We start from the raw sequence: 56,254 nt of genomic DNA, 5'->3' as shown, positions 1-56,254 counted from the left end.
TACAAGATATTGAGTGCTATCCAGGACTGGAAAGTTGGTTAGCGCAACGGCCGATACGAGAAGGTCGCCTGATTCGCCGCAATAGGAAACAGGTAAAGATGTATCGGCAAAAAGCACCAATTCTTGGGAGCGCGTGGGGGGAGGTTTGCCGGCATTGCACACAAGCCGCGCGTTTCGACAAAAAAATACAAGCCGCCTTACACTGACATCATAACCGCCCATTTACTACTTTCCTCATGGCGGCAATATGTGCTGGGCCGGTGCGGCAGCAGCCGCCGATGATGCGCGCGCCCGCCTGCTGCCATGTCTGGCTCAGGGTGGCAAATCTGGCAGCGTCATTTTCGCCAGACCAGCGCCGTGTTTCCGCATGATACGCTTCGCCCGAGTTAGGATACACGAGAATAGGTTTATCGCTGACGCGGCGCAGTTCGGCGATGAGGCTGGGGATGTAGCGGGGCGGGGTGCAGTTGACGCCGATGGCGGCCACGCGCTCCGTGTCCGCCAGCATTTGGGCGCAGGTGGACAGGGGCGTGCCGTCGCTGATGCGCCAGCCATCGCGGCAGCTAAAGCTGAACCACGCCCACGCCTCTGGCGTTTCTTGCAGCAGCCGCCGCAGCACGCGCGCCTCGGAGAAGGAAGGGATGGTCTCGCAGGCGAGCAGGTCCGCGCCGCTGGCGGCCAGCACCTGCCAGCGCCGCCGATGAAAGCGGTACAAGGCTTCCTCACTGATACCGTAGTCGCCGCGATATTCGGAGCCGTCGGCCAGGTATGCGCCGTAGGGGCCGATGCTGGCGGCGACGAGGGGACGCCAGCGATCCTCATGCGCGGCTTCGGCGCAAAAGGTGTCTCGCGCGTCCAGGGCCAGGTGTACGGCAAGGCGCAGCAGGTCTTCCGCCTGCGTCGGGGGGATGCCTTTGCGCGCAAATCCGGGGATGCTGGCCTGGTAGGTGGCGGTGATGATGCCGTCCGCGCCGGCACGCAGGTAGTCGAGGTGAAGTTGGCGGATGGCGGCGGGGTTTTCCAGCAACATGCGTGCCGACCAGAGGGGGTCGTTCAGGTCGCAGCCACGCGCTTCCAGTTCGGTGGCCAGGCCGCCGTCGAGGATGAAGGCGGGGGCGCGGTCCCAGAAGGGTTGCAGGGGATTGGGCATGGCGGGTTTCAGGAAAGGGGGAATAGGGAACTGTGGCGGGTGGGGAAGAGGCAGTTGAGGAGGACTTCGGTGCCGGCATCTCTCGCAAAACAATCCGCGCGCACATGATTCAACTCCGCCAGCGACCGATGCCCAAACAGCACATGCAAAAACGTCTGATCCGGGAAAAACGCCTGCCCATCCTCAAAGTTTTGGGGCGTATACGGCGCAATCTCCGTTATCTGGCCCCGCGCGAACGTCAACTTCAGGTGATGCCGGTAGAAATTGAGCTTCAACTCTCCTGTATGGTTTGTCAGCACACTCGCCGCCAATCGTCGCTCTAATGCCGGCACAACATGTCGCAAAAACGCCCCCACATCCGGCACGCGCAGATACCACGCATACGGTTTATCCTGCCGTTCCAGATTTCGCCCCAACGCCGTGTACATCGGGTGTTCATCCCCCAGGCGAAAGATCAGCGTGCGGACCGGCTTTTCCGCCGTTTCGTTGTGTTCGTCGGCCATCCCTTGCAGCACCTTGCCCACGTACAGTCCCAATTCGCGCCAGGAATGGCCGGGCATGACGGCGACCTCCTCAATGGACATGATGTGCTTCCACAGGAACAGGTTGAAATAACCAAACGGCTCGCCCGCGTCCGTCTCCACCAGCCAATACTGGCGGTGATGCACGGAGCCTTCGCTGTGTCCGGCCAGTTGATGCCGCCAGATCGCCTCATCCCGCACGCAGGCCAGGGGGCTGGCCGCCGCATGGACTTCATATAGCTGATGCAACAGGGGGATGTCGTCCGGCGTGGCGCGTCGCAGGCGGTATGCGCCTGCCGTTTCCGCGCTGCTGTTGCCACGGAAATGCCAGACGTAAAGGCGGGATCCGCCCAGGTTCAGGGTCATTTCGTAGCCGAAGAGACGGTAGTACCAGGGGATGCCGGTGATGGCCTGCACCAGTTCACCGCGCGCGGCGCTTTTGGCGTGGACGGCTTCCATTTGCCGGCGCACCAGGCCGCGGCGGCGGAATTCGGGCAGTGTGCCCACGAGTTCGGGCCGCCCCACGCCAAAGGGGATGCCTTCGTAGGTCCATACCTGGGAGATCAGGTTAAGGGAGGAAACGATTGTGCCGGCATTCTGGTCAACAACGACGGTAAAATCATCCGGCGACACGGTGGGATGCTGCCCGCTCATCAGGTCGCGGGTCCAGATCGCCAATCCTTCTTCTGGTTCGCCGGGGGTATCGGAATGAATATGCGCGTTAAAGGTGGCGATGGCTTCCGTATCCGCGGCGGTGGCCCAGCGCAGCAGCAGTCCATCCCCCAAATCGCGGGGCAATCCATATTTGTCAACAGTCATGTAACCCTCACGGTGCATTGAATCCTGATTGGTGACTATACAGGTCATCTGCCCAGATTGGACCAATTTGCTCTGGTTAAATCTTGTTAATGTCTACAAAATTGGTCCAATCTCTCGGAGACGTGAATAGTTACCCTGATTGAATGATGAGGCAAAGCGTACCGCGCAAGTTTATCAGATTAGGGCGTATTGTGCTTTATGCCGGCATTCCCCTCTCCTCCCACAAACAAAGAGGCGTCGCTGCCGGCAGATAGAGCGGATGACGGGGTTGACCGTGCCGCGTCAGGCCGAGGTGGTGGCGTGGGCGCGGCAACAGGGACAGCACCACCTCGTCCCGTTGTTGCCAGGTGCCATGATTCCCCCAGGCGGTGACGATAATGCCGGCATCCTCCGCCAACCGCCGCAGCCACGCATCATTCGCCCGCCCCACCGGGTCCGCCGCCCGGCGCAGTTCCGCAGGCCGCGTCGCCCGCCACCCAAACAAATTCGCCACCCACACCCCGCCATACCCCCAATCCCGCGCAAACCCCACACAGCGCCGCACCGTCGCATCATCTCGCCCTCCATCCGCCGTAGACGGATTCAGCCCCACGAACAACACCGACGCGCCCCCCTCATCCCACACCCGCCACAATCCATACCGATACCGCCCACACTCCGAAAAAACCGCCCCGCCATCATCCCTCATACCTCCCACCTCATACCTCATACCTCCCACCTCATACCTCCCACCTCATACCTCCCACCTCCCACCTCCCACCTCATACCTCCCACCTCCCACCTCATACCTCCCACCTCCCACCTCATACCTCCCACCTCATACCTCATACCTCATACCTCATACCTCTTTACCTCTCCCCCAAACCCCTCTATAATCCACCCTAAACCATCACCTCATCCTTCGTCATTCATCCTTCCGCTTTCCTATGCCTACACCACTGACCGACAAACACATCATCCTCGGCGTCACCGGCAGCATCGCCTGCTACAAAGCCGCCAGCCTGGCCAGCCGCCTCACGCAAGCGGGGGCCAAAGTGGACGTCATCCTCACCCACGCGGCCACCCAATTTGTTTCCCCCATCACCTTCCAATCCGTCACCGGTCGCCCCGCCTATACCGACGCCGACCTGTGGGGAGCGCAGGCGCACGTGCTGCACGTGGGGCTGGCGCGCACCGTGGACCTGATGGTTATTGCGCCAGCCACGGCCAACACGATGGCCAAGCTGGCCCATGGGCAGGCGGACAACCTGCTCATGCTCACGGCGTTGAGCGCGGGATTGGGGCCAGAGAGTCCGCCGCTGCTGATTGCCCCGGCCATGGATGGGGAAATGTACACGCATCCGGCCACGCAGGAAAATGTGCGCCTGCTGCGACAGTATGGGGCCTCCATCGTGGGGCCGGCGGAAGGGCGGCTGGCATCGGGCATGGTGGCGCGGGGGCGCATGGCGGAGCCGGAGGAACTGGCCGGCATGATTCGCCTGTTGTTGACGCGCAAAGGGCCACTGCGCGGGCGCCGCGTGGTGGTCACGGCGGGTGGCACGCGCGAGGCAATTGACCCGGTGCGCATGTTGACCAATCGCTCGTCCGGCAAACAGGGGGTGGCCCTGGTGCAGGCGGCGCTGGACGCGGGGGCGGACGTGACCCTGATCGCGCCGCCGCTGCTGATTCCCACGCCCACGGGTATCACGCGCATTGAGGCCAACTCGGCGCGGGAAATGCAAGCCGCCGTTCTGGAGACATGCCGGCAGGCGGATGTGCTGCTGATGGTGGCCGCCGTCTCTGATTTTCGCCCGGTGGTGGCCGCCGCGCAAAAAATCAAGAAGGAGGAGGGGATTCCGCCGATCCGGTTGGAGCGCAACCCAGACATTTTGCAGGCGGTGCATGAGCAAAAGCAGCAGCTTGGTCGTCCTTATGTGGTCGTCGGATTTGCCGCGGAGACGGAGAATTTGCTGCAAAATGCGCAGGGGAAGCTGGAGCGCAAGGGGCTGGACATGATTGTGGCGAATGATGTGTCCGCCAGCGATGCGGGATTCAGCGTGGACACGAATCGCGTGACGTTGATTGATGCCCGCGCCGGGCGGGAGCCGTTGCCGCTGCTGAGCAAGGAGGAGGTGGCGGAGCGCATTATCGCCCGCGTGATGGAGTTGCTGCCCGATTCCTTGCCTCCGGGGACGTAAACGCAGCCTGACCTCAATCGTATGTGCGGCCTTCGTGTACAAAGGCCACGATTTCTTCTTTGCTCATGTTGAGGGTTATGCCGGCAACGTCCAGAGGAAACTTCATCTCCTGCGACCACCCCCATCGAGAACATCTTCCTGGAAGCTGTTACCCAGGGCTATCATCTATGAACGAGCTTCCGGGAAGATTATTTCCAGGGGTGACTTCATCCCCTACGGCACATCCCCATCGAGAACATCTTCCCGGAAGCTGTTACCCAGGGCTATCATCTATGAACGAGCTTCCGGGAAGATTATTTCCAGGGGTGACTTCATCCCCTACGGCACATCCCCATCGAGAACATCTTCCCGGAAACTGTTACCCAGGGCTATCATCTATGAATGAGCTTCCGGGAAGATTATTTCCAGGGGGGACTTCATCCCCTACGGCACATCCCCATCGAGAACATCTTCCCGGAAGCTGTTACCCAGGGCTATCATCTATGAATGAGCTTCCGGGAAGATTATTTCCAGGGGTGACTTCATCCCCTACGGCACATCCCCATCGAGAACATCTTCCCGGAAGCTGTTACCCAGTCCCCATCCACCGGTGAGCCAGGCGGGAATGCCGGCATCCACCAAACGCCGAAAGATGCTTATAACTTCCTCAGAGGAGACCATGTTACTTCCTTCAGGGTTCGCGCAAAGCTGACTTTGGAAATCTGGTGAGCAAGAACCCTTCCAGCACATCCGTCAGTTTCCAGATGAAGTGATGCGCCGTTATGCGGAGAGGAAGCCGCCATCAACGGGAATCGCCGCGCCGTGGACGTAGCTGGCCAGGTCGCTGGCTAAGACCAGGGCGATGCGTGCCGCTTCGTCGGGTTGCCCCGCGCGCCCGATGGGCAACCGTTGCCGGAATTCAATTCCCGTCTTCAGGAGACCGAGTCGGAACTTGAGTATCTTTTTCGCTGCCGCGCGCGTACCGCTGGTGATGATGCCGCCCGGCAAAATGGCGTTTACGCGGAAGCCATGCCGGGCGTGTTCTTTCGCCAGAGCACGGGTGAGGGCAATCACGCCGGCTTTGCTGACGCTGTAGTGGGCCAGGTCGTCTTTGAAGGGAAGGATGGCTTCAATGGAACTGACGTTGATGATGATGCCGCCGCGCTTGAGGCGTCCTTGGATCATGTGCCGGCACATCCAGTAAACAGAATCCAGGTTTGTGTCCATGACGCGGCGGTAGAAGGCTTCGTCTACGTGGAGAAAGTGGCGGAAGGGGTAAATGCCGGCATTATTCACTAAAATATCCGGCTCATTTCCCGTCAGACTCGCCCAGAGGTTGTCCACTGCTCCCTTTTTGGACAAATCAACGACATAGTTGTTAATCCGGGTTCCCCAGACAGACACTTCCTCTTTAACCTTCGACAAGTCGTCCGCCCGGATATCAACGAGGGCCAGGTCCGCTCCCGCTTCCGCGAAACGGTAGGCAATGGCCTGGCCAATGCCGGCAGCAGCTCCCGTCACCAGGGCACGTTTCCCTTTAAGCGAGATCAACTGCGCCAAACCAGGTAAATTGTTCATCAGATTCTCCCATTCACGAGACGTCAGGTTTGCGGACGACCAGGTGCAGGCGGTCGGTGCTGTCGCGGTATTGGGGCAGTTCGCGCGTTTCGGCGGCGACTTGGACCACATTCTCGTAGGCAGCGGGAATGCCGGCAGCCAACTGCGCCAACATCAGCCCCATTCCTCCCACAAAACCCTCCGCTCCCGCATAACTGACCACCTCCAGCCCCGCCTCCCGCGCCTCACGTAACGCCGCCTCCGGCGTAGACCGGTAGCACTCCGTGAAATTCGCCAGGCTCCGCCCCGTAAACGCGCGCTCCCTCTCAGATAAGCGACAATCGCCACGCCCCCTGGCCGCAACAGGCGCATCAATTCACGCAAAACCTGCACCCGCTCCGCCACCAGGCCCCGGGAATCCAACGCCACGCGCGCGCGTTCTACCAGTTGCTGGGAAAAGTCGAAAAGCGTCACCCGATAACCCCGCCGGATCAGTTCAACGCAGTAACGCCCCAGACCGCGGCCAATGTTGCGGACCCGCCCCTCTCGCGGAAAGTATTCGTCAATCAGCCGCCGGGTGCTTACGAACTCGACCCGGCACATCGGCTTTGGATGGTCACCAGGGCTGCCTGCGGCTTGGGAATTAGCGAACAGCCAGATAATGGTGCTCGGTGAACCTGTTCCAGCCTTTCTTCGTCCTGGACTCAACGGCCCAATGGAAACCGTCGTCGGCGGAAGGCCAATAAGCCATTCTTGCTGTTCCTGCCGGCATTTCCGCTTCAAAACCGATCGCTTGTGGATGGATGTCGGTCACATCCGTCATCGTGCCCGTCGATTGCTTCTTGTCTGATGTGAATGACCAATAGCCAATCTCACCGTCAGATTGGACGCCGATGAGGGCAATCTCTTTGTAGGATTTGTCTGCGTATTGCCAATCGGCAGTCATCTGAATATACGCCCCATCAAGAACGCGCGCAAAAGTGCGCGTACATGTCACTCGGCCAAGAGCGGACTGAGCCTCCGCACGCCACACGCCCAAGAGCGGATAGAATTGACCTAGTTTGCCCCTACCCTTTTTCCATTGCATAGTATGAATACCTCTCTCAAACTGACGATGCAATTCCGTACTTTATTTGTGACTATACAGGTCATCTGCCCAGTAGAGATAAACGAACGTCCAGAATTTAGTTCGCCCCAAGATTGGTTCATTCTCGAAGAATGACTCTTCTGAAAAAAGGCCAAAAACCGGGTTTTTACACATGAACCACTCTGGTAATTTCCGCCGGACAATCGAAAAACCCGGTTTTTTCAGTGAATCTGATAAGGGGATGTGTTCTTGGCAATGACCAGGGACGGGGAGGCTCTTGCACCTTCCTGGAAGCTGGCGGCTCCCAGGAAGGTCGGGGGGGAGGCGGCTGCCTTATGCTTGCTCTTGTATCTCTTTGCGGCGCGCGTCCACAATTTGCTGCTGCAAATGGCCGGGGACACGCCCGTAGCGGAGGAACTTCATAGAGAAAATGCCGCGTCCTTGCGTCATGGAACGCAGGTCGGCGGCGTAGGTCTGCACTTCCGCCAGCGGGACTTCCGCTTTCACAATGCTCTTCGCGCCGACCTGGTCCATACCCAACACGCGGGCGCGGCGGGAGTTCAGGTCGCCCATGATGTCGCCCATGTTGTCGGCAGGCACGCTGACTTCTATCTCGTAGATGGGTTCCAACAGCACGGGGCCGGCGCCGAGCGCCGCTTTCTTGAAGCCTTCGCGCCCGGCGATCTGGAAGGCGATTTCCTTGGAGTCTACGGGGTGTTCCTTGCCATCGTAGACGATGGCTTTGATGCCCACAACGGGGTATCCGGCCAGGGGGCCTGATTCCAACGCCTGCCGGCATCCTTTCTCCGTAGCCGCCACAAAAGGAGCCGAAATCGCCCCGCCAAAAATCTCCGAAGCGAAATCAAATTCATCGTCGTCCGGCAAAGATTCCACGCGCAGGAAGACCCGCGCATACTGCCCCGCGCCGCCCGTCTGCTTCTTGTGCGTATATTCGGCACTGTTCGTCCCCGTAATCGTCTCGCGGTAGGGGATTTTGGGCACGCTCGTGGTCAGGTTCACGCCAAACTTGGACTGCATCTTCTTCACGGCAATGTCCAGGTGAGCCACGCCCATGCCGGAGAGGATCGTCTCGCGGGTGGCCCGCTCCGTGGCCCAATGCAGCGTGGGGTCTTCGGCAACGAGGCGGTTGAGCGAGGGGGAGAGTTTGGCGACGTCGGATTGGGCGACGGGGTGAATGGCCACGGAGGAGATGGAGTTGGGTTGGGCCACGGAGGGCATCACGAGGGCATCGGCGCGGGTGGAGAGGGTGTCGTTTGTGCCGGCATCTCCCAGCTTCACCACCATGCCAATATCCCCGCTATGCAGCTTCGGCACAGATATTTGCTCCTTGCCGCGCAGCACATTCAACGTCCCCACGCGCACTTCCGTGCCGGCATTCGAATGCCACACACGCGAATCCGACTCCAGCACCCCGCCGAACACGCGCAAATAACTCATCTTGCCATACGCATCCTCGCGCGTCTTGAAGACAAACGCCGCCAGCGGCGACTTATCGCTCACCGCATACGTCGCTTCCGAGTCATCCGCGCGCGTAGCCATAAATGAGCGGTCATTCTCATCCGGCGACGGCATCAACTGCACCAACAAATCCACCAATGACTTCACGCCCACCCCTTCCTGCGGCGCGGCAAAACAAACGGGGACCATCATTCCTTGCGCCATGGCCCCCTTGATGCCCCGGATCATTTCCTCATCCGTCAGCTCCTCACCCTCCAGATACTTCTCAATCAGCGCATCATCCCCTTCCGCCGCCGCTTCCACCAGCAGCATACGCGCTTCCTCGGCGGCATCCACCATATCCGCGGGAATGTCTGCTTCTTTGCCGGCAATAAACGCCTTCATCCGCAGCACATCCACCACGCCGCGGAACCCCTGCCCCTCGCCTACGGGAAGCTGCAAATTGACAAAATTCGCGTCCAGATTCTCGTTCAGACTCGCCATGACGCGATCCACGCGCACGTTTTCCCGGTCCATCTTATTGATCAAGATGATGCGCGGCAGTTCATGATCGGCCGCATTCTTAAACACGAGTTCCGTGCCCACTTCCACGCCGGCCACCGCCTCCACCAGAATCAGCACCCCGTCAACCACGCGTAGGGCGCTATTCACCTCACCCACAAAATCCGCGAATCCGGGCGTATCCAGAAAATTCAGCTTCACGCCATCCCATTCGATGGGCGCAATTGCGGTCGCAATGGAACTGTTGCGGGCCACTTCCTCCTCTTCAAAGTCCATCGCCGCCGTGCCATTCTGCACGCTGCCCATACGGGTGGTCACGCCTGTGTCAAAAAGCAGACGCTCTACCAGGGTGGTCTTGCCGGCACCATTATGCGAAACCAGGGCAATGTTGCGAATCTGTCCAGTCTGATACTCTTTCATTTGATTGAAACCCTCGTTCTTGGAAATGTGGGCTGGCGCGAATAAGACCCACGAACTGTACCCGAAACGCGGGGCGCCAGTTACTCTATCTTTACCCACGCCTTCGTCTTACCAGACACCGCGCGTTTGCGGACGGTGGCCCCAAAATGCATCGTACCCGAACGCGGACCCGTCTGTCCACGGCTGGTTATTACTTGTGGTAACTACAAACTGTGGGGCATGACTTGGGGGGATTTCTGCCTTGCCAGCCAGGATTTTGGGGCTGCGGCTACCGTTAAGAATGTCTCGAAAAAAACGGTTCGTGAATCGTTATGTTGCCCAAACCCCGCACGGGATTTTAGACGAAAGGGGGCGAGTTGTCAAAGCGGGAAACCGGGCGGCGGGTGCGCAAAAGTTGTGTAAACAGGCGAAAACGCGCAAAATAAGCGTCCATGGCGATCTGGACCATCTTCTGGGTCGCCCGACGATGGTCAACTGACGACAACAACCCTACGGAGCGCGGCGGCATAGCATGAAACACCCTCGCCTGATCTTTCTAGGCATTCTCCTCCTCCTCATCCTCTATCCGGGCAGCCTGAATCCCTACGACTTCACGGGGGAGGAGAGCGTGGCGGCGCAGGCGCGCGGCATGGTGCAGTGGCTGAACAGCGCCCTGCGCCCGCAGCCAGACCTGGCCCCGACGGCGGAACTAACATTTGCCGCCCCCTCCCCTTTCGGCGTCAACACCTTTCTGGAGCAGGAAGTCCTGCCGGACGTGCGCGCGCAAAGCCTGCGCCTCATTCACGAGGCCGGCTTCCAGTTCATCCGCCAGGAGTTCCCCTGGGAAGACATCGAAATCCACGGCAAAGGGGATTTCCTGGACCGCCGCAATCTGGAGGCGGTGGGCGAAGTGAACGCCTGGGCCAAATATGACCACATCGTGGACCTGGCGCGGCAAAACGATGTGGAGATCATCGCCCGCCTCAGCAACCCGCCCGCGTGGTCCCGCGCCGCCGGGGATGAGGCGGGCGCACACGCCCCACCGGACAATTACGACGACTTTGGCGACTTCGTAGCCGCCGTCGTCAGCCGCTATCAGGGGCGCATCACCTATTTCCAGTTGTGGAATGAGCCGAACATCTACCCCGAATGGGGCACGCAAATTCCCGATCCGGTGGCGTTTACGGATTTGCTGTGTACGGGGTATCGCCGCGCGAAGGCGGCCAATCCACAAGCTATCCTTCTCGCACCGGCGCTTTCGCCGACGATTGCGTATGATGCCCGCGACCGCAACGACTTGATCTTTTTGCAGCGCATGTATCTGGCGGGGGCGGGGGCGTGCTTCGACATCATGTCCGCGCAGGGGTATGGGTTGTTCTCGGGGCCGACGGACCGGCGGCTACGACCAACGGTGATTAACTTCCCGCACCATCTGTTTTTGCGTGACTTGATGGTGCGGTTTGGGGATGCCGGCAAACCGTTGTGGATCAGCGAAGTGGGATGGAATACGGTCCCTGAGGGGCTGCCGCGGCCGTATGGGCAGGTGACGCCAGCGCAGCAGGCGGCGTACACGGTGCAGGCGTTCCAGCGGGCGCAGGCGGAGTGGCCGTGGGTGGGGGAGATGAATGTGTGGTTTTTTAAGCGGCCAACGGACCAGGAACGGGGGGAGGCGTGGTACTATTTTCGTTTGCTGGAGCCGGATTTTGAGGAAATGCCGGCATTCACCGCCCTCTCCACCTACATGAACAACCCCACCACCCACCAGATCACCCCCCGTTCCCCCTTCTGGTACACCTGGAACCGCATCCGCCCCACCCTGGCGGCCATCGTCGGCGGCCTCTTCTTCTTCCTCCTCCTGCGTGCGCTAGAGGTAGGCGGGATGAGGGGTGAGAGGTGAGGCGGGGTTCTCGCGCGACGGAGCAGGGGGGACATTGTTTGGGGGACGGTCAGGCGGTGTGCGGACGGCATCTTGCCGCGTTGCTGGCGTGCTACCGCGCCAGAGGATAAACTGGCGCGAATGAAACGCCTGGCTCCCCTGCTCCTGATACTGCTGCTGGCAACGGGACTCCGCTTCCATCGTCTGGCGGCGCAATCGTTCTGGAATGATGAAGGGAACAGCGCCCGCCTTAGTGAACGGTCGCCGCGGCTGATTGTGGAGGGGACGGCCGGCGATATTCATCCGCCATTGTATTATTTGCTGCTGCGGGGGTGGCGGGCGTTGGCCGGGGATTCGGAATTTGGCCTACGCGCGTTGTCGGCGTATGCCGGCATTCTCCTCATCCCCCTCACCAGCGCCGTCGCCCACGCCCTCTTTCCCCGCCGCCCGCGCCTGCCCTGGCTCGCCGGCCTCCTCGCCGCCCTCAGCCCACCCCTCATCTACTACAGCCAGGAAGCCCGCATGTACGAGCTTTTGGCTTGTGCCGGCATCGGCAGCACCTGGCTCCTGCTCCACCTGGACCGCCGCTGGCCCCGTCGTAGACGCGACGCCGCGCGCGCCATCCCCTACATCCTCAGCCTGGCCGCCGGGCTGTACACCCACTACTTCTTCCCCATTATCCTCCCCCTGCACGCCGTTTGGCTGCTGGCGCGGCGTGGCTGGCGACGCCTGTGGACCTGGGGCCTGATGGCGGCGGCGGCCCTCCTCCTCTACCTGCCCTGGGTTCCCATCTTCCTGCGCCAACTGGGCACGCGCCCGCGCAGCGACGTGACCGTGGGGCAGTTCACGGCTACGGCGGGGCGTTGGCTGGCGTTTGGCCCCACCGTGGCCGCGCCCGACGTGCGCCTCCTCCTGCTTGCTGTGGTCGGTTTGCTGCTGGGGGGATTGTTGTCAATGCCGGCACAACGCCAAAAGAAGGCAGCCGGCCTGACCATGACCCTGGGGGGCGTTATCCTGCCCGTCGCCTTCATGATGGTCACCGGAGCCAGCCGCCCCGCGTTCTATAAGTTCCTGGTGCTGGCGGCCCCGTTTTTCGCCCTCTGGCTGGCACTGGGGATAGACGTGGGCTGGTCGCTCTGGCCGCGCGCGGATTGGTCACGGGGAGTCAGCCGCGCGCTCGTGCTCGTGTTCGTGGGCATGTGCGCCTGGGGCGTGGGGGGGGCACTGCTGCATCTGTATGGCGATCCCGCCTATGCGCGTGCGGATTATCGGGGGATGGCGGCGCAAATTGGGCGAGGGGGGGAGGAAAATGCCGGCATCATCCTCGACGCCCCCAACCAATGGGAAGTGTTCACCTACTATTACAAAGGACCGGCCCCCGTTTACCCCATCCCTCGCGGCGCGCCCGACGCGGCGGCCATTGACGCCGAACTGAGCCAGATCGCCGCCCGCCATACACGCCTGTACGCCCTCTTCTGGGGCGAAGCGGAACGAGACCCGCAGCGGCTAGTAGAGCGGTGGCTGGACAGCCACGCCTTCAAAGCGACGGATGAATGGGTCGGGGATGTGCGTTTTGTGGTTTACGCCGTGCCCACGGCGGCGGCAACGCACATAGAAACACCCACCAACCTCCTCTTTGGCCCGCAAATTCGCCTGGAAGGATACACCCTCGCCGGGGACACCCCCGCGCCCGGGGACATCGTGCAAGTGACCCTCTTCTGGCAAGCCCTGACCCCCGTGGAAAAGCGATACAAGGTCTTTCTGCACCTCGTGGGACCAGATGGCCTCATCGCGCAACGGGACAGCGAACCCGGCGGCGGTCTCGCCCTCACCACCACCTGGGTTCCCGGCGAAACCGTAGTGGACAACCTGGGGCTGCTCGTCCCCCCCGCCACGCCCCCCGGCGACTACACCCTCCTCCTCGGCCTCTACGACCTCACCGACCCCACCGCCCGCCTCCCCCTCACCTACAACGGCCAACCCACCGACGCCCTCCCCCTACCCACCATCCATGTACGCTAAAGACTGACGATGAAATAAAGTACGGAATTGCATTGTCAGTTTGCAGGAACGGTAAGGAGACAACTTCGTTGTCTTGTTTAATCTCCATCCCTAAACGGATGCGCCCCAAGTGACCGTCTAAGAAACGGACCATACAATGACCTTGCCTCGTCTCTGTTGAGTGGGATTGAGTGCCGGCATTTCCCCACGATAGCCGACCACCTGCACCGGAGAGAGCGTACCGTTCAGGCGGCGGAATCAGCATCCGACCGACCAAGAGTGTAACCTGCCCGGCAATTCTGACCAGCAACCCCACCGGCAGAATTATCTGGCCGCGTCCTCATGCAGATGCGGCGCAGCCACGGCCGGGACAGGTTAACGCAGAGTGAAACGCCTTGGCCTAGTACCTCAACAATGTGATTTTGAGGAGTTCGCATCCTCAGATGCGAACAGGCGGCATCTGAGGATGCCGCACTCCTCACCCCTCATTTTTAGGTTGTCGAGGTACTAGACGGGTGCGAGCGTGCCCGTCCAGATCAACCAACACAGAACGGATTTGGCCGAAAGGCTCAGAATGATATAGGCGCGTTCGCCAAACAGGTAATCTTTCCAGGGACCCACTTTTTTGTATTGCAGAACCATGTTGATGGCGAAAATGTTGAAGAACACAAACAGTGTCGGCACAATGGCATACACAAAATCCGGTGGCTTGGCATCGCCGGAGTTGACGGCCCCGACAAAATACAACATGATGACAACCCACGGTACAAATCCTGCAATACAGCCGTAAATAAAAGCCGTCCAGTTGACCTTTTGGGTATGTTGGTTATGTAGCTCCATCATAATCCCAAACAGGTTCATGGTCGCGTTGAGTGCGAAGATCAGGATGATAGCCCCCAGATCCCATAGCCCAATCAGCATACCGATCAGCACAATCATTAGCGAAGAACTGAGCGCATATTCGTAAAACCGGACCGGATTCATGCCTTTCTTTAAGTTTTCCACATAGCGCCCATAGCCAATGGTCGCCAGATAGAAATGGGCTACGGCCGAGATAAGCAAAAACATCGCGACTGCTGGGCCAAAAGGCAATTTGTACAGCAACTGTGAATTGGGCAACAAAGAGAAGGTGGCCGGATCGAAGTTCAGGTAATTGGTGTAGATGGGATAAGTCGTATCGTTGCTCACCAGGATCATGAATACGCCCTGGACTAGATGCAAGAACCCCATGATGAGATTGAAGCGTTTGAGTCTAGCAAACTTCTGGTTCATGACTGTTGACGTTTCTGTCATTTCATTCTCTCCTTTGTTGTAACTCTTAACGCTCGCTCGAGATTAGACCAATTTCATTCGAGAAAATTGGTCCAATCTGGCTTGGCAGTTGCCCTATGTAAGCGATGATTCTTGTAAGCGCCTGACGCGGCGCTCACCTTGACCCATCTCGACAGGGCGATATCCAGTGCGGGCGGTGTTCGGAGGCTGACGCCGCCGAACAAACCGCAAATACGGGGTAAAATCCCCAAAACTCGTCCAATACACCATGTTTTGCGAGATACCCCCCGGATGGGGGTACTTACCTGTAAATCATACGGCATAAGGTAAGAAATGAGTAACAATTCAGCCTCTGGGGTATATCCTAGATATCTTCCCGGACCCGGTCCGTCCTCTTTGTGTTTCAACCCACCGTGGCCTGGATGTCGGTCAGGTGGGTTTTTTCGTGCAGGCCAATCAGCTTCACAATTTCGTAAATACTCATCACCCTGCCGGAGCCGTGGCGGCCCTGTTTTTCCCAATCGTCGGCGGAAAGCGAGTCCACGAAGGTGAGTAAGTCCCGGCGGTTGGCTTCCATGTCGGCCAGCAGGTGGGCGGGGGTCTTTTCCTGCTGCTTGCGCACCTGGGAGGCGTTCCAGCGGTTCAGGTCAAATTCGGCGGAAGCCCCTTCGCCGCCACGACGAATGTTCTCCATGAGCAAGGTCATGCTCTTTTCCGAGACGGAAACGTGGCGCAACAGGTCCAGCACCGTCCACCGGTCGCCATCGGCGTAGACCTGCGTCTGCCACGCCGCTTCGTCCAACGATTGCAGCAGTTCAAACAGGGCGTGGCGCGTACTCGCCAGTCGCTCCAGCACGATCTCTTTCTTTGGATGCGTCATCTTTGCCTCTCTATGCTCCTTGATTTTGCGCCAGCCATCTCTCAATGGACTGGCGATGTTCCTCATAATGCCACCAGGTGTTTCCCCCTACCAACAGCCAAAGAGGACGCCCCTGCCGCCAGGGGAACCGTTCCGCCTCCATCAGGTCCGCGTCGGGCGTGTCCAGCACCATCCGGCGCGACTGCTCATAAGCGTCGGCGAAGGCGGCTAACACATCGTCCAGGGCGCGGTCTTTGTTCTCCCGAAAGAAAGCGGCGTTCATCTGGTCCACTTCAGCATCCGTTTGCAGCGTGTGCGGCGTTTCCCCGCGCCAGGCGGCGGTGATGCCCTGGTGCATAAACATTTCCCAGGAAACGATATGCGCCAGAATGTCCTTCACAGACCAATCCGCTTCCACGCCGGGCAGAAGCATTTGCGCGGGCGTGAGCGCGGCCAGCGCCGCCTCCAACCGCGCCCGCTCTTGCGCCATGCGGTGCAACATCTCTGCTTTGCTCATCTTCGTGATTTGTTCGCTCATTGCTGCTTCTCCATGCCAATTTGTCGGCCATTAGCCTCGACACTGAACCAACTCGGCGGCAATTCCTGTTTTGCAAAGGCTCGTGTAGGGGCAGGACAGGCGGGACATCACCTGGATAGTGACCGCCGCCCTATCTCCCGCCTGTCTTGCCGCCCTGCGTCGCAATCAGGCGAGATGGTGCGGGAAAAAGGCCGCCCGCCGGGAAAGGCGGAATCCACGCCATCCTGCCACCCTACGCCAATGGGGTTCCGAATTGAGAATTGCCGCCAACTCAGGGTTGCATATCGAACGTGAGGCCATTGGCGTTGGCGTCTACGCGCACGTGGGCGGCTTTGCCGCCGCTGCCGCGCAGAAGGAAGTCGGCCAGCGGTTCGCGCAAGTGGCGGGCGATGATGCGCCGCAGCGGACGCGCGCCGAATTCCGGCTGGTCATTTTGGGCCAGCAACCACGCCTTCGCGGCGGGGGTCAAATTGAGTTGCAGCCCTTGCTGGCTCGCCAGTTGAAACTCCTTTTTTAGCATCAGATCAAGGATAAGGGCCAACTGCACCTGGTTAAGCTGGTGGAAGATGATCACGTCGTCGAGGCGGTTGAGGAATTCGGGGCGGAAGAAGTGGCGCACTTCCCGCATCACCTGCTCCCGTTCTCGTTCGCCAATGACGGGCACGAGCAGGTGTTCGGAGCCGAGGTTGCTGGTCATGATGATCACGGCTTCGCTGAAGCTGGCGATGCGGCCTTGATTGTCGGTGAGGCGGCCTTCGTCCATCACTTGCAGCAGCACGTCAAAGACGCGCTGGTGCGCCTTCTCCACTTCGTCAAAGAGGACGACTGTGTAGGGGCGTTCGCGCACGAAGTTGGTGAGTTGGCCGCCGCCTTCGAAGCCGATGTAACCGGGGGGCGCGCCGATGAGGCGGTTGACGCTGGCCTCTTCCTGGTATTCGCTCATGTCCAGGGTGAGCATGGCTTCTTCGCTGCCAAACATGAATTCCGCCAGGGCTTTGGCCAGTTCGGATTTGCCGACGCCGCTGGGGCCGAGGAAGAGGAAGGAGCCGATGGGGCGTTTGGGGCTACGCAGGCCAACGCGGGCGGTTTTGACGGCGCGGCTGATGGCCATGACGGCTTCTTCCTGGCCGATGATGCGCTCGCCCAGGTGCTGGACGATGTTGGCGTAGCGGCTGGATTCGTCTTCGCTCAGCTTGTTGAGGGGGATTTTGCTGATGAGGCTGGCAGCCACTTTCACATCATCGCTGTCTACGCGACCATCGGCGGGGACTTCGTAGAGGGTTTCCATGTGTTCGGCGGTGACCATTTTGACCAGGGCGCAGGCACGTTCGAGGAGTTGAATGGCGGAAGAGGGGAGCACGCCCCCTTTCAGGTATTGGTCGGCGAGGGATACGGCGGTGTCACGGGCATCCGCCGTCATAATCAGCCCATAATCCTCCTCCAGGCGCGGTCCACGCAGCAACAGAATCTGGCCCGCCTCTTCGCGTGACGCCGGCGGCACATCCAGGCGGTGCATACGCTCCCGCACCAGCGCCTCCTGCGTCAGCAAATCATACTCAGCCACCGTTGCCGTACCGATGATCACCTGTTCGCCCTGCAAAATTGCCTTGTGCAAATCGCGGTTGACTTGCTCTGGAAACCGGGCGCGCAGGCGATTGGCGAAGAAACGCTCAATGCCCGGCACGAGCAAGATGCCGCCGCTGGCCCGGCGCAAACCCGCCCGCAGCGCCGCCAGCGGGTTCTCCAACAGCGCCGCCTCGTTAATCTGCACCACCGAGCGCAAATTATCCGGCCCCTTGCCTTCGGCGAGCAGTTGCGCCAGCGAGTATACCAACGTGCGCTTACCCGCGCCTTCCGCGCCCACGAGGATAACGTGCCGCTTCTGGCTAAGGGCCAACAGCGTCAACAGGTCGCGTAGCAGCTTCTCGCGGGAGAACAGTGGCTCCGCTTCTCCCTGCTTTGCCTGCTCCAAAAAATCCGTGATCAGCGGGGCGCTGTCCTGCACAACGTTATCCAAAAGAGCCAGCACGGCCGGCTGCGTGATGCCCAGCCGCTGCAGCGCGCCATAGGTCGTCACCTTGACGTCCGTCATGGCGGCCAGCGCGTGTCCGCTGTTCACCTTCAACTCGTCCCGCGCCTGGGCAATGCTCAGCCCCTCGTCCAGCACGACGAGCATTTCTTCGGAAAGGGGCACTTGCTTGCCAAAATCATCGGTGAAATCGAAGCGGGCATCGCGGCCAGGCGTGTAGCGGGCCATGACATCGGCGCGCTGCACCAGTTCGTCAAACTTGAAGCCGGCTTTCTGGGCCAGCTCTTGCAGGATGCGATAGGCGGCGGCGTCGCGGTCGCTCATGAAGGTGTGCAGCAAAAGCTGCGGCGTGAGCAAGTCAACGCCGTAGTTTTGCCGCTGCGCGGCGGCGCTCGTCATCAGGCGGGCCAGTTCGGGCGTGGGGATATTGGGATTAAGTGTACTCATATTTTCAATTCAGGCGGCAGGCGCTTTATCATGCGCCGCGCCACGGATGGTCGGCATGTGGGGCGTGCCAGGGCGACGTGCGTTTGCGAATATGGTACATCGGCTGGCGAGGATATGCCAAGTAATGGGGGTTGGTAGTTGATAGTTGGTGGTTGACTGTGGAAATGACTGGGTTTCGCCAAATGATCAGGAGCCGGTTTTGTTTGTGAGGGATGGGGCGGTGGGGCGCGGTTGTGCTGATGGTCTATTGTTGGATACAATGAAATACATGCCGCCGGGTGCGCGTCTGCCTGGGACGAATGCGCTGCCACATGGTATGCTATTGTGCTGGATGAAAATGTCTGAGTCTGATTTCTCCCTTTTGCCGGTAGGACAGCCCGCGCCGCGGTTTGCGCGGCCTTCGGTGCAGGGACCGGTGGTGGAATTGGCGGCTTATCGGGAGCGGCGGTCGGTGCTGCTCTGGTTTTCGCGTGGCTTTCAGTGTGCGTTTTGCCGGCATCATATGCACAAATTCGCCACCCATATTGATACCCTCCTGGTCCATAACGTCGAACTGATCCAGATCACCTCCAACCTCCTCGCCAGCGCCCGCCTTTACCTCCGGGACGAGCCGCCCCCATTTCCATATGTATTGGAAAGTCCGAAGTTAATTCCGCGCGAACCCGTAGGACTGACGATGAAAAAAGTACGGAATTGCATCGTCAGTTTGGAGGAACGGTAAGGAAACAACTTCGTTATCTTATTCAATTTCCGTTCCTTAGCAGTTACAAGCAGGGAGCGTCCGGCACGAGACAGTCGTAGGCGCGCTGGACGCCATTCCCGCCCCACAAACGATATTGGAACTATTATGAAACTCAACGAACGACTCGCCTACCTGGGCGAGATACTCATTAACCTGGCCGCGTCGCCCATTCCCTCGCATCAGTTTCAGGCGTTGGCCGACCAGGCCGGCACGGTTATTCCTTGCGGCTTCCTGGCCGTCTGCTTGCTCAATCCTGACGAAAGAAGCTACCAGGTGCATACGCTTTTAGGCGACCTGGGGAACTTGATTTCCCCCCGCTCGTTTGCCCTGAACGAAGGGATCGCCGGCCTGACGATGCGCACGGGGCGCACCACGCTCTGCGACGATATCAGCCAACATCCACACAACTGCCCCGACCTGGAAGGGAACGCCTTGCGCCTGAATTTGCGTTCCATGCTGGTTGTGCCCCTGCGCCAGGGGGAGCGCGTGCTGGGGGCGCTCTATTTCGCGGCGCAACCTCCGGTTGTGTACGATCTGGATGATTTGCAGATTGGCACGTTGTTGGCGGCGGGCCTTTCCACGGCGCTGGAAAGCGCCCATCTGTACCAATCGGTGGCGGATGAACGCAGCGTGTTGGCGGCCGTGCTGGGGAGCAGCAAGGATGCCGTTATCGTCGTAGGCGCGGAGGGAATTGTCTTGCTGGCGAATCCGGCGATGGGGGAGGCGCTGCGACAGGAGACGCAAGCGATGATAGGCCACCCCGCCGCAACCGTGGTCACACAGCCACAGCTACGCGAGCTGCTGGTGGCGCCGGGTGAGGAGACAACGGCGGAGATCGAACTACTAGATGGGCGCGTGGCCCAGGCCAGCCTGATCGACGTAACGACCCCATTGGGCGAAAAGGTGGGGCGGGCGGCGATTTTGCGCGACATCACGTTGCTAAAAGAGTTGGAGCGGATGAAGAGCGAGTTTGTGCAGGCAGTGTCGCACGATCTAAAAAATCCCATTTCCAGCATCATTCTGGCGACCGAATTGCTGACGAAGTCGGGCGAGCTGAATGCGCAGCAGCAGGATTTGAGTCGGCGGATTCTGGATACGTCCTACTTCATGGATGCACTGGTGAGCGATTTGCTGGATTTGGGGCAGATTGAGGCGCGCCTGGGGTTGAAGATTGCGCCGCTGGACCTGGCGGGGTTGGCACGGGCGGTGATGGCCGATCTGTATCCGCGGGCGATGGCGAAACATATTGAGTTGACGCTGGAGGCGGCGGACAGGGTGAACGTGTCAGGGGATAGCCAACGGCTGCGGCAGGTGTTGATGAACTTGATTGAGAATGCGATCAAGTATACGCCGGCGGGCGGGGCGGTGACGGTGACGATTGAGACGAATGGGGCGGTGGTGGTGACGCAGGTGCGGGATAATGGGATTGGCATTCCGGCGACGAGCCAGCCACATGTGTTTGAGAAGTTTTATCGGGTGCGGAGTGAGGCAACTGCCGGCATCAGCGGCACGGGATTGGGGTTAGCCATCGCCAGAAGCATCATAGACGCGCACCGGGGACGCATCTGGCTGGAAAGTAGTGAAGGCAAAGGGAGTACCTTTGCCTTCAGTCTGCCGGCGTAAAAACCGGGTTTTTTGAAAAAACCCGGTTTTTGTTGTTTTTCACGCCGTCACTTTCTCTTGATGCTGGCGCACGAGTTCGCGCTTGAGGACCTTGAGCGCCGCGCTCTTAGGCAGTTCGTCGCGGAACTCCACCATGCGCGGGTATTTGTAAGCGGCGAGCTGGCCTTTGCTCCACTCAACAATTTCCTGCTCAGTGGTGGCGTCGCCCTCGTTCTTGACAATCCAGGCTTTCACGGTTTCGCCGCGTCGGGGGTCTTTAATGCCGGCAACCGCCACTTCCTTCACGGCGGGATGATTCATCAACACCTCCTCCACCTCGCGTGGATAGATGTTGTAGCCGCCGGCAATAATCATGTCCTTCTTGCGGTCTTCAATGTAGAAGTAGCCATCGTCATCCATGCGGGCAATGTCGCCCGTGAACAACCAGCCATCTCGCAGTGTGTTTTCCGTCTCCGTGGGCATCTGCCAATACCCCTGCATCACGCTGGGGCTTTTGATCACCAGTTCGCCCACCTCGTTGGGACCCAACACCTTCTCACCATCTTCGGGATCGACGATGCGGGCATCCACGTTGGGCAAGGGCACGCCGATGGAACCGGCGCGCACGTCTCCTTGCAGCGGGTTTACGTGGGTGGCGACCAGCGCCTCCGAGAGGCCAAATGCTTCCACTAAGGTCGCGCCCGTCAACTGCTCGAACTTCTCTTTGGTGTCCATCAGCAGCGGGGCGGCGCCGGAAAGGCAAACGCGAATGGAACTGATGTCGTATTTGCCGGCAGCCACGTCTGGATTATTGTTGATCGCCACGTACATTGCCGGCACGCCGGGGAACAGCGTGGCGCGATACTTCTGGACACTGCCGAGAACGTCTTCCTGCTCGCGCGGGTTGGGGATAAGGACCATGGCCCCCGCCAGAGCAATGGTCAGGTGCATCCCGCCGATCATGCCATAGACATGGAACAGGGGCAGCGCCAGCAAGGTCACTTCCTGGCCAGGCTTGACCAGGTTGTTGATCCACGCTTTGGCCATGTAGACGTTGGCCACCACGTTACCATGCGTGCCCACGGCTCCTTTGGAAAGGCCGGTTGTGCCGCCGGTGTATTGCAGCAAGGCAATGTCGTTTGCGTTGACTTTGACAGTGGGTTTGGGGGCGCGCCGGCCCGCGGCCAGAAAGTCCGGCAGGGTCATGTCGCCCGGTTCCAGAGCGACGCGATCCCCTTCTTTTTTCTCTTTGGCCAGGGTGTAGAGGAGTCTGAGATGGACCGGCAAATACTCCTTGATGTTGCTGACAATAATCCGCTTCACCTGGGTGTGCCCCGCCTTCTGCACCTGTTTCAGCAGCGGATAGAAACGGCTGAGGACGAATACCGTCTCCGCACCGCAGTCCGCCAGTTGATGCGTCAGTTCCCGCTCCGTGTACAACGGATTGGTGGCAATGACGATGCCCCCCGCCTTCAACGTGCCAAAATAGGCGATGAGGAATTGCGGGCTGTTGGGCATGTAAACGACGGCGCGGTCTCCCTTTTTGAACCCGTTGGCGACCAGCGCGGCGGCGGCGGCGTCCGTCAACTGGTCAAACTGACGATAGTTGATCCGGGTCCCCTTGAAGATCATAGCCGGTTTGTCGGGGTGGTTTTGCGCGGCCTGGGTCAAAAAATCCTGGATGGTGTGGTCGGGGATGTCCAGGTGCTGTGGAACACCCGGATCGTACTGCTTCAACCAGGGTTTTTCAGTACTCGGTGGGATCATGTGTCCTCCTACGATAGGGGCGATCAGTGGTTGGTGAACAATGATGGGACTCTGCGTACCAACCACATCACAAATGTTGTTCGGGGCTTAGGCTTGGACTAAAGTATGGGCGTGCCGCACATGACGCGAACGCTCTTGATCCGGAAGGGTGTACGCAGGCTTGCAAATAGAGAGATGCGCAACACCAAAAGTATATGGAAGTTACGCCGGCCTGAAAACCTGCTAACAACAGTATAACCTTGCGCAACTATTTATGCAACGATCTTATGACAAACTGCGTCATGTCGCGCATCACCCGTAATAAATGGCGGCAAGCGAGGAGTAAATGCGTATTTTATGGATGAAGGATGGGTTCTGCTCGTACTGCGGGGAGCGTTTTGTGGACCAGCAATGGCCGCGACGGTGTGGGAATTGCGACAATCTGACTTTCCGCAATCCGATTCCGGTGGTGGTGGTGCTGCTGCCGGCATTTTCCGGACTGGTGGTGGTGCGGCGGGGGGTGATGCCCCATGCCGGCAAACTCGCCCTCCCCGGCGGCTACATAGAATGGGGTGAAACCTGGCAACAAGCCGCCGCGCGCGAACTGGCCGAAGAGACGCGCATCACGCTTGATCCGGACGCGATCCAACCCTTCCAGGTCCACAGCGCCCCCGACGGCACGCTCCTGATCTTTGGCCTGGCCGCTCCCTGGCGCGGTCCCCTGCCCCCCTTCACGCCCACGCCCGAATCCCCGGAACGCCTGATCATGATGGCGCCCACGGAGCTGGCGTTCCCCTTGCACACACAGGTCATGCGCGCCTACTTTGCAGGAATGCCGGCATCCCCCTCACCCTGAGCCTGACTAGATTGGTTCATTCTTGGAGAATGAACCAATCTAAAAACTAGCGCACTTGGTCGCCCGCCTGGAGCGTCGCGGCGACGAAGGCCAGCGTGTCCGCAAAATGGTCCACCGAGTCGTCGTCTGGCCAGGCCAAGGCCCAGGCAATGAGCGCGTGCCAGCGGGTTTCCAGGTGCGCCCGCGCCCAATCCGCGGCGGCCGTTTTGGAGACAACCTGCCCGTGCCGCATGGTGTACAAGGCGCGGCACATGGTCAGCACAGCGTAGGATTGGTATTCGGTGGTGCGCAGCAAGGCGGGGTCGTCCAGTTTGGCCCGCCACCAGGTATCCAGAATTCCCCAGGCAGCCTGGCGCAGCGATTCTGCCGGCACGGGATCAATCAACGTTCGTGGCGACGGCCCCGCCAGGGCAAGGCCATGCTGGCGCAGAATGTGGCGCTGGATGATCCAGTCGCTGCCATGTTCGTCTACATCGAAACTGCCATCCATGCGCAGCGCGGGGAAGTGGCTGTGGGCGGGATCGTGGCGGCGCAGCGCCGCGCGGGGGATGTAAGAGCCTTCCATTTTTGCCGCCCACTTTCCGCCATTGACGCGCAGACGTTGGTGCATGGCCGCCAATGCCGGCAGCACCTCCTCCGGCAACGCCCCTTTTGTCACCACCACGAAATCCACGTCGCTGCGCCCCGGCGCGAAATCGCCACTCGCCAGCGACCCATGCACATACAACCCCACAAACTCCGCCGCCAACACGGCCCGGACCTCATCCAGCAGCATTTGCAGCAGCGCATTTATCTCCAAATATGGCGTCAGGTCCGCGTGAAGATTCGACATAATCCTCCAGGAACACAACGAGAAAAGATATACATCGGGCAATCTTTCCGGGAACTGATAGCACGATGATCACAGTCGCCATTGCTTGACCTATCCCGCCCCATCAGGATATGGAACAAATCCCCCCACCCCCACATCGAACGCCACCTCATGGCGTCCCCCCGCCATCTGTCAGCGATGCAATAGCATCACTTTGCCTTCCATGTTTGCACCCAACAAGCAGCAATTATGCTCTGGCTCACCTCGTTGGGTTTTTCAACAGAACCTCGTCAATCTAGTCGAGGTCGGCGACGCCGCGACGGAATTCGTCAGCTTTATCATGCGCAGCGGCCCCACAAAACCAGGCGAAATGTTATTTGTCAGCGGTTGAGGAACGCCGTTCCTCGGAGGAGCGGCGTCCCTGGCCGGAAACTAAAAGTAGTTGGCTATTTATAAGTTAACCCAGACGGTTTTCACCTGCGCGTACAGTTCCAGGGCATCCTTGCCCATTTCGCGGCCAAAGCCACTTTCCTTGTAGCCGCCGAAGGGGGCGGCGGCGTCGAAGAGGCCGTAGTTGTTGACCCACACCGTGCCCGCCTGGACCGCCTGCGCATAACGGTGCGCTTTGCTCACGTCCTGCATCCACACGCTACCCGACGGCTCCGAACGCATTTTGAGTGTACTACGATAGCAAAAGTTCTGACGGCTTTGCCCCAACCGTCAAGCCATCAACGTACTGAAAGTGCCCATCGTAACTATAGAGAGGCCAGCCGTGCTGGAGTGCGGCGGCAGCGATCCACATGTCATTTGTGGGAATAGGGTGACCTTTGACGCGTAAGCCACGATACACAGCCGCATAAAAAGCTGCAGTTCCTTCATCCACTGTCAGGATATGAACGCGCTCTGACCGCAGAAATTGCCGCAGTTCTGCCTGGTTTTTCGCTTCGCGTGAGCCGATGGCAAAACCAGCGAGCAGTTCGCCCAGAACAATGCTGCAAAGGGCAAGGCGGGTTGCCCTCTGCACAATCTCTACAGCATCGGGATGTCCTTGCTTGAAAGCCGTATAAGCATTCGTATCAAGCAAGATGTCGTTTACGGCCATAGGACCTCGTCAATCTGGTCAAAGTAGGCGATGGCGCGACGGAATTCGTCAGCTTCTTCCGCACCCCACGTGCCGGCAAGTGCGTCCAGATCATGATAGCGTTGTTGCCCCGCTCGTTGGCGCTCTACCTCAAGACCGCGATAGATAAGCTGACGGACAACAAACTCCACAGGCATACCCGTGCGTTGGGCTTCACGCTCAATCCACTCAGTGGCCATCCTGTCGAGTTGGGTGATTGTCAATGGTTGTCCCATTATCTACCTCCTCAGATTCATGCCTCTTATCAACTCCCCTTCATTGATGACTCGTATACATGCGCATCCGTTCATCTCTATCCATTTTATCACGCGCATTTGTCCCATAAAAACAGGACAGAATGTAGAATCACAGACATTGACTCTACTGAAAAAAGGCCAAAAACCGGGTTTTTACACATGAACCGGCCGGACACTCGAAAAACCCGGTTTTTTCAGTGAACTCAGACATTATAAGTTAACCCAGACGGTTTTGGTCTGCGTGTACAGTTCCAGCGCGTCCTTGCCCATTTCGCGGCCAAAGCCACTTTCCTTGTAGCCGCCAAAGGGGGCGGCGGCGTCGAAGAGGCCGTAGTTGTTCACCCACACCGTGCCTGCCTGGACCGCCTGCGCGTACCGGTGCGCTTTGCTCACGTCCTGCGTCCACACACCCGCCGCCAGACCATAGCGGGTCTGATTGGCGCGGCTCACCAGCTCCTCCCAGGACGCAAATGGGGTGACGGCCACGACGGGGCCGAAGATTTCTTCCTGCACCAGCGCCAGGGAATCGTCCTGGTGTGTGAAAATAGTGGGGGGCAGGAAGTAACCATTTGCCAGGTCGCCACCCAGCCGCTCGCCGCCCGTGACAATCTGCGCGCCCTGCTCGCGTCCGCTGCTGATGTAGCCCATGATGCGCTCTAGCTGCCCGGCGGAGATGATGGGGCCAATGTGCGCTTTGGAGAAGCCGTCGCCCACGCGCACGCGCGCGGCCTGCGCCGCCAGCCCTTCCACCACCTGCTCGTAAACGGGTGCTTCCACGAACAGGCGCGACCCGGCCACGCACTCTTGCCCGGCAGTGCTGAAGACGGCCCAGGTAGCCCCGCGCACCGCTTTGCTCAGGTCGGCGTCGGCGAAGATGACGTTGGGGGATTTGCCGCCCAATTCCAGGCTGACGCGCTTCAGGTTGCTGCCGGCAGCCGCCGCCATAATCTTTCGCCCCACCTCCGTCGAACCCGTGAAGGCTACCTTGTTCACGCCCATGTGCGCGGTGAGGGCCGCGCCCGTGGGCAAGCCCGGTCCGGTGAGGACATTGACGACGCCGGGGGGGAATCCGGCTTCCACGAAGATGTCCGCCAGGCGCAGGGCGGTGAGCGGGGTTTGTTCGGCGGGCTTCAGGATGACGGTATTGCCGGCAGCCAGCGCGGGAGCCAACTTCCAGGCGGCCATCAGCAGCGGGAAATTCCAGGGGATAATCAGGCCAACGACGCCCATTGGCTCGCGCAACGTGTACACAAACTGGTTGGGAATGGAGACGGGAATGGTGCTGCCTTCCAGTTTGCTGGCCCAGCCCGCGTAGTAGCGGAAGTGACGCGCGGCGAAGGGAATGTCCCCGTTTCGGGAGACGCGCAAGGGTTTGCCGTTGTCCAGTGTCTCCAGTTCCGCCAGTTCGTCGGCGTGCTGCTCAATGAGGTCGGCCACTTTCCACAACAGGTTGCCCCGCTCCGCGCCGCTCATGGTGCGCCAGGGGCCGTCGTTGAAGGCGGTGCGGGCGGCGGCGACGGCGGCGTCTACGTCGGCGGCGTGCGCCAGGGCGACTTCGCCCAACGGCTGGCCGGTGGCCGGATTGATGGTGAGGAAGGTCTCGCCGCTGCTGGGGGCGGTCCATTCGTTGTTGATGAACAGTTTATGCGGGCTGCGTTGGAGGAAGGCAACGGTGCCCGGTTGCAGGGAAACGGCGGGAAGGGTGATGGTGGTCATGGGAACTCCTGGTGAGGGATGAAGGATGAGGGATGAGGGATGAGGTATGAGGCCATACTTCATACCTCATACCTCATACCTTGTTGTTGTTTTCTGCTTCTGGTGATGGGTTGTCCACTGGCAACGGAGCGCCGACGGCTATTTCCATTTTGCGCAGGCGGTAAAGGGTTTCCTGGGTGAGTTGGCGGTGTTTGCCGGCAATATCCGCCTGAATGCCGAACAGTAGCACGATGATGCCCACGAGAAAGAAGCCTGTGCCCAGGGTGACGGACTGACTGAAGCGGCCTACGCCGCGTTCAGCGGTGAAGAGGTAGTAGTAAAGGAAGCGGAGGATGAGGAAAATGCCGGCACTCACAAACGGAGCCGCCAGGTACGCAAAGGTGCGCAGTGGTTCATAAAACGCATACACACGCAAGATCGTACTCGCCTGCGCCTTGACGAAGTGCCACGTATTCCGCTGCAAACGGGAAGGGCGCGTGGGCGGATTCGTGACCACGGGCACGCTGAGGATCGTCAGCCCCATCTTCCCCGCCTGGATAATCGTCTCCAACGTGTAACTAAACTTGCTGAGGACGTTCAGCCGCAGTGCCGCCTCCCGCGAGTAGGCGCGGAAACCGCTGACGGTGTCCGGCACGTCCGTGCCGCTGACGCTGCGCACGACGGCGCTGCCAAATTTCTGCAGCCGTTTTTTCAAGGGGGAGAAGTACGGATTGGCGACAACCTGGCGATCACCGATGACGATGTCCGCCTCGCGGTCGCGGATGGGGCCAATGAGGTCGGGGATGAAGCGGCCTGGATACTGGTTATCGCCGTCGCTGTTGACGATGATGTCCGCGCCCAGACGCAGGCACGTTTCCAGGCCGGTCTGGAAGGCGCGGGCCAGCCCCAGGTTACGCGGATGGCGCACGATGTGCGTGACGCCGTGGGCGGCGGCGATGGCGGCGGTGTCGTCGCTGCTACCGTCGTCAATGACCAGGGTTTCGATGTGGGAAATGCCGGCAATCTCCCGCGGCAGTTCCCTCAAAACCTGGGGCAAAGTCTCCGCTTCATTATGGCAGGGAATCTGGATGATTAGTTTCACGCGCTGATTTTAGCGTATCAGGCGGATTCTTGCAGCAGATCATCAATCTCCAACCAATCCAGTCCCCCCCAGGCATACCGCGCCATGTCCACGCGATACGCATCATCCACAACCACCCCCTCCGCCCGCAGGCGCGCTGCCTGCTCTTCCGCGCCGAATTCCCGATTGACAATGCTAATGCGCCCCTGGCTGTTAATGACGCGATGCCAGGGCACGCCCTCATATGTGGGATCGTCCTGCCTGTCCTTCAGCGCCCGTAGCGCATAACCAACCGCCCGCGCCGCGTTGGGTGCGCCCAACATGCGCGCAATGTGCCCATAACTGGTCACTTTCCCCGGCGGAATACGCCGCACAACCTTATACACCTGTTCGTAGAAGTTCATCCGACACCGTTCCACATGCCGTTCCGCGGTATGATAAAAGTCACCGATTTGGGGTGACATTCGTCATTTCTTACTGCTATTGATTATGGTAGCATAAAGTTAGTAACAAACCACGCATCAACAGAGGCAGCGCGTCAGAGCCAAAACAAAGATTGAAAGAATGGTGTGCTTGGATAGCGCGATTCGTGGATCGCCCCAGACACCAAAGGTTATGTGAGTAGGTTTGCTCTATACGCAGCCTCGAAATGGTGGTTTGTTCCCCTCAATCAGCGTTCGTTGATATGGCAGGTGGGGTATGAATGGGAGTCGAAAATAGCTGGCGGATCGGAAGGTCCGCCAGCTTCTTTTTTGGGAAAATTCAGAAACGGGGCAATGGGACGCTTTCAGCAGGCTTCGAAAATAGTGGTCAGTGGGTAGTGGGGAGTGGTTAGAAGCACACGCCGCCAGTTATGAATTCGTGCCATTCGTGGCAAATTTCTGTCCGGTTTATCCAGGCTAGAACACGGATGTGCGGATTTTCGTTTCGCTGGTCAGGGTGCGATGCACGGGACAGCGGTCGGCAATTTGGGCCAGGCGCGCTTTTTGCGCCTCGCTCAAATCGCCCACGAAGGCGATCTGGGTGTGGATGATGTCTACCTTGCCGCTGCCCGTCGTGGCGCAATCCGCGCATTCGTCCCCCGCGACCTGCTCATGGCTGAGGGTGACGCGCACGCTTTCCAGAGGCCACCCCTTGCGGCGAGCGTACAAGTGCAGGGTCATCACCTTGCAGGCGGCAAGAGCGCCCAACAGCAAGTCATACGGACCGGGTCCGGCATCGTCTCCACCATCGTGAATGGGTTCATCGGCAATCCAGTGGTGACTATTCGCATCCACTGCCACCTGCAAATTCCGCAACGACCACGCAGTTACCGTCATACCTACCTCCTAAGAGTGCATCCAAGATTGGTTCATTCTTGGAGAATGAACCAATCTTAAACGCGCCCTAATCCGCCGTCACGCGCACGCCGCGCCAGAAAGCGATGTAATTCTCAATCTGCTTCGCCGCCTCTTTTGGCCGCGGATAGTACCACGCCGCCCCCTGGTTCACATCCCCATCCACCACCACATCATAGTAGCTGGCAACCCCCTTCCACGGGCACACCGTGTGCGAACTATTGGGGCGCAAATACGCCTGGTTCACGGCGGCGGGCGGGAAGTAATGGTTCCCCTCCACCACAATCGTCTCCTCACTCTCCGCCAGGACAACGCCCTGCCACATTGCTTGGGCCATAATGACACTTCTCCTTACTGGCTCAAATCCAAAAAAGTCTGTGGGAAGCCGCCAGCAGGTTGGTCAGGACGTAAACGGCAAAGCCTGCCGGCGGCAACATTACCTGGACGCGCCCACATAGCGAAAGCTTACCTTCCCCCCGTAGGGCGGGTTGCCAACCCGCCCACTCTCGCCAGAATAAACACATTAGAGTACAGCCAATCCCGCCAGCAAATACGGCGCGGCTTGTTTCCGCGAGACAAAGGTGGGTTAACAACCCGCCCTACATCACTTCCCCCTGCCCACTGCCGCAAGAATGAACACGTCAAACGACAGCAAATACCGCTGGCAAATGGGGCGGGGGTTGCTTTTGCAAGGCAGGGGCGGGTAAGCAACCCGCCCTACAGAAGGCGCTGGGGCGGATTTCGCGGATTGGGCTTTATCTGTATAATCCCTGCTAGTTCCAGTTTACTTTACATAGAGATAATAGCCAGGCGGCCAGGCTGCCAGCGGAGAACAAGGATGCCCGATTATTCATATAAGCAAACGAGCCAGATAACGTGCCCGCAGTGCGGCGTCTCTTTGACGGCGCAGATGTGGCTGATATTGGATGCGGCGGCCCGCCCGGACCTGTTGGACGCCCTGCGCCGGGGAGCGCTGCACACCAGCGTCTGCGCCAATGGACACCCGATTCCCCTGGACCTGCCCCTGCTGCTGTATCGCCCTGGGGAAGATGCGACGCTTTTGTTTTCGCCCGCGGAACAGACCAGCCAGGAAGAGGACCAGCAACACGCGAATGCCCTGTTGGGGATGCTGCGCGACGCCCTGGGGGCGGCGTGGAATGCCGCCTGGGTGGAACAGATGCCCGTCGTCCCCCGCCGCCTGCTGCCCCCGCTGCTCGCGGACGATCCCGAAGCCGCCCTGGCGCAAATGCAGGCGGCAATGGCCGCGGAGATGGAACGGCTGCGCCAGGAGGACCCGGAAAGGTTTGCCCAACTGGAGCAGGCTGCCCGCGACGCCCTGGTGGAGGCCGGGAATGAGCCGGAAGAGACATCTCCTGCCACCACGGAGCCAGCGATGGAAGCTGTGCTACGTTTGGTCAATGTACACAGCCTGGAAGAACACCAGCGCGTGCTGCGTGCAGACCAGGCGCTGCTGCTCACAGATGCCGCCGCCCAGGCATTGGCTGAACTTATCCAGCAGTACGAGGACGATCCCAACGCTCTGCGCCAACTGCAAATGCACCAGCGCGTACTGCAGCGGGCGCAGGATGTGGGTATGGAGGCAGCCCTGACTGAACTCGTAGCCCAGGCGCAAACGACGTCCGCGGCGCCGCCTTTGTTGGTGCGCTTGCAGGAGTTTATCCAGGCTGAAACCTGGGGCCAATCGCAGCGCATTGTGGCACAGAACCCGGATCTGCTTACTGACGAAGCGGATGCCCTGTTGACCCAATTGTGTGCCGCAGCCGAGGCGCAAGGCGAAGAAGACGCTGCCCGCCATTTCACCACCCACCGTGACCTGCTGCGTCGCTGCCGCGAGATAGGGATCGAAGCTGCATTTGCTGAAATCATAGGCGCTGGCCAGACTGCATCCTCCACGCCTGCGACTTTTCGCCAGGCGTGGCAACAAGCGCAGACGGCGGAAGCCCATTATTTACAGACGGGCGACATCGCTTTTTTGCACGAAGCCATTGCCGCCTGGGAAAGCATCCTGCGCCACCGTGTATTCCCTACCGCCGATGCCCGCTTTCGCCTGGCTGTACTGAATGACAGCGGCGGCTGCTATCTGCGCCGCTATTGGGCCCGGGGGCAAACCAGCGATCTGAACCAGGCGCTGGCGCAATGGCGCCAGGCGGTGCAGGCCACGCCCGCCGGCTCCCCGGACTTGCCATCTCTCTTGAACAACCTGGGCAACGGGCTCCGTGCCCGCTACGCCGCCCGCGGCAGCTTCGCCGACCTGGAAGAAGCCATCGCCGTCTATCGCCAGGCGGTGCAGGCCACGCCCGCCGGCTCCCCGGACTTGCCATGCTACTTGAACAACCTGGGCAACGGGCTCCGTGACCGCTACGCCGCCCGCGGCAGCTGCGACCTGGAAACCATCGCGTCTATCGCCAGGCGTGCAGGCCCCCGCCGGCTCCCGGACTTGCCACGCTGAACAACCGCCGCCTGACTAGCGCCCGGGGCTTCGCCGACCTGGAAGAAGCCATCGCCGTCTATCGCCAGGCGGTGCAGGCCACGCCCGCCGGCTCCCCGGACTTGCCCGGCTACTTGAACAACCTGGGCAACGGGCTCCGTGACCGCTACGCCGCCCGCGGCAGCTTCGCCGACCTGGAAGAAGCCATCGCCGTCTATCGCCAGGCGGTGCAGGCCACGCCCGCCGGCTCCCCGGACTTGCCAGCTACTTGAACAACCTGGGCAACGGGCTCCGTGCCCGCTACGCCGCCCGCGGCAGCTTCGCCGACCTGGAAGAAGCCATCGCCGTCTATCGCCAGGCGGTGCAGGCCACGCCCGCCGGCTCCCCGGACTTGCCATCTCGCTTGAACAACCTGGGCAACGGGCTCCGTGCCCGCTACGCCGCCGCGGCTCGCCGACGAGCCATCGCCGTCATCGCCAGGCGGTGCAGGCCACGCCCGCCGGCTCCCCGGACTTGCCATCTGAACAACCGTCGCCGCCCGCGGCAGCTTTCGCCGACCTGGAAGAAGCCATCGCCGTCTATCGCCAGGCGGCCCTGACTGCCATCCGCACCCGCCGTGCCGCGGCTGCCTGAAAGCCATCGCCGTCATCGGGCGGTGCAGGCCACGCCCGCCGGCTCCCCGGACTTGCCATCTCGCTTGAACAACCTGGGCAACGGGCTCAGTGCCCGCTACGCCGCCCGCGGCAGCTTCGCCGACCTGGAAGAAGCCATCGCCGTCTATCGCCAGGCGGTGCAGGCCACGCCCGCCGGCTCCCCGGACTTGCCATCTCGCTTGAACAACCTGGGCAACGGGCTCAGTGCCCGCTACGCCGCCCGCGGCAGCTTCGCCGACCTGGAAGAAGCCATCGCCGTCTATCGCCAGGCGGTGCAGGCCACGCCCGCCGGCTCCCCGGACTTGCCCGGCTACTTGAACAACCTGGGCAACGGGCTCCGTGACCGCTACGCCGCCCGCGGCAGCTTCGCCGACCTGGAAGAAGCCATCGCCGTCTATCGCCAGGCGGTAGCCTTATGGCAAGATCGATTGTTGTGGCAGTCGGATCCAGGGGTTCCGGCGCGAGCAGCAGCGCAGCTCAACCGCCGCCTGCTGCCACTGCTACTCGCGGCCAGGGATGAGGCTGCCGCGCCAGCATTGATTGAAGCTGGGCGATCTGTGCGCCTTCGCGCAGAACAGGCGCGTCTGAATCGTCGCCCGGCGCAACTTTCGCCCGCGGAAGCGACCGCTTATGATCAGATGCTGGCGGATTTGCGCCAGTGTGATTCTGACCTGCGCGCTCTGGCGGCAGAGCCGCGCACGCCGCAATTGGACATACGGCGCGCCGCTCTCGTGCGCCGCCGCAGAGATTTGCTGGAACGATTACGCCACCTGGAGGCCGCTGATCCGGTTTTTGCCCTACGCGCCCCTGAGTATGCCGCCCTGCGTGATCTGGCCCGCTCTCAAAATCGTCTCCTCCTCTATCTGGCGCCTACCGATGACACCGACTGGGGCACGCTCTGCCTGCTCATTCACCCGGCCTCTCCCCAGGACGCGCCCGCGGCGGCAGACATCATTTCTTTACCCGCGTTTACCCGCGACGCCTGGCAGGACTTTTTCTACGCCCTGTTCCCTACAGACGGATTTGGGGCGGCGGATGTCCCTGGCATCCTGGCGCAGGCTGCTGCCGGGCAGCAGCCCGGCTGGCTCACAGCCTACTGGCTGACGCACCTGGCGCATTTGCCTGCTTTGCATCCGCTCTATCCGCTGGCGCAGGCGGTATGGCAGCGCACCATGACGCAAAGATTGGCCCAATTGGGGCGGGCGTTTCTGCCGCCGCTGCTGGCGCGGCTGGCGCAGTTGCCCGATGTCTGGCCCATCACGCTGCTCCCTGGCGACCTGCTCGCTTTCCTCCCCTGGCACGCCGTGCCCCTCCCCGATGGCGACTTCTTTGGCGACCGGTACGTTCTCAGCTACGCTCCCTCCGCCGTGGCGTTAGAGCAGGCCATCACCCGCGCCGCCGCTCGCCCCCAACTTGAACCCCATCTGACGGCCATCGCCAACCCGGATGGCTCCCTGGCCTTCACCCCGGGCGAAGTGCGGGCCATTGCCGCCCGCTTTGCCGGCCGCGCCCAGGTCGCTTTCGGCTCCGCCGCCCGCCGCGCCTGGCTGCTGGAACACGCCCCCGCGGCCGACTACCTGGAACTCTCTACCCACGCCTCCTTCCATCCCTCTGATCCAGGCCAATCCGCCTTCCTCCTGGCGCACCCGCAAGGGTACACCGCGCCGCTGTGGCAGGCGCTGCCCGCGCGCCAGCCCCTCAACCTGCTGCAGGCGGATTGCGAAAAGCTCACCCTGGACGACATCTGGGCCGGGCGGCTGCCGCTAAAGCCCGGCTGTCTCGTCTCCGCCAGCGCCTGCGAGACGGGCCAGATTGACCGGGGAGCGGCGGAGGAGCATTTAGGTTTCCCCGCCGCCCTGCTCACCGCGGGCGCGGGCACAGTCATCGCCTCCTTGTGGGCCGTGGACGACCTCTCCACCGCCTGGTTGATGGATAAAACCTACGAACTCCTGCTTCCTCCCCATCACCTGCCGCCAGCGACGGCCGTGCAACAGGCTGCCCACTGGCTGCGTACGTTGCCTAAAGCCGACGCCCTTGCCCGTCTGGAGACAGAACTGGCCCCCTTGCAGGCAGCCGAAGCCCGCGGCGAATGGACTATCCTCTCAGAAGAAGCGGAAGCGGATTTGTATTACCAACTGCTGGCTATGGAGTCAGCTTATGACACACTCCACGAATCTACCGCGGCATGTCCATTTTCCCACCCTGTCCATTGGGCCCCCTTCGCCGTCCACGGCGCCTGACCGTAGGGCGGGTTGGCAACCCGCCCCCACACGCAAAAACCGACAGGTGTACTTATCGAAACTACCGTTCAGCAAATACATTATCGCCGGGCGATAGATACGAGTTGGTAAACTGTGCGGCATGGTGGTATATGGGCAGAAAGGCGGGTCGGCGACCCGCCCTACGGGAGGTGAGTCAGGTGAACTGGTTATCCTATCGACAGTCGTATAGGAGGCACTTGCCGCATATTCAACCGCCAGGAGCGGTCTTGTTTGTAACATTCCGGTTGGCTGGTTCACTGCCGCCGGCGGTGCAGCGTCGGCTACACGCTGAGGCAGAATGGGTAGAGAAGCAGATAGCGAGGATCAGCGATCGGCAGGAAAAGGTAGCGCGGGCCTTGCAAGAGCATAAGCGTATGTTTGCACAATGGGATGCCGCCCTGGACAGCAACCGCCAGAGACCGCAATGGCTGGAACAAGCACCTGTAGCTGCAATGGTCGCTGAAAGCTTGCGTTATCGAGACCAGAATGTGTATGATCTGGATACGTTCTGCGTGATGGGTAATCATGTCCACGTCGTATTCGCGCCGCGAACAAAGGATGGTGGTGGTTATTATAGTTTGCCGGCAATCATGCATTCCCTCAAACTTTATACCGCCACGCAGGCCAATAAGTTACTACATCGGTCTGGGGCTTTCTGGCAGCAAGAGTATTACGACCATGTTGTTCGAGATGAAGCGGAATGGCAGCGTATTCGCCAGTACGTAATTAACAACCCGGTCAAAGCGGGACTTGTGTCAGAGTGGGATGCGTGGCCCTGGACGTATGGCAAATGGCTGCCATAGGGCGGGTTGCCAATCCGCTCCCGCAAGGAGTATGGGATGAATAGTATCAAGGATTTGCTGCAACTGCTGCATAATAAGCAAGAGTATTTTAACGAGAACATGACGCCAGGGCAGTGGCAGCAGTTTGTGCAAGAACTGAGGGAACTGGCGCCAGGCGTGGATGGCGCTTTGCAGTCGGGTCAGAGTCGTGAACAGATGCGCGCTTATTTTCAATTGCTGCGCGTGTTGCGCCGTTATCCAGCCGTGCGCGGGGCTGTTCCTGGCGCGGGGAGCAGTATGTGGACAGATCCTCCCTCAGTTCAACCGACGGATGAACCGGTGAAAGGGCTGCCTGTGCAACCCGTAAAGCAGAAATTGATTGACATCGTGCGCGAGATGGACAAATTGCCGGCATCGCCCCCCACTCCCGCGCCAGAGGAACCGCCATCTGATGCCTGACAACCAACCCGCGGCGCGGGAAGCAATGATGCACCAATACCTGTTTCTGGCCCTCAGCCTGGAAACGATAGCTGGAACGGAGAAAATGCCGGCACCTTCCTGGCGCACCCGCGTACAAGAGGTCCTGGAATACCAGTCTGCCTGGCTGGGCCAGGATGCAACCGCGCTGCCCACGATTGACCTCCTGCATTCCGAGACCGACAAAGTACAGCTTTATCCCCCGGGTGGTCAGGCCGCCCGCTGGCAGCCGGGCGCAGACGCATATGCCGCCTTTGCTTTCGTGCAGGCAGAAGGGGACGCTGTAACTCTGCACCTGGCCTGCGGGCACGCTGAGACCGCACAGCCTGACGCCTGGACGCGACTGCAAGAAGGCAGTTGGCCCGTGGCTGAACCACTGCGGCATGACCGTTTTTACCTGGGACAGACGATTTGTTTTGCCGCGCGGGTGGTCGCGGAAACAGATGCCAGGCGACTGGCTGAAGACCTCTTGCCCGGCGTGGGCGGCGACCTGCGGTTGGCTTCTTTGCCCTGGGGGGGCTGGCTCTATGATCGCGTGGGACTCTCCGATCAGTTGGCCCTGTTTTATCCTGACGATGATCTATCAGAACAGGCCGCAACCCGCTTTCTGAACGAAATCTTGCCGCGACTTTCTTTGCTAACGCACAAAGTATCCCACCAATACAGCCGCACTTACTGGCAGTTGCTGCGCCCGCAGCTTATTCAGCAGGAGCAGAATTTGAGCCAGGTCCTGCTGCGTACACGAGCGCCAGGGCAAGACCTGGCTGAATTGGAGAACCAACTCCAGGATATTGCCACCGCTTATGGGCAGTATGCGGTGGAACTGGGGCAATTTGCACGAGCTGTGCAAGGGGTGAACGTCAATGCGGCTAATCTGCAAAACGAAGTAGGACGCGCAGCGCTGCCTTTGGCTGGCGTGCTGCTGGCCTGGCAGCAAGGGCTGGCTGTGGCCGTGGCCCAAATGCAGGCAGATAAGGCTTTTTACCAGGCCACGATTCAGGAAGCGGAAGTCACGCTGCGCACGCTGCAAATTCAGGTTGACCTGCTGCGGGGGCAACTGGAGGCGGAAGAAAACCGCCTGGCGGAGCGGCGCAACTGGTGGCTGGCGGTGATAGGCGTTCTCCTCACTCTGGGTGAGTTTATTGATCGAGAGGTGGCCTACAGCGCGATGTGCGGCGTCGTGAATGCGCTTGGGCGCATGTGCGATCCTGCGGACACTGTGCCAGGCTGGGCGCTATCGCTGATACGGGTTGGGATCATTTTGGGCATTGCGCTGTTGGTATGGGGTGGGAGCCAGTTGTGGCGGCGCAATAAACTGTGAAAAACCCAGTTTTCTTGAAATACCGGGTTTCGGGGTATGGATGACGTTGCCCACGATTTTGTCGTCGGGGTTGATGCCACCCGGACCGTTGGCGTCGCCCACCAGTTGCCGGCATTTTCCGCCACCACGCCTGTCGTATTTCGCAATCCATTCCCACCATTCCCCTCAAGCTCCGAGTCGTGCATGTCCAATGCGTCGCTATTCAGCCGCTGCTTTCCACGCGTGTTCTTGTGGCTGTCAGGTCCATGCTGCTGCCCGGCATTTTCCTCTCCTGGAAGTTAAAGATTGTGCCCATGTCCCTTTATGCTCTGGCGATTCTGACCGCCCTGATTTACAATTTGCAGACGTTACATTGATGGCGTGTCATCTTGCCCTGGGGCGTGAGCGCCCCCTGGCGCAAACGACGGCGCACATCCTTGATCAGTCATTCGCGCGCTTCCATGACCAATCCTCGACAACTATCAACAACGGTGACTATTTCCTCCGCGAACAAGACCTGACGAGTCTACGCGAATAGTTGCCCCACAAGGAATCTTTGCCTTATGATGGGACGAACCCACCAGTTGATTGGCATTTCCACAACGGCGCTGGCGCTGCTGGCGGCGGGAATTGCCCCCGGATCGGGCGGCTTTGTGGTTAGCCTCGGCGTTGGCTGGTTGGCGTCGCTGCTGCCCGATATTGACGCGGCAAAGGGCAGCAAGGCGGACCCGCTTTTGCGGCAGAAGTTGGGCATTGGCGACAACCAGACGCGAAAGGATGTGCAGGCGGCACGCCGCCGGTTTCGCCGCCATCGCAACCCGGAGGGAGCGGTCAATCTGGTGGACGCCTACCTGCGGCGGGGCGTGGCTACTGGCGCGAACAGCGTCGCGGAGTATTTGCCCCATCGCGGTATCACCCACAGCCTGCTCACCTGTCTCTTGTTAACGGGTCTGTTGGCGCTGCTGGTTTCTTTCATGCCGGCATGGCCCACGCGCGGGCTGCCGTTTGCGTTTCTAGTGGGGTATGTCAGCCATCTGGTTGCCGATGGCGTAACGAAAACGGGCATCCCCCTGCTGATGCCCCTGACACGGCGTCGCTTTCACCTGCTACCCCGTCGCCTCCGCCTGACAACAGGAGGCATATTTGAGCAAACCCTGTTCCGTCTCCTGCTGATTGCGGATATACTGCTGGTATTGGGGCTACTGCTGCGCTACCTGCGCGGTTTTCTGCCAGTGTAGTGTTGTTCCCATCTTGAAGGGAAGGATGAGATGATTCCCCTGCGTCCCTTCTTTGCATGGTCGTTCCAGCCCTGAAAGAGACTTCGCTGACTACGCCGACCACCATGGATGAATATCAGCCGGACCGGCAATCCTCAACGACCAAAACTTCCGGTCCTTAATGACAGAGGAGTGTGTCAGATGCGTAGCAAGGTTTTGTTCTTGAGCGTGACAATGATGGTGGTGATCCTGATCCTATTCGCCTATCCGGATGACGGGGCGGTTCGTGGTATAGCCCGCCAGGCGTCATCCAGGTCGCTAATCGGCATCAGGGACCGCCGCCAGACACAAAAAGCATTCTGGGCTTTCGTTGCGCCGCGCCGCCAGAGAGCTAATGACAATCACTTCGGGTTCGTGCAAAATTAACTTTGGGCTATCTGACAAGCAAGAACCCTTCCCGCGCATCCGTCATTTCCAATCTTCAATATGGGTGCGCCCTGAACACTGGGGCCTGCGCCCTATTCATTGATGGACGAACAATGTTGAACTTCACGGCTGTACGCAATAAAGCAATGACGATGGACGAATTGATCGCCGACCTGACGGTAAACGATTTGCGCCGGTTGACAAACGAAATGGTAGACACGATGCTCGACTTGATAGCGCAATGCTCAGACGAAGACGTCACGTTTCAACCGGAAGACCCGGATGCGGACGATATGTTTGCCACCGATGAGGGTGAACAAGGGCTGGCGTGGACGTTGGGACACGTGATTGTGCATACGACGGCCTCCGCGGAGGAGTCGGCGGCGCTGGCGGCGGAGCTGGCGCGCGGCGTGGAATACCACGGACGTTCGCGCGCGGAAGTGCCGTGGCAACAGGTGACGACCGCGGCGCAATGCCGCGCCCGCCTGGAGGAGAGCCGCCGGATGCGTCTGGCTAGCCTGGAGATGTGGCCCGATGCGCCACACCTGGATAATATCTACGAGACAGCTCGGGGCACGGTGATTAACCCGATCAAGCGGTTTGTCTTTGGCCTCTCGCACGATGATAGCCACCTGGCGCAAATTGCGGAAATCGTGCGGCAAGCCAAAGAGAGTCTGCGAGTGACGAGCGGTGAGCGGCGTGGGTAGATGGCGAATAGGCTGAGGGACGCGCGTACGCTAATCATTCACCCATTCACCCGCTTTTTTGTAACGGCTAGACCTCCCGTTGCCTGAACCTGTTGAACTCCATGGTACCTTCGACAGGCTCAGGCGATGGCTCAAGTGGTTGCCGTTTATTCTTCTTCCGCCTCCTCCGAGGTGCGTATGTCGTCGTTTTTGAACAACCCCAATCTTCTTGGCGGTGTTTCGCGCTATTTGTGGCAGCCGGTGCGGTTGGTACGGGCATATGACCGCGAGAACCTGCGTCCTGACTTAATCGCCGGGTTGACGGTGGCCGTGATTTTGCTGCCGCAGGCGATAGCGTTTACGTTGATTGCGGAATTACCGCCACAGATGGGGCTGTATGCCGGCATTATCGGAGCCATCGTCGGCGCATTGTGGGGCGCCTCCAACCAGATGCACACCGGCCCCGCCAACGCCATCTCCCTCCTCGTCTTCTCTTCCCTCTCCGCCGTCGTCGCCCCCAACACCGCCGAATTCATCATCGGCGCGGGACTCATGGCCGTCATGGTGGGGGTCTTCCAACTCCTCATGGGCCTGGCACGGCTGGGCGTCCTCGTCAACTTCGTCTCCCACTCCGTCATCGTCGGCTTCTCCACCGGCGCCGGCCTGCTCATCGCCATCAAGCAAATCAGCCCGCTGTTGGGGTTAAAACTCCCCAACGCGGACGTATTCGTCACCCTGGTCAACTCCTTCGTCAATCTGACCCACACGCATGTGATCACCGCGGCGCTGGGCGTGGGCACCATCATTTTCGTGCTGCTCGTGCGCCGGGTCAATCGCCGCCTGCCCGACGCACTGCTGGCCATGGTGGCCGGTTCGCTGCTCGTTTTTATTTTCAAGCTGGATGAACAGGGGGTAGCAACGATAGGGAAAATGCCGGCAGGCTTTCCCCCCCTTGCCCGCCTCCCCCTACTCGATATTGACTTCATCGCCCAACTCTCCACCGGGGCACTTGCCGTTGGAGCCATTGGCCTCGTGGAAACCGCCGCCATTGCCCGCTCCATTGCCGCCCAGACCGGTCAACGGCTCGACAGCAATCAGGAATTCGTTGGCCAGGGTCTGGCAAACCTCTTTGCCGGCTTCTTCACCGGCTACCCGGTCGCCGGCTCCTTCTCCCGCTCCGCCATCAACTTCGGCGCAGGCGCGCGCACGCCTGTGAGCGCCCTGTTTTCCGGCCTCTTTGTCCTCGTTGGCCTCTTCTTCCTCGCGCCGCTGACCGCATTCGTACCCACGGCGGCGCTGGCGGGCGTACTCATCGTCACCGCCTACCGCATGGTTGATCGGGCGGAAATTCGCCGCATCGCTTTCAGTACGCGCAGCGACGCCCTCATCATGCTCGTCACCATCCTGGGCACGCTCTTCCTGCGCATCGAATTCGCCGTGCTGCTGGGTATTTTGCTCTCTTTTGCGCTCTACATTCGCAAAACCAGTCTACCCCAGGTTTATTTCGTACTACCGGACGACAACTTCCGCCATTTTGTGCCGCACGCGGCGCATAGCTGCCCCCAAATGAGCCTGCTGGAAATCAAGGGGGACCTCTATTTTGGCGCGGTCAGTCATGTGGAGGAAGTGATCCAGGAACACTTGCTCGACTGCCCCGAAGAGCGGTTCCTCCTCCTGCGTATGCACAGCGTCAACCAGTGCGATTTCAGCGGCATACACGCCCTGGAGAATATCGTGCGCATGTATAGGGAACGGGGCGGTGACGTGTTTGTGGTGCGGGCCAATGAGGCGGTACTGCGGGTCATGGCGCATTCTGGGTTTGATGTCTATCTGGGGCCGTCCAACTTTTTGTCGGAAGACGAGGCCATTTCCCATCTGTTCCACCGTGTGTTGGACCCGGCCATTTGTATCTATGAATGCCCCGCGCGCGCGTTTCGCGAGTGCCAGAATCTGCCCAAGTATGCCTACCCGCCGGACCTGAAGTTGGAAGCAGTTGTGCCGGTGGGGAGTGTGCCCGAGCTATCAGCACGGGCGTTGTACGCGGAACTGCGGGGGGTGTCTGGTTCGCGCCCGGTGGTGATTGATGTGCGGGAGCCGCGCGAGTATCGTCGCGGACATATTCCAGAAGCGCAACCGCGGCCGTTGGTGACGGTGCTGCGTGAGGGGGTGGAAATGCCGGCACAAACCCCCATCGTCTTTGTTTGTCGTACCGGCCGCCGCAGCCGTCGCGTTGCCTACCAACTGCGCCAAAACGGATACGCCAACGTCACCATCCTACAAGGCGGCATGTTATCCTGGGAAAATGCCGGCCTGCTGGAAGCCATAGACGACTTCGAAGAATGAGGGATGAAGGCGGAAGGATGAGGGATGAAGGATGAACAGCCAGACACTCGACACCAATCAAGTTCTTTTCCGCAACATCGGCCTGGACCTGCTGCGCGTCACGGAAGCCGCCGCCCTCGCCGCCGGTCGGTGGGTTGGCTCCGGCAAATACCTGGATACACACCGGGCGGCGGCGGAAGCTGCCATCCACGCCCTTAACGAAGTGGAAATGGACGGCCACATTGTCATTGGAGAAGAAGGAAGACTGGGGACGCTTTCTTCCCTCAACAGCGGCTCCCACGTGGGCACGGGTAGCGGACCGCCATTGGACGTCGTCGTAGACCCCATTGATGGCACAAAGCTGGTTGTCAGCGGTTATCCGGGTGCCATTTCAACCATCGCTGTTGCCCCACGTCACACTATCTGGTCCCCTCACCCCGCCGCCTATGTCGATAAAATTGTCGTTGACCGCGAAGCGGCAGAGGCGTTAGTCCCCGAGGTGATGGACGCCCCCGCCGCCTGGACGTTGGCCTTGATCGCCCGTGTCAAAGGGAAGTCCGTGCGCGACCTGGACGTGGTAGTGTTGGACCGCCCGCGGCACGCTGACCTGATCGAGGAAATCCGCGCCACGGGAGCGCGTGTCTGGCTGCGCCAGGCGGACGCGGAAGCCGCGCTGCTGGCGGCCACCGTAGGCACAAACATTGACGTGTTGATGGGGATCGGTGGCGCGGCGGAAGCCATTTTGGCGGCTTGCGCCGTGAAGGCACTGCACGGTGGTATGTTGGCCCGGCTGGCTCCGCAAAGCCGCGCCGAAAGGGACGCCCTGGTGGAAGCAGGCCTGGAGCGGAAGCGCATCTGGTCAGTTGCGGAAATGGTGCGCGGTGACGATGTGTTCGTGGCGGCCACGGGTATCACCCGCAGCGATCTCCTGCATGAAGTTGACTTCCACGGTCAAGTGGCCCATCTTCATTCGCTGCTGATCCGCGCCCGCACGGGCACGCGCCGCTTTGTGCAAACAGAGCAATCGATTCTACAGGAAGTGGTGACTGCCAACCCGCTTGTAGGCTGAACCTGTCGCCGCCTCTCTTGCCTTCGGCAGGCTCAGGTAAGCCAGATTGGACCAATTTTCTCTGGTGACAATGGCCGTTGAGCGTATGAAATTGGTCCAATCTCCAGAGAGCGTTAGTAGTTACCTGAGAACCGGCTAAAGCCTCGACTCCGGAGTGGGCGCTTCAGCGGGTTTTTCAACACGGAAGAGATTTACGCAACGCCGTACCAAACAGCGGCATCGCTGGATGCGCTGGAAGTGACCTTCCAACTTGCCAAATGACAAGTTGTTTTCGGACAATTAACAGGAAAGGACAGTTTGTCGGTTGTTGGCTGGGGTGCGTCGCACCGGCTCCGTCTGTCAGGCAGCCGTGCCGGGCTGCGCGCGAACAAGCAAAATAGGCATGGAGGCCAGGCGCAAGACGCGGTCGGCCACGCTGCCAAATACCCAACGACTGACCCCGCTGCGACCATGCGTGCTCATGACGATCAGGTCAACGGGCAACCCTTCGGCAACGTCCAGGATAATATCGGCGACAGGTTCGCCGTCCACGACTTTGCAGTGAACGATGTGCCCTTGCTGGCGCAGGGAACCTTGTTGCGTTTTCAGATAGGATTCCGCCTCTTCGTAGGCCAGCTCGCGCAGGCCGGTGATCAAGGAAGCATAGGCGGCTCCCGTGGTATGGCTGACAACGTGTGGCGGCAGGACCACGCGCACCAGAGTAATTTCGCCGTCGAATTTTTGAGCAACTTCCAGAGCGACGGGGAGGGCGGATTCCGCCAGAGCGGAGCCGTCCAGAGGGACAAGGATGTGTTTGAACATGGTCATTCTCCTGGGCAGCCGGGTTGTTTGAGAGAGGGGAAGGGCCTGCTGCCGTAACAGTTCAGGTGCAACGAAACTCCCGTGGGTGGCATGACGAACATGTCGTCTGCCGGTACGTTACACCTTAATTATCGAAGAGCGGCCACTGGGCGTACAGTGATAATCAACAGGTGTGGTGACGAGGAATGTCACCAGCGGAGGGAGGCGAAAACTGGCTTGCGGTGGCATCCGAGCTATTTTCGTGACAGACACTGGCGTTTTGGGCGCGGCGGCTTCAACCGGCCCACGGATGGGGTTCGACACGGCTGAAGCGGCGATGCCGCTCACCCTATTTCGGTTTCGCCAGACTCGAGTTTGTGATTAACTTCCAACATGGATCGGTGGTGTGCGCATTGTAGATAGGTTCGGCGAGGTGTGAGAATGCGTGAGGAAACGGGAGAACAGAAACAAATGCGGTGGCGGACGAAGTGGTGGTTGATTGGTGGTCTGGTGGTCCTCGTGTTGTGCGGGCTGGCGGCGGCGGTGACGGCGGCGGCGTGGTTGTGGCAATCGTATGGGGCCGTGGTAGGGTCGCTGCCGGCAGCAGTGCAATCCTCGCCAACCTTGACTCCGGAGTCAGGGGGGACACCGGAAGCGGCGGAGGGAGAAAGCGCGAACGAAGCGCCGGCGGGGGCAAACCCCGGCGGGGGCGGGCGGCTGGTGTTGGTGGATTCCCGTCGGCAGGTGGCGACGATTGATGGGGAAGGAAATAATCGGCGGCAGTTGACGGATGACGATCGCAGCTATCAGTTTCCGGTGTGGTCGCCGGATGGGGAGTGGATTGCGGTGTTGGGCAGCGACGATGCCGGCAGCGGCGTCTATCTACTCGCCGATGCGCCCGCCCGCGACAGCGCCCCCCTGAGCATTTATGGCAGCGAGAACGACGCGCCCTTCTATCTTTATTGGTCGCCGGACAGCCAAACCGTGAGCATTCTTGCCAACCATGCCGGCAGTTTGGGGCTATTTCTGGCAGCAGCCGGAGAAAACGGACCCGCACGCCTGCTTACCACGGGCCAACCTTTCTACTGGGCATGGTCTCCCTCCGCGGACCGCCTCCTCATTCACACAGGCGCCAATCAGGAAGAAGCGCGACTGGCCTTCATTGACCCCACCGGCACGAAAACGGGCGAAAACCTGGCCGCCCCCGGCTCCTTCCAATCGCCGGGCATCTCGGCCAGCGGCGCGTACTGGGCGTTTACGGTAGAGGATGCCGCGGGGGCACGCTGGTTGGTGATTCAGAATGACCGGGGCGAATCGGAAACACGTATTCCGCACCGGGGCACGGCGGCCTTGACATGGAGTCCCGCGGCGGACAGGTTGGCCTTTATCAGCCCGGATAGCGGCGGCTCCGACCTGTTTGGTCCGCTGCGACTGTATGATGCGCAAACTGGTCAGATCGCCCTGCTAACAAGGCAAACCGTGGTGGCCTTTTTCTGGTCGCCGGATGGGCGACGGCTGGCGTTCTTGACGCTGCATGGCCGGGACAGCATCGAGGCGTCCGCTGAGATGCAACCGCTGGCGGCAATCCGACCGGCGGAGCGGCGCGCCATGCAGCGGGATCAACTGCCGACAATGGATGTATGGGTGGTGGATGTGGGAAGCGGCAACGAGGGGTTTGTCACGTCGTTTACGCCAACGCCCCTGTTTCTGGCCCAGTTCCTACCCTTTTTTGACCAGTACGCGCTCAGTCATCGTCTCTGGTCGCCGGATAGCGCGGCGCTGGCCCTGCCGGTGGCGGAGAACGGTGTGCCGCACATTATGGTGATTCCGGTGGATGGCCGCCGCCCGCGGATTGTGGCGGATGGGATGGTGGCGTTTTGGCGACAGCAGTAGAGGATCAGGAACGGTCGTCGGCCCATTGCAGCAGGTGGAGGAGGTGGTCTTCAGGGGTGGTTTGATGGGGGGGGATTTGATGCCGGCATATCAAATCCACCGTCAACGCATCGCTCCCGGCGGCCCGGGCCATTTCCGCGCCCCAGGCCGGGTGCTGCCGCCGCACCGCAAACCCGCGTCGCCACCCCTCCGGTGCGCCGGCTCCCCATCGCCGCGCCAGTGACGGCCACACTGTTTCCACCAGCACGGGCAGCATCCGATCCCAGGCCCTCAGGCGTACGCGCGCCTTGCCCACATCATGCAGCAGCGCCGCCGCCAGCAGCGGGCGCGATGTGTGCCCGGCAGCCAGTAACGTCTGGTAAACGAGATAAGCGTGCTGCTGATCGCGCGGTCCGTACCGGTCAAAGAGCCGCAGCTCCGCCACGGAAAGCACGCCGCCAATTTCCTGGCGCGCTTCTGGCGGCAGCGGCGCTTTCACGGTAACGTCCTGCCATATCTGCCACAGGCGGTAGCGAAGGCGCATGAGTAGCAAGGCGTCAGAAACCGATGAGTAGCTGGGTGATGGCAATTGCCGGGCCACCAATGAGGAAGGAGATAAAGTCGGGAATAACAGGCAGGAAATTGGGCAGGAAGATGAGGGCGAGGAGGATCAGGGGGCCGTATTGTTCCAGGGGGCGGAGTCGGTAGGCCATTTCCGCCGGCAAAACCCCGGCCAACACCTTCGAGCCATCCAGCGGAGCCAGTGGGATCAGGTTAAATAGCGCCAGGATCACATTTATCCACACAAACTCAAATAAAATCACGCCCACCGTCAGTTGCGAATTCCCGAATGTCATGGGCATCAATCCCAGCCGCAAGGGAATGGCCGCCAGCGAAGCCATCACCATATTGGAAAAGGGGCCGGCAATCGCCACAATCGCCATTGACGAACGTGGGTTGCCGCGTAAATTCATGGGATTCACGGGGACGGGTTTGGCCCAGCCAAAGCCGGCAATCAACAGCAAAATTGTACCCATGGGGTCCAGGTGAACCAGCGGGTTGAGGCTAACGCGACCCATACGACGCGCCGTCGAATCCCCCAGCCAATCCGCCGTCAGCGCATGCGCCAGTTCGTGAATCGTAAACGCCACAACCAGGACAATTAACCTGGCAATCAAAACGGGAATAGATAAACCTAGCATGAGCGCCCTCGAAAACAGATGTGAGTGGAGAGTGGCTAGAAGCCGCCTGATGGTCCGCAAACAGGCATAGTGACCGAAGTATACCTGAAAACAGACACGATATGAAAAGCTATCCGTCCACGCGGCGGAATCCACCATCACGCGGCCACGGATTTGGGCGTCGCCCGTCACGAAAGCGCGTACGGATGTATTTCGTATGCGGTACGGGCGTGTCCAGAGCCATGCGCTATCGTATAATTCTCCCCCTATGTCTACACAACACATTCCTTCCGTTCAACCAGGCGACATTGTTAAGCTGCGTAAACCACACCCGTGCGGCGGCTATCTCTGGCTGGTGACGCGCATTGGCGCGGACATTGGCTTGCAGTGCCAGACGTGTCAGCGCCGCGTTTTGCTGACGCGCGCCGAGTTCCGCAAGCGGCTAAAACAGATCGTTAAGCGATCTGACGACACGGCATGATCACCTGGCTCAGTTTATTGTACCTGGCGGCCCTGATCGGGATGGCCGTTTATGGGTTGTTGGGGTTGGTGACGCTGCTCTTTTATTGGCGCTACCGCCATAAGGCTTATCCCGCCCCGGCGGTAGCAGATGACCATCTGCCCTCCGTGACCGTGCAGCTTCCTATTTACAATGAGCGGCTGGTGCTGCCGCGCTTGCTGGACGCGGTGGCGCAGCTCGATTATCCGCGCAACCGCCTGCAAATTCAGGTAATTGATGATTCCACCGACGAGACGGCGGGGCTGGCCGATGATCTGGTGCGGCGGTTTCAGGCGGAAGGGGTGAACATGGAGTGGGTGCGGCGCGAGAATCGGGCGGGTTATAAGGCGGGGGCGCTGGCGGCGGCGTTGCCGCGGGCCAGCGGCGCGTTCCTGGCGATTTTCGATGCGGATTTTCAACCGCCGCCGGATTTTCTGCGCCGCACGGTGCCCCATTTCCTGGACGATGCCCGGCTGGGGGCGGTGCAGGCGCGTTGGGGACACCTGAATGATGATGCTTCGCCACTGACGGCGGCGCAGGCGATTGCCATGGATAAGCATTTTATCATTGAGCAAACGGTGCGCCATCGTGCCGACCTGTTCCCGAAATTTAACGGTACGGCGGGGGTGTGGCGGCGAAGCTGTCTGGAGTCGTGTGGGGGGTGGGAACCGGATACGGTGTGCGAGGACCTTTGCTTGAGTACGCGGGCGGTGCTGCAGGGGTGGAAGTTCCTTTTTTTGCCGGATGTGGTTGCGCCCGCGGAATTGCCGGCAAGTATCAATGCCTACAAGAGTCAACAAGCGCGCTGGGCGAAAGGTTCGACACAGTGCCTCCTGAAATACTGGCGTCTGATTGTCACCTGCAAGGACCAGACCGTTGCCGCCCGCCTTTATGCGCTGTTGTCCATGTCGGCTTACAGCACGCATCTCTTGCTGCTCACTCTGTTGCTGTTGCTGGTTCCGCTGGTAGCGTTGGATTTTCGCTTTTCCTCCCACTGGTTTTGGATTGGGATTGCCGGCATTGGTCAGCCACTGCTGTTCATTATGAGTCAGGAGATACTTTACACGGATTGGCCGCGGCGGTTGCGTCACTTTCCGACAATGATGCTGTTGGCCATGGGGCTGGCTGCGAGCAACTGCCGCGCCATCCTGCAAGCCTTGCTGCGGCGCGGTGGGCCGTTTGTGCGCACGCCGAAGGGGGATGCGCTCAACCCGCGGCTGCGGTATCGCCTGCCGGCTGATTGGATCGTGGTGGTGGAGCTGGGGCTGGCGGTTTATGCCGGCATCGGCCTCATCCTGGCGCTGCGTTATGCAAACTATGGACCGCTGTTGTTCCTGACGACATGCGGGCTGGGTTTTGGTGGCGTGGCCATAGGGACACTGTGGGAGCAAAGGAGGGACGAGGGATGAGGTATGAGGTATGAGGGATAAGGGATGAGGGATGAGGGGCGGGGGGGAGGAAAGGGGGGGAGCGAGAAAGTTTATGATGATGTGAATAAAATTGATATTGGTATCAATTTTATTAAATTGGTGTATTGACATGGTTTGAGGGATGTTGTATTATTTTGATATGCCCTTAAGATAATTGATTTTGTGTGTAATAAGTTTTGGGACGCGCGTTTTGGCTGTCCCCTGATTTTGGACAAAGTAATTGGTATGAATCCTGTCATTGGTCATTGCCCTATCTGTGGCGAAAATCTGGAAGTAACGCGGCTGCATTGCCGGCATTGCGACACCACGCTCGAAGGCCACTTTTCCCTGGGGAGACTGTTCCAGCTCTCCACGGAACAGTTGCAATTCGTGGAACTCTTCATTCGCAACGAAGGGAAAATTAACCGCGTCGGCCAGGACCTCGGCCTCTCCTACCCCGCCGTGCGTGCCCGCCTCACGGACATCATCTACGCCCTCGGGTACGAACTGGAAGAGTCAGAACCAACCAACATCTCCGAAGACGAGCGCCAGCATATCCTGCGGCGCATATCGGCCGGCGAAATCAGCCCGGAAGAAGGCATTCGCATGTTGCGCGGCGAAGCCTGAATCGGACACCTGCTTTCGCAGCCAGGGAAAACACCTCATGATCGAATCAGCCCCTGCTCCCAAAATTCACCTCATCAAACCCCTGCTCCTGTTTGTGGTCATTGGAGCCATCATCTTCTACGGCATCATAGCCCTCAATTCGCAGAACCTGCTTTGGTTCCAATCCAAAGCCCTGAACGCACGCCCCAGCCGTATCCTGATCGTCAACTACGGCCAGGAGACGTTCGTCCAGCCCGGGAGTCCCAGCTACCAGGCCCTGGCGGATGCTATTGAATCGTCATTGAGCAAAGTGACCAGCACCGACCTGATCAGCATCGGCCTTTCACCACAGACACTGACGGATTACGAAAACAATGCCCTGGTGCTGCAACTGTACTACGACAAACCCATTACGTTTCAGACGTTGGCCCGCGCGGGTCGGCCCAACCAGATATTGATCCCCATTGCGGGACGACATGCCGGCAACGGGTACTTCTTTCGCGGCGTCGATGGAGAATGGTGGTACGGGGCCATGCGCATGGGCGACCCCTCCCTCATTTACCAGGCGTTGCAGCAAGCAGGCTATACCGTACCACAGCCCGCGGGGTAATCATTATCATTCCCCCTCCAAACAACCACCAACTGACAACCACTTACCTGTAAGGAGACCCGTCATGAGTAATGGACAAGCGAAACAAGAGATTTTGGAACTGGTTGCTGCCGGCAAAATCACTGCCCAGGAAGCCGCGGACATGCTCAGTCGGCTGGCCGCCGCACCACCACCACCGCCGCCGCCGCCCATGCCCGAACCACCCTCTGAACCGGCGTTCAAGGCAGAAATTGAAAGCGAAGGAGAAGAGATTGTCGTGGAAGAAGAGGAAGCAGCCGCCACCCCCACGGCCAAAGCGGACGCGCCCGGCCCCTCCTGGTTCCGCGTGCGCGTCAGCGACCTGAACACCGGCAAACGCCGCGTCAGCGTCAACATCCCCCTCCGCTTCGTCAAATTTGGCTTCAAACTGGGCGCGGGCTTCGTCCCAGAAATGCGCGCCCTGGATTGGGACGAACTGAACAGCCTCCTGCAAAAGAACAACGGCGGCGTGCTGGTAGACGTGGAGAACGAGGAGGGCGGCGAACACATCGTCGTGATGGTCGACTAGACCAGCCCCCCTGCCCGGTCGATTTTCGGGCCGTGCAGCACGAACGCAACCCATCGCACCATTTTGGCGCGCCATTTTGCGGTGATGACCGCAGCGGAGGATAGTATGAACAAAAAGCAATATGACACGGGAAGCGCCCCCACCATCACCGTCAGCGAATGCCTGGGCGACCTCGTCGTGAAAGGGTGGTCGGACAACGTCCTCTACATTCAGGGCGATCCCTACGAAGTCACCGAATCGGAAAAAGGGTACGGCATCAGTTGTCGCGGCAGCCTCAGCCTGCGCGTGCCCGTGGGCGCCAACCTCTTCCTGGAGCAGGTTCGTGGCGATTTGATTGTGAAAAACGTCGAAGGAGACGTCAACGCCAGGGAAGTCAACGGCTCCATGATCGTGAAGATCGCCCACAGCGTGACGATTGAGAACGTCTACGGCAGTTTCACCGGCAGAAATATCGACGGCCTCCTCACCGCCGACAAGGTCATGCACTCCCTCAGCCTGCGCAATGTCGCTTCCATGGAGATCGACACCGTGCACGGCGACTTCTCCGCCCGCTACGTCGAAGGCTCCGTGCAAGTGAACCACGTTATGGGAGACGCCAGCCTGAACACCGTAAACGGCAACGTGATGATTGAGCGGTGCGCCGGCGATGCCAACCTGCGCAACCTGGGCGGCGCCACCCGCCTGGACCAGATCGGCGGCGACCTGCGTCTGACAGGCAGCCTGTCGCCAGGAAAGCACGTTTTGCGCACCGGTGGTAATATCCTGCTACGCTGGCCGCCAGATGCGCCGCTCGACCTCACGGCCACGGCCTCTTCCATCGTGCGCCGCATGGAGTTTGACAGCGCCACGGAGGAAAAAGGGCGGCTGATGGCCCGCCTGGGCGACGGCGAAACGAACGTGGTCCTGGAAGCGGGCGGCGAGATCGTCATCAAGCCCCTGTATGAGTCGCGCGGCGAGTGGGATAGCGGGGATGTGGACGATTTCGACGTGGACATTTCCTTGACGATGGAAGGTCTGGGTGAAATGCTCAGCACGCAATTGGATTCACGCTTACAGGAAATGTCAACGCGGTTGCGGACGCAGTTTGGGCCGGAGTTTTCCACGAAGATGGCGCAGAAGGCCGAGAAGGCAGTAGAACGGGCGTTGAAGCGCGTGGAGCGCGCCCAGGAACGGGCGCGACGACAGTATGCGCCACCTCCGCCCCCCCCGCCGAAACCATCCAGGACACGCAAAACCTCCACGGAAGAGCAGCTTAAGGTGTTGCAAATGTTGGAGAAGGGGCTTATTTCCGTGGAAGAGGCAACGACGCTGCTGGAAGCGTTGAGTGAATAGCAACGGGATGGTTTAATTCCCACCTGATGGGACTTGTCTGAAAAGAATAAGGGCGCGTTATGGAAGGCCAGGTCATTGTTCAGAACCTGAGCAAGACGTATGTTTCAAAGCAGCGACGGGGTTTGTTTAAGTCGGAACGGAAGGAAGTGCCGGCATTACAAGACGTATCCCTGGAGATCAAACCCGGTGAAGTATTCGGCCTGCTCGGTCCGAACGGTGCCGGCAAAACCACCCTCATCAAATGCCTCACCACGCTCCTTCTCCCCAGTGGTGGCGCGGCATGGATCAATGGTTACCAACTCACCCGTGACGACAACGCCATTCGCGCCAGCGTCGGTTGTATGCTCATGGGTGAGCGGGGCCTTTACTGGAAGCTCACCGGGCGCGAAAACCTGATCTTCTTTGGCGCGCTCTATCATCTCTCCCCAAACCAGCGAAAGAAACGCGCCGACGACATCATCGAACGGCTGAGTTTGGGCGAGTACGCCGACCGCGCCGTGGAAACCTACTCCTCGGGACAAAAGATGAAACTCGCCTTTGGCAAGGCGCTGATCAACGACGCCCCCATTCTCGTGCTAGACGAACCCACCAACACCCTGGACGTGCCCTCGGCGCGGGAACTGCGAGCGACCGTGCGCGCCCTCAACCAGGAAGGCAAAACCATCATCTACACGACGCACATCATGGCGGAAGCGGAGACGCTCTGCCATCGGGTGGCGATCATTGATCATGGCCGGGTGATTGCGTTGGGAGATGTGCCGGCATTAAAGCAATCCTTGCAGCGCGACAACATCATCCGTCTTGAGGGCGTCATCTCCAACGAAGCGATGCGCGCCGTGCGCCAACTGCCGGGCATCAACCACGTAGCCCTGGCCGCCGCCAATGGGCACACGCAAATGACGGTCGTGGCCGCCAATCAAGCCGTGATTCTACCCCGCCTGGTGGAAACGCTTGGTTCCCATGGCGCGGTGCTGCAAAAAATCACGCCCGAAGAAGTCACCCTGGAAGACGTGTTCATCGCCCACACAGGCCGCACCCTGGCCGACGACACGCGCAAAAAGTAGAACCGCATTCACCAACATTTACCATCCCGACCGCGCCACGTGCTGAACGGATGCGGTGCGCCAGAACAGTTTCCCTTGTCCCCAAGTAACTGCCAGGCCCGATTGGACCAATTCTCCCTGGTGAGATTAGCCCAATCTCCAGAGAGCGTTAGTGGCTGTCCGCAATTAAGTTAGGGGAAATGTGCGGACAGCTTGTCAGTAACCATCCGTAAAAAGCGTGAAGTTATTTTCGGACGGTTACTTAGTAGTTACGTCCACAATAGTCGATAAGAGGACAACCTCATGACACAACCAGACCCTTCCGTTCGTCCGAGCGGTATGAGAAGCTTCATGGTGATGTGGGTGGGCCAGTTCGTCTCCCTCATTGGCAGCGCCATGACGGGGTTCGCCATTCCCATCTACATTTTTGGCCAGACCGAGCGCGTACGCGAATTGGCCCTGCTAGGACTCGCCTTCATGCTGCCCCTGATCCTGGTCAGCCCAACTGCCGGCGCGTTGGTGGACCGCTCCAACCGCAAATTCATGATGATGATCAGCGATCTGGCCGCGGGCATGACCACCGTAGCCGTGCTGATATTGGTCTCCCTGGGGCGGTTGGAAATCTGGCACCTGTACATCACCAACGCCATTAACGGCACATTCCAGGCTTTCCAGTGGCCCGCCTACTCCGCCGCCATCAGCATGATGGTCCCCAAGGAGCAGTACGGGCGGGCCAGCGGCCTGATGGGATTGGCGGAAAATGGCTCCGGCATCTTCGCCCCGCTGCTGGCGGGCGCGCTGTTGGCCGTCATCAAACTGCAAGGCATCCTCCTTATCGACATCCTCACGTTTATTTTTGCCGTGGGGACGCTGCTGTTCATTCACGTACCGCAGCCGCCGCGCACCGTCGAGGGGCAGGAAGGCCAGGGCAGTTTGCTGCGCGAATCCGCCTATGGTTTCCAGTATATTCTGAAGCGACCCAGCCTGTTGGGGTTGCAGTTGATCTTCCTCTTTGGCAACTTCGTGGCTTCGCTGGCCTTTACGACGCTGGCCGCGATGATTTTGTATCGCACCAACCAGGATGCCCGGATTTACGGGCTGGTGTCGTCGGCGGGGGCGGCGGGCGGCGTCGTGGGCGGCTTGATCATGAGCGCGTGGGGCGGCCCCAAGCGGCGCGTGCATGGGGTGTTGTTCGGCTGGTTCCTCAGCGGTCTGGTGGGCATGACATTGTTAGGATTGGGTCAGGCCTGGCCAGTGTGGGCGGTGGCGCTGTTCCTGGGCGCGCTGCTGATTCCCATCATCAATGGGTCAAATCAGGCCATCTGGCAGTCAAAGGTGGCGCCTGACGTACAGGGACGGGTCTTCTCCGTGCGCCGCCTGATTGCCTGGGCCACGAATCCGCTGGCGCAGTTGGCGGCGATTCCCCTGGCGGACGCAATCCTGGAGCCGGCGATGCGCGAGGGGGGCAGCCTGGCAAACACGTTTGGTTGGCTGGTGGGCACGGGGCCGGGCGCGGGCACGGCGTTAATCTTCGTCTTTGGTGGCCTGATTGCCGCGGCCATTGGTCTGTCGGGGTATCTGGTGCCGGCAATTCGGAACGCGGAAAGCATTTTGCCGGACCATGACCAACTGGAGCGGGTGGCGCCGGCAGCGGTGGCGGCGGCGGAGTGATGGGGACGATGAAACGCAATGGGGCGCGTCTGGAAACGGTGCGATACACGATGTCGGCGGTGTGGGCGGAGACGTGGCTGCGCCTGGTGAATATGTCGCGCTATCCGGGACAGGTGGCGATGCAGATTATTGTGCCGATTGTGTTCGCGGCGATGCCTATGTTGATGGGACGGGCGGCGGCGGGAGAAAATGCCGGCACAAACTTCGCCGCCAACACCGGAACCACCAACTACGTCGCCTTCCTCCTCATTGGCTCCAACATCTTCTCCATCGTCTCCAGCGCCTTCTGGCACATCGCCAACTGGGTCCGCTTCGAACAAGAAACCGGCACACTGGAAGCCGTCTACCTCACCCCCACCCGTAGCATCGCCCTCGCCTCCGGCGTCGCCATCTACAGCGCCATTCGCGGCGTCGGCTCCGGGCTGGTCGCCTACATCATCGGCTGCCTCATCTTCCGCGTCAACCCATTCCAGGGAGACGTCTTCATCGCCCTGCTGTTCATCTTCGTGGGCCTGATCCCCCTCTACGGCTTCACCCTCCTGTTTGGGGCGCTGGTGCTGCGCGTCAAGGAATCCAACGCCCTCATCGGCCTGATGCAGTGGGTCGTCAGCTTCCTCATGGGCGTCTTCTACCCCGTGACCGTGCTGCCACCGTTTTTGCGGCTGGCGGCGCAGCTTTTCCCCCCCACCTGGATGGTCAACGGCGTGCGGTCTTCTCTGCTGGGCGTGGGCTTCTTCTTGCAGACGTGGTACCTGGATTTTGCCGTCCTGTGGGCATTTCTGCTGTTCACCCCCCTGTTTGGAGCCTGGGTTTTTGGCCGCGTGGAGTCCGGGCTGCGGCGCAACGAAGGCATCGGCACATTTTGAGGGCGCATCCGATCATGGAATTGAGATTGGCGGACACGCCCTAAGGGGCAAGGGCAGAAAGCGATGACGATGACAGGGCAACGGATGGGGTCATCACCCCGCTCAGGGAGCAGCGGAAAGACGCGAGGCAGCACTTTTGTGGCCATGGTGCGCAAAGAGTTCACCATCATGCTACGCTATCCGGTGGAGTTTGTGGCCAGTTTTGGGCAGATTTTCCTGATCATTGCCGTGCTGACGGTTGCCGGGGCCATGTTTTCA

54 protein-coding genes (1 of these 54 only partly in view) are annotated in these 56,254 nt (G+C 60.1%); 30 read left to right on the top strand and 24 right to left on the bottom strand.

Annotated elements, in window-relative coordinates:
* Positions 1-208: 208 nt before the first annotated feature.
* The 3 genes from mmuM to H6650_21165 all read right to left on the bottom strand — a co-directional run bounded on the left by mmuM (position 209) and on the right by H6650_21165 (position 3,178).
* Positions 209-1,150 (bottom strand): homocysteine S-methyltransferase, encoded by a 942-nt coding sequence (gene mmuM, locus H6650_21175; protein MCB8954524.1) that lies wholly within the window; start codon positions 1,148-1,150, stop codon positions 209-211.
* Between the two features lie 8 nt (positions 1,151-1,158).
* Positions 1,159-2,490 carry a GNAT family N-acetyltransferase gene (locus H6650_21170; protein MCB8954523.1) on the bottom strand — a complete coding sequence of 444 codons (1,332 nt, stop codon included), beginning with the start codon at positions 2,488-2,490 and terminating at the stop codon, positions 1,159-1,161.
* A 196-nt stretch (positions 2,491-2,686) separates the two neighbouring features.
* Entirely contained in the window at positions 2,687-3,178 is a 492-nt protein-coding gene (locus tag H6650_21165) for a DUF1643 domain-containing protein (protein MCB8954522.1), read from the bottom strand.
* Between the two features lie 238 nt (positions 3,179-3,416).
* Here H6650_21165 and coaBC point away from each other — a divergent pair, with 238 nt between their 5' ends.
* On the top strand, positions 3,417-4,667 hold the full coding sequence (gene coaBC, locus H6650_21160) for a bifunctional phosphopantothenoylcysteine decarboxylase/phosphopantothenate--cysteine ligase CoaBC (GenBank protein ID MCB8954521.1): 1,251 nt from the start codon (positions 3,417-3,419) through the stop codon (positions 4,665-4,667).
* Between the two features lie 759 nt (positions 4,668-5,426).
* Here the strand turns inward: coaBC and H6650_21155 are convergent.
* The 4 genes from H6650_21155 to H6650_21140 form a co-directional block, all read right to left on the bottom strand.
* Entirely contained in the window at positions 5,427-6,224 is a 798-nt protein-coding gene (locus tag H6650_21155) for an SDR family oxidoreductase (GenBank protein ID MCB8954520.1), read from the bottom strand.
* A 13-nt stretch (positions 6,225-6,237) separates the two neighbouring features.
* Entirely contained in the window at positions 6,238-6,426 is a 189-nt protein-coding gene (locus H6650_21150) for a hypothetical protein (GenBank protein ID MCB8954519.1), read from the bottom strand.
* 420 nt (positions 6,427-6,846) lie between these two features.
* A complete protein-coding gene (locus tag H6650_21145; protein ID MCB8954518.1) occupies positions 6,847-7,290 on the bottom strand; it encodes a hypothetical protein in 444 nt (147 codons plus the stop codon).
* 333 nt (positions 7,291-7,623) lie between these two features.
* Positions 7,624-9,690 (bottom strand): elongation factor G, encoded by a 2,067-nt coding sequence (locus H6650_21140; GenBank protein MCB8954517.1) that lies wholly within the window; start codon positions 9,688-9,690, stop codon positions 7,624-7,626.
* 511 nt (positions 9,691-10,201) lie between these two features.
* Between H6650_21140 and H6650_21135 the strand changes: the two genes are divergently transcribed.
* A complete protein-coding gene (locus H6650_21135; GenBank protein MCB8954516.1) occupies positions 10,202-11,566 on the top strand; it encodes a cellulase family glycosylhydrolase in 1,365 nt (454 codons plus the stop codon).
* Between the two features lie 120 nt (positions 11,567-11,686).
* The gene (locus H6650_21130; GenBank protein ID MCB8954515.1) at positions 11,687-13,567 is read left to right on the top strand and encodes a glycosyltransferase family 39 protein; all 1,881 of its coding nucleotides are present in this window, start codon (positions 11,687-11,689) and stop codon (positions 13,565-13,567) included.
* Positions 13,568-14,053: 486 nt separating this feature from the next.
* On the opposite strand, the gene heR is transcribed toward H6650_21130, so the two are convergent.
* The 4 genes from heR to H6650_21110 form a co-directional block, all read right to left on the bottom strand.
* Positions 14,054-14,818: a heliorhodopsin HeR gene (gene heR / locus H6650_21125; protein ID MCB8954514.1), complete on the bottom strand. Its 765-nt coding sequence runs from the start codon at positions 14,816-14,818 to the stop codon at positions 14,054-14,056.
* Between the two features lie 403 nt (positions 14,819-15,221).
* Positions 15,222-15,698 (bottom strand): DinB family protein, encoded by a 477-nt coding sequence (locus tag H6650_21120; GenBank protein MCB8954513.1) that lies wholly within the window; start codon positions 15,696-15,698, stop codon positions 15,222-15,224.
* A gap of 10 nt (positions 15,699-15,708) precedes the next feature.
* On the bottom strand, positions 15,709-16,215 hold the full coding sequence (locus tag H6650_21115; GenBank protein ID MCB8954512.1) for a ClbS/DfsB family four-helix bundle protein: 507 nt from the start codon (positions 16,213-16,215) through the stop codon (positions 15,709-15,711).
* A 271-nt stretch (positions 16,216-16,486) separates the two neighbouring features.
* The gene (locus tag H6650_21110; protein MCB8954511.1) at positions 16,487-18,691 is read right to left on the bottom strand and encodes an ATP-dependent Clp protease ATP-binding subunit; all 2,205 of its coding nucleotides are present in this window, start codon (positions 18,689-18,691) and stop codon (positions 16,487-16,489) included.
* A 337-nt stretch (positions 18,692-19,028) separates the two neighbouring features.
* On the opposite strand from H6650_21110, the gene H6650_21105 reads away from it, so the two are divergent.
* Positions 19,029-19,412: a redoxin domain-containing protein gene (locus H6650_21105; GenBank protein ID MCB8954510.1), complete on the top strand. Its 384-nt coding sequence runs from the start codon at positions 19,029-19,031 to the stop codon at positions 19,410-19,412.
* Positions 19,413-19,538: 126 nt separating this feature from the next.
* A complete protein-coding gene (locus H6650_21100) occupies positions 19,539-21,056 on the top strand; it encodes a GAF domain-containing protein (protein MCB8954509.1) in 1,518 nt (505 codons plus the stop codon).
* Between the two features lie 39 nt (positions 21,057-21,095).
* Here H6650_21100 and H6650_21095 read toward each other — a convergent pair whose 3' ends face one another.
* Positions 21,096-22,802 (bottom strand): long-chain fatty acid--CoA ligase, encoded by a 1,707-nt coding sequence (locus tag H6650_21095; protein MCB8954508.1) that lies wholly within the window; start codon positions 22,800-22,802, stop codon positions 21,096-21,098.
* A gap of 340 nt (positions 22,803-23,142) precedes the next feature.
* Here H6650_21095 and H6650_21090 point away from each other — a divergent pair, with 340 nt between their 5' ends.
* On the top strand, positions 23,143-23,637 hold the full coding sequence (locus tag H6650_21090; GenBank protein MCB8954507.1) for an NUDIX domain-containing protein: 495 nt from the start codon (positions 23,143-23,145) through the stop codon (positions 23,635-23,637).
* 46 nt (positions 23,638-23,683) lie between these two features.
* Here H6650_21090 and H6650_21085 read toward each other — a convergent pair whose 3' ends face one another.
* The 9 genes from H6650_21085 to H6650_21045 form a co-directional block, all read right to left on the bottom strand.
* Positions 23,684-24,469, bottom strand: a complete 786-nt coding sequence (locus tag H6650_21085; GenBank protein MCB8954506.1) for a DUF4111 domain-containing protein — start codon at positions 24,467-24,469, stop codon at positions 23,684-23,686.
* Positions 24,470-24,898: 429 nt separating this feature from the next.
* Entirely contained in the window at positions 24,899-25,120 is a 222-nt protein-coding gene (locus H6650_21080; protein MCB8954505.1) for an aldehyde dehydrogenase family protein, read from the bottom strand.
* A gap of 10 nt (positions 25,121-25,130) precedes the next feature.
* Positions 25,131-25,550 carry a type II toxin-antitoxin system VapC family toxin gene (locus tag H6650_21075; GenBank protein ID MCB8954504.1) on the bottom strand — a complete coding sequence of 140 codons (420 nt, stop codon included), beginning with the start codon at positions 25,548-25,550 and terminating at the stop codon, positions 25,131-25,133.
* Complete coding sequence (locus tag H6650_21070; protein MCB8954503.1) at positions 25,541-25,804, bottom strand: hypothetical protein; 264 nt, start codon at positions 25,802-25,804, stop codon at positions 25,541-25,543. Before H6650_21070 ends, H6650_21075 begins: the two co-directional genes overlap by 10 nt.
* Before the next feature lie 231 nt (positions 25,805-26,035).
* Positions 26,036-27,541, bottom strand: coding sequence for an aldehyde dehydrogenase family protein (locus H6650_21065; GenBank protein ID MCB8954502.1), 1,506 nt, complete (start codon positions 27,539-27,541; stop codon positions 26,036-26,038).
* Between the two features lie 73 nt (positions 27,542-27,614).
* Complete coding sequence (locus H6650_21060) at positions 27,615-28,622, bottom strand: glycosyltransferase family 2 protein (protein ID MCB8954501.1); 1,008 nt, start codon at positions 28,620-28,622, stop codon at positions 27,615-27,617.
* Between the two features lie 17 nt (positions 28,623-28,639).
* A complete protein-coding gene (locus tag H6650_21055; GenBank protein MCB8954500.1) occupies positions 28,640-29,005 on the bottom strand; it encodes an MGMT family protein in 366 nt (121 codons plus the stop codon).
* A 495-nt stretch (positions 29,006-29,500) separates the two neighbouring features.
* Positions 29,501-29,920 carry an OsmC family protein gene (locus tag H6650_21050; protein ID MCB8954499.1) on the bottom strand — a complete coding sequence of 140 codons (420 nt, stop codon included), beginning with the start codon at positions 29,918-29,920 and terminating at the stop codon, positions 29,501-29,503.
* A gap of 67 nt (positions 29,921-29,987) precedes the next feature.
* Positions 29,988-30,275: a DUF427 domain-containing protein gene (locus H6650_21045; protein MCB8954498.1), complete on the bottom strand. Its 288-nt coding sequence runs from the start codon at positions 30,273-30,275 to the stop codon at positions 29,988-29,990.
* A 501-nt stretch (positions 30,276-30,776) separates the two neighbouring features.
* Here H6650_21045 and H6650_21040 point away from each other — a divergent pair.
* The 13 genes from H6650_21040 to H6650_20980 all read left to right on the top strand — a co-directional run bounded on the left by H6650_21040 (position 30,777) and on the right by H6650_20980 (position 43,580).
* Entirely contained in the window at positions 30,777-32,408 is a 1,632-nt protein-coding gene (locus tag H6650_21040; GenBank protein MCB8954497.1) for a hypothetical protein, read from the top strand.
* Positions 32,409-32,479: 71 nt separating this feature from the next.
* A complete protein-coding gene (locus H6650_21035) occupies positions 32,480-32,659 on the top strand; it encodes a tetratricopeptide repeat protein (GenBank protein ID MCB8954496.1) in 180 nt (59 codons plus the stop codon).
* Positions 32,656-32,985 carry a tetratricopeptide repeat protein gene (locus H6650_21030; protein MCB8954495.1) on the top strand — a complete coding sequence of 110 codons (330 nt, stop codon included), beginning with the start codon at positions 32,656-32,658 and terminating at the stop codon, positions 32,983-32,985. The genes H6650_21035 and H6650_21030 overlap by 4 nt, the downstream gene beginning before the upstream one ends.
* Positions 32,986-33,003: 18 nt before the next feature.
* The gene (locus H6650_21025) at positions 33,004-35,280 is read left to right on the top strand and encodes a CHAT domain-containing protein (GenBank protein ID MCB8954494.1); all 2,277 of its coding nucleotides are present in this window, start codon (positions 33,004-33,006) and stop codon (positions 35,278-35,280) included.
* Positions 35,281-35,498: 218 nt separating this feature from the next.
* The gene (locus tag H6650_21020) at positions 35,499-36,104 is read left to right on the top strand and encodes a transposase (GenBank protein MCB8954493.1); all 606 of its coding nucleotides are present in this window, start codon (positions 35,499-35,501) and stop codon (positions 36,102-36,104) included.
* A 36-nt stretch (positions 36,105-36,140) separates the two neighbouring features.
* A complete protein-coding gene (locus H6650_21015) occupies positions 36,141-36,542 on the top strand; it encodes a hypothetical protein (protein MCB8954492.1) in 402 nt (133 codons plus the stop codon).
* Complete coding sequence (locus H6650_21010; protein MCB8954491.1) at positions 36,535-37,881, top strand: hypothetical protein; 1,347 nt, start codon at positions 36,535-36,537, stop codon at positions 37,879-37,881. The genes H6650_21015 and H6650_21010 overlap by 8 nt, the downstream gene beginning before the upstream one ends.
* 355 nt (positions 37,882-38,236) lie before the next feature.
* Entirely contained in the window at positions 38,237-38,398 is a 162-nt protein-coding gene (locus H6650_21005; protein ID MCB8954490.1) for a hypothetical protein, read from the top strand.
* Between the two features lie 25 nt (positions 38,399-38,423).
* On the top strand, positions 38,424-39,098 hold the full coding sequence (locus tag H6650_21000; protein MCB8954489.1) for a metal-dependent hydrolase: 675 nt from the start codon (positions 38,424-38,426) through the stop codon (positions 39,096-39,098).
* A gap of 180 nt (positions 39,099-39,278) precedes the next feature.
* Complete coding sequence (locus H6650_20995) at positions 39,279-39,503, top strand: hypothetical protein (protein ID MCB8954488.1); 225 nt, start codon at positions 39,279-39,281, stop codon at positions 39,501-39,503.
* A gap of 113 nt (positions 39,504-39,616) precedes the next feature.
* The gene (locus H6650_20990; protein MCB8954487.1) at positions 39,617-40,210 is read left to right on the top strand and encodes a DinB family protein; all 594 of its coding nucleotides are present in this window, start codon (positions 39,617-39,619) and stop codon (positions 40,208-40,210) included.
* A gap of 177 nt (positions 40,211-40,387) precedes the next feature.
* Positions 40,388-42,532: an STAS domain-containing protein gene (locus H6650_20985; GenBank protein MCB8954486.1), complete on the top strand. Its 2,145-nt coding sequence runs from the start codon at positions 40,388-40,390 to the stop codon at positions 42,530-42,532.
* 31 nt (positions 42,533-42,563) lie between these two features.
* Positions 42,564-43,580 carry a fructose-bisphosphatase class II gene (locus H6650_20980; protein ID MCB8954485.1) on the top strand — a complete coding sequence of 339 codons (1,017 nt, stop codon included), beginning with the start codon at positions 42,564-42,566 and terminating at the stop codon, positions 43,578-43,580.
* A 339-nt stretch (positions 43,581-43,919) separates the two neighbouring features.
* Here the strand turns inward: H6650_20980 and H6650_20975 are convergent, their stop codons facing one another.
* Positions 43,920-44,381, bottom strand: a complete 462-nt coding sequence (locus H6650_20975; protein MCB8954484.1) for a universal stress protein — start codon at positions 44,379-44,381, stop codon at positions 43,920-43,922.
* A gap of 420 nt (positions 44,382-44,801) precedes the next feature.
* On the opposite strand from H6650_20975, the gene H6650_20970 reads away from it, so the two are divergent.
* On the top strand, positions 44,802-46,253 hold the full coding sequence (locus tag H6650_20970) for a PD40 domain-containing protein (GenBank protein MCB8954483.1): 1,452 nt from the start codon (positions 44,802-44,804) through the stop codon (positions 46,251-46,253).
* A gap of 4 nt (positions 46,254-46,257) precedes the next feature.
* On the opposite strand, the gene H6650_20965 is transcribed toward H6650_20970, so the two are convergent.
* Together H6650_20965 and H6650_20960 are read right to left on the bottom strand one after the other, a co-directional pair.
* Complete coding sequence (locus H6650_20965; protein ID MCB8954482.1) at positions 46,258-46,776, bottom strand: HD domain-containing protein; 519 nt, start codon at positions 46,774-46,776, stop codon at positions 46,258-46,260.
* Between the two features lie 13 nt (positions 46,777-46,789).
* Entirely contained in the window at positions 46,790-47,434 is a 645-nt protein-coding gene (locus tag H6650_20960) for a site-2 protease family protein (GenBank protein MCB8954481.1), read from the bottom strand.
* 247 nt (positions 47,435-47,681) lie between these two features.
* Here H6650_20960 and H6650_20955 point away from each other — a divergent pair, with 247 nt between their 5' ends.
* From H6650_20955 to H6650_20910, 10 genes are all read left to right on the top strand, one after another.
* The gene (locus H6650_20955; GenBank protein ID MCB8954480.1) at positions 47,682-47,894 is read left to right on the top strand and encodes a DUF951 domain-containing protein; all 213 of its coding nucleotides are present in this window, start codon (positions 47,682-47,684) and stop codon (positions 47,892-47,894) included.
* Positions 47,891-49,321, top strand: coding sequence for a glycosyltransferase (locus H6650_20950; GenBank protein ID MCB8954479.1), 1,431 nt, complete (start codon positions 47,891-47,893; stop codon positions 49,319-49,321). Before H6650_20955 ends, H6650_20950 begins: the two co-directional genes overlap by 4 nt.
* A gap of 246 nt (positions 49,322-49,567) precedes the next feature.
* Positions 49,568-49,948 carry a DUF2089 domain-containing protein gene (locus H6650_20945; protein ID MCB8954478.1) on the top strand — a complete coding sequence of 127 codons (381 nt, stop codon included), beginning with the start codon at positions 49,568-49,570 and terminating at the stop codon, positions 49,946-49,948.
* Between the two features lie 37 nt (positions 49,949-49,985).
* Positions 49,986-50,537, top strand: coding sequence for a hypothetical protein (locus tag H6650_20940; GenBank protein ID MCB8954477.1), 552 nt, complete (start codon positions 49,986-49,988; stop codon positions 50,535-50,537).
* A 64-nt stretch (positions 50,538-50,601) separates the two neighbouring features.
* On the top strand, positions 50,602-51,084 hold the full coding sequence (locus tag H6650_20935; protein MCB8954476.1) for a hypothetical protein: 483 nt from the start codon (positions 50,602-50,604) through the stop codon (positions 51,082-51,084).
* Between the two features lie 105 nt (positions 51,085-51,189).
* Positions 51,190-52,416, top strand: a complete 1,227-nt coding sequence (locus tag H6650_20930) for a hypothetical protein (protein MCB8954475.1) — start codon at positions 51,190-51,192, stop codon at positions 52,414-52,416.
* Positions 52,417-52,538: 122 nt separating this feature from the next.
* The gene (locus tag H6650_20925) at positions 52,539-53,480 is read left to right on the top strand and encodes an ABC transporter ATP-binding protein (GenBank protein ID MCB8954474.1); all 942 of its coding nucleotides are present in this window, start codon (positions 52,539-52,541) and stop codon (positions 53,478-53,480) included.
* Positions 53,481-53,798: 318 nt separating this feature from the next.
* The gene (locus H6650_20920) at positions 53,799-55,130 is read left to right on the top strand and encodes an MFS transporter (GenBank protein ID MCB8954473.1); all 1,332 of its coding nucleotides are present in this window, start codon (positions 53,799-53,801) and stop codon (positions 55,128-55,130) included.
* Between the two features lie 8 nt (positions 55,131-55,138).
* A complete protein-coding gene (locus H6650_20915) occupies positions 55,139-55,996 on the top strand; it encodes an ABC transporter permease (GenBank protein ID MCB8954472.1) in 858 nt (285 codons plus the stop codon).
* A gap of 168 nt (positions 55,997-56,164) precedes the next feature.
* A protein-coding gene (locus H6650_20910) for an ABC transporter permease (GenBank protein MCB8954471.1) crosses the window boundary here: on the top strand, positions 56,165-56,254 show its beginning. The gene runs 684 nt beyond the window's last position; the window shows 90 of its 774 coding nt (coding positions 1-90); it begins with the start codon at positions 56,165-56,167; the stop codon falls past the right edge of the window.

It is taken from the genome of Ardenticatenales bacterium, assembly GCA_020634515.1.
Lineage (GTDB): Bacteria > Chloroflexota > Anaerolineae > Promineifilales > Promineifilaceae > JAGVTM01.
The sequence above is the reverse complement of the archived record's forward strand: the minus strand, read 5'-3'. Positions and strand labels throughout refer to the sequence as shown.

Excerpts from the sequence above, each read along its gene's own strand:
- H6650_20995 (MCB8954488.1), top strand. The coding sequence starts at position 39,279 with ATGCGTAGCAAGGTTTTGTTCTTGAGCGTGACAATGATGGTGGTGATC.
- H6650_21130 (MCB8954515.1), top strand. The coding sequence starts at position 11,687 with ATGAAACGCCTGGCTCCCCTGCTCCTGATACTGCTGCTGGCAACGGGA.
- H6650_21085 (MCB8954506.1), bottom strand. The coding sequence starts at position 24,469 with ATGTCGAATCTTCACGCGGACCTGACGCCATATTTGGAGATAAATGCG.
- H6650_21050 (MCB8954499.1), bottom strand. The coding sequence starts at position 29,920 with ATGACGGTAACTGCGTGGTCGTTGCGGAATTTGCAGGTGGCAGTGGAT.
- H6650_21120 (MCB8954513.1), bottom strand. The coding sequence starts at position 15,698 with ATGACGCATCCAAAGAAAGAGATCGTGCTGGAGCGACTGGCGAGTACG.
- H6650_21170 (MCB8954523.1), bottom strand. The coding sequence starts at position 2,490 with ATGACTGTTGACAAATATGGATTGCCCCGCGATTTGGGGGATGGACTG.
- H6650_21000 (MCB8954489.1), top strand. The coding sequence starts at position 38,424 with ATGATGGGACGAACCCACCAGTTGATTGGCATTTCCACAACGGCGCTG.
- H6650_20980 (MCB8954485.1), top strand. The coding sequence starts at position 42,564 with ATGAACAGCCAGACACTCGACACCAATCAAGTTCTTTTCCGCAACATC.
- H6650_21145 (MCB8954518.1), bottom strand. The coding sequence starts at position 7,290 with ATGCAATGGAAAAAGGGTAGGGGCAAACTAGGTCAATTCTATCCGCTC.
- H6650_21110 (MCB8954511.1), bottom strand. The coding sequence starts at position 18,691 with ATGAGTACACTTAATCCCAATATCCCCACGCCCGAACTGGCCCGCCTG.
- H6650_20990 (MCB8954487.1), top strand. The coding sequence starts at position 39,617 with ATGTTGAACTTCACGGCTGTACGCAATAAAGCAATGACGATGGACGAA.
- H6650_20975 (MCB8954484.1), bottom strand. The coding sequence starts at position 44,381 with ATGTTCAAACACATCCTTGTCCCTCTGGACGGCTCCGCTCTGGCGGAA.
- H6650_20960 (MCB8954481.1), bottom strand. The coding sequence starts at position 47,434 with ATGCTAGGTTTATCTATTCCCGTTTTGATTGCCAGGTTAATTGTCCTG.
- H6650_21010 (MCB8954491.1), top strand. The coding sequence starts at position 36,535 with ATGCCTGACAACCAACCCGCGGCGCGGGAAGCAATGATGCACCAATAC.
- H6650_21015 (MCB8954492.1), top strand. The coding sequence starts at position 36,141 with ATGAATAGTATCAAGGATTTGCTGCAACTGCTGCATAATAAGCAAGAG.
- H6650_21045 (MCB8954498.1), bottom strand. The coding sequence starts at position 30,275 with ATGGCCCAAGCAATGTGGCAGGGCGTTGTCCTGGCGGAGAGTGAGGAG.
- H6650_21140 (MCB8954517.1), bottom strand. The coding sequence starts at position 9,690 with ATGAAAGAGTATCAGACTGGACAGATTCGCAACATTGCCCTGGTTTCG.
- H6650_21100 (MCB8954509.1), top strand. The coding sequence starts at position 19,539 with ATGAAACTCAACGAACGACTCGCCTACCTGGGCGAGATACTCATTAAC.
- H6650_21095 (MCB8954508.1), bottom strand. The coding sequence starts at position 22,802 with ATGATCCCACCGAGTACTGAAAAACCCTGGTTGAAGCAGTACGATCCG.
- H6650_21135 (MCB8954516.1), top strand. The coding sequence starts at position 10,202 with ATGAAACACCCTCGCCTGATCTTTCTAGGCATTCTCCTCCTCCTCATC.
- H6650_20920 (MCB8954473.1), top strand. The coding sequence starts at position 53,799 with ATGAGAAGCTTCATGGTGATGTGGGTGGGCCAGTTCGTCTCCCTCATT.
- H6650_21070 (MCB8954503.1), bottom strand. The coding sequence starts at position 25,804 with ATGGGACAACCATTGACAATCACCCAACTCGACAGGATGGCCACTGAG.
- H6650_21105 (MCB8954510.1), top strand. The coding sequence starts at position 19,029 with ATGTCTGAGTCTGATTTCTCCCTTTTGCCGGTAGGACAGCCCGCGCCG.
- H6650_20945 (MCB8954478.1), top strand. The coding sequence starts at position 49,568 with ATGAATCCTGTCATTGGTCATTGCCCTATCTGTGGCGAAAATCTGGAA.
- H6650_20915 (MCB8954472.1), top strand. The coding sequence starts at position 55,139 with ATGAAACGCAATGGGGCGCGTCTGGAAACGGTGCGATACACGATGTCG.
- H6650_21075 (MCB8954504.1), bottom strand. The coding sequence starts at position 25,550 with ATGGCCGTAAACGACATCTTGCTTGATACGAATGCTTATACGGCTTTC.
- H6650_20950 (MCB8954479.1), top strand. The coding sequence starts at position 47,891 with ATGATCACCTGGCTCAGTTTATTGTACCTGGCGGCCCTGATCGGGATG.
- H6650_20935 (MCB8954476.1), top strand. The coding sequence starts at position 50,602 with ATGAGTAATGGACAAGCGAAACAAGAGATTTTGGAACTGGTTGCTGCC.
- H6650_21080 (MCB8954505.1), bottom strand. The coding sequence starts at position 25,120 with ATGCGTTCGGAGCCGTCGGGTAGCGTGTGGATGCAGGACGTGAGCAAA.
- H6650_21065 (MCB8954502.1), bottom strand. The coding sequence starts at position 27,541 with ATGACCACCATCACCCTTCCCGCCGTTTCCCTGCAACCGGGCACCGTT.
- H6650_20940 (MCB8954477.1), top strand. The coding sequence starts at position 49,986 with ATGATCGAATCAGCCCCTGCTCCCAAAATTCACCTCATCAAACCCCTG.
- heR (MCB8954514.1), bottom strand. The coding sequence starts at position 14,818 with ATGAACCAGAAGTTTGCTAGACTCAAACGCTTCAATCTCATCATGGGG.
- H6650_20965 (MCB8954482.1), bottom strand. The coding sequence starts at position 46,776 with ATGCGCCTTCGCTACCGCCTGTGGCAGATATGGCAGGACGTTACCGTG.
- H6650_20985 (MCB8954486.1), top strand. The coding sequence starts at position 40,388 with ATGTCGTCGTTTTTGAACAACCCCAATCTTCTTGGCGGTGTTTCGCGC.
- H6650_21055 (MCB8954500.1), bottom strand. The coding sequence starts at position 29,005 with ATGAACTTCTACGAACAGGTGTATAAGGTTGTGCGGCGTATTCCGCCG.
- coaBC (MCB8954521.1), top strand. The coding sequence starts at position 3,417 with ATGCCTACACCACTGACCGACAAACACATCATCCTCGGCGTCACCGGC.
- H6650_20970 (MCB8954483.1), top strand. The coding sequence starts at position 44,802 with ATGCGTGAGGAAACGGGAGAACAGAAACAAATGCGGTGGCGGACGAAG.
- H6650_21090 (MCB8954507.1), top strand. The coding sequence starts at position 23,143 with ATGAAGGATGGGTTCTGCTCGTACTGCGGGGAGCGTTTTGTGGACCAG.
- H6650_21115 (MCB8954512.1), bottom strand. The coding sequence starts at position 16,215 with ATGAGCGAACAAATCACGAAGATGAGCAAAGCAGAGATGTTGCACCGC.
- H6650_21040 (MCB8954497.1), top strand. The coding sequence starts at position 30,777 with ATGCCCGATTATTCATATAAGCAAACGAGCCAGATAACGTGCCCGCAG.
- H6650_20930 (MCB8954475.1), top strand. The coding sequence starts at position 51,190 with ATGAACAAAAAGCAATATGACACGGGAAGCGCCCCCACCATCACCGTC.
- mmuM (MCB8954524.1), bottom strand. The coding sequence starts at position 1,150 with ATGCCCAATCCCCTGCAACCCTTCTGGGACCGCGCCCCCGCCTTCATC.
- H6650_21165 (MCB8954522.1), bottom strand. The coding sequence starts at position 3,178 with ATGAGGGATGATGGCGGGGCGGTTTTTTCGGAGTGTGGGCGGTATCGG.
- H6650_20955 (MCB8954480.1), top strand. The coding sequence starts at position 47,682 with ATGTCTACACAACACATTCCTTCCGTTCAACCAGGCGACATTGTTAAG.
- H6650_21155 (MCB8954520.1), bottom strand. The coding sequence starts at position 6,224 with ATGAACAATTTACCTGGTTTGGCGCAGTTGATCTCGCTTAAAGGGAAA.
- H6650_21005 (MCB8954490.1), top strand. The coding sequence starts at position 38,237 with ATGGCGTGTCATCTTGCCCTGGGGCGTGAGCGCCCCCTGGCGCAAACG.